The 57,671-nt window shown below is 42.7% G+C and carries 49 protein-coding genes (2 of these 49 cut by a window edge); 26 read left to right on the forward strand and 23 right to left on the reverse strand.

Annotation, left to right across the window (positions count from 1 at the left end; all coding sequences use genetic code 11):
* The 6 genes from G460_RS0115115 to G460_RS0115140 all read right to left on the reverse strand — a co-directional run.
* A protein-coding gene (locus tag G460_RS0115115; protein ID WP_026956153.1) for a phage tail sheath family protein crosses the window boundary here: on the reverse strand, nt 1–505 show its 5' end (the start). Its footprint begins 944 nt before the window's first position; the window shows 505 of its 1,449 coding nt (coding positions 1–505); it begins with the start codon at nt 503–505; its stop codon lies off the left edge, out of view.
* A 30-nt stretch (nt 506–535) separates the two neighbouring features.
* On the reverse strand, nt 536–2,251 hold the full coding sequence (locus G460_RS23075) for a phage tail sheath family protein (RefSeq protein WP_026956154.1): 1,716 nt from the start codon (nt 2,249–2,251) through the stop codon (nt 536–538).
* Nucleotides 2,252–2,262: 11 nt separating this feature from the next.
* Nucleotides 2,263–3,393, reverse strand: a complete 1,131-nt coding sequence (locus G460_RS0115125; protein WP_026956155.1) for a hypothetical protein — start codon at nt 3,391–3,393, stop codon at nt 2,263–2,265.
* Nucleotides 3,390–3,998, reverse strand: coding sequence for a Pvc16 family protein (locus G460_RS0115130; protein ID WP_026956156.1), 609 nt, complete (start codon nt 3,996–3,998; stop codon nt 3,390–3,392). Before G460_RS0115130 ends, G460_RS0115125 begins: the two co-directional genes overlap by 4 nt.
* 236 nt (nt 3,999–4,234) lie before the next feature.
* Nucleotides 4,235–5,593, reverse strand: coding sequence for a tetratricopeptide repeat protein (locus tag G460_RS0115135; RefSeq protein ID WP_026956157.1), 1,359 nt, complete (start codon nt 5,591–5,593; stop codon nt 4,235–4,237).
* Nucleotides 5,594–5,666: 73 nt separating this feature from the next.
* The gene (locus G460_RS0115140) at nt 5,667–7,055 is read right to left on the reverse strand and encodes a hypothetical protein (RefSeq protein WP_026956158.1); all 1,389 of its coding nucleotides are present in this window, start codon (nt 7,053–7,055) and stop codon (nt 5,667–5,669) included.
* A gap of 81 nt (nt 7,056–7,136) precedes the next feature.
* Here G460_RS0115140 and rbfA point away from each other — a divergent pair, with 81 nt between their 5' ends.
* Nucleotides 7,137–7,514: a 30S ribosome-binding factor RbfA gene (gene rbfA, locus G460_RS0115145; RefSeq protein WP_026956159.1), complete on the forward strand. Its 378-nt coding sequence runs from the start codon at nt 7,137–7,139 to the stop codon at nt 7,512–7,514.
* A gap of 9 nt (nt 7,515–7,523) precedes the next feature.
* Complete coding sequence (locus G460_RS0115150) at nt 7,524–8,750, forward strand: FtsX-like permease family protein (protein WP_026956160.1); 1,227 nt, start codon at nt 7,524–7,526, stop codon at nt 8,748–8,750.
* Here the strand turns inward: G460_RS0115150 and G460_RS0115155 are convergent.
* A complete protein-coding gene (locus tag G460_RS0115155) occupies nt 8,747–9,946 on the reverse strand; it encodes a tetratricopeptide repeat protein (protein WP_026956161.1) in 1,200 nt (399 codons plus the stop codon). The genes G460_RS0115150 and G460_RS0115155 overlap by 4 nt on opposite strands.
* Nucleotides 9,943–13,467, reverse strand: coding sequence for a hypothetical protein (locus G460_RS0115160; RefSeq protein ID WP_026956162.1), 3,525 nt, complete (start codon nt 13,465–13,467; stop codon nt 9,943–9,945). The genes G460_RS0115155 and G460_RS0115160 overlap by 4 nt, the downstream gene beginning before the upstream one ends.
* Nucleotides 13,468–13,643: 176 nt before the next feature.
* On the opposite strand from G460_RS0115160, the gene G460_RS0115165 reads away from it, so the two are divergent.
* Nucleotides 13,644–14,243 carry a hypothetical protein gene (locus tag G460_RS0115165; protein WP_026956163.1) on the forward strand — a complete coding sequence of 200 codons (600 nt, stop codon included), beginning with the start codon at nt 13,644–13,646 and terminating at the stop codon, nt 14,241–14,243.
* Nucleotides 14,244–14,262: 19 nt separating this feature from the next.
* Here the strand turns inward: G460_RS0115165 and G460_RS0115170 are convergent, their stop codons facing one another.
* The gene (locus tag G460_RS0115170; RefSeq protein ID WP_026956164.1) at nt 14,263–14,493 is read right to left on the reverse strand and encodes a hypothetical protein; all 231 of its coding nucleotides are present in this window, start codon (nt 14,491–14,493) and stop codon (nt 14,263–14,265) included.
* 220 nt (nt 14,494–14,713) lie between these two features.
* Here G460_RS0115170 and G460_RS0115175 point away from each other — a divergent pair, with 220 nt between their 5' ends.
* Nucleotides 14,714–16,504, forward strand: a complete 1,791-nt coding sequence (locus G460_RS0115175) for an ABC transporter ATP-binding protein (RefSeq protein ID WP_026956165.1) — start codon at nt 14,714–14,716, stop codon at nt 16,502–16,504.
* A 7-nt stretch (nt 16,505–16,511) separates the two neighbouring features.
* Here the strand turns inward: G460_RS0115175 and G460_RS0115180 are convergent, their stop codons facing one another.
* The gene (locus tag G460_RS0115180) at nt 16,512–17,045 is read right to left on the reverse strand and encodes a methyltransferase domain-containing protein (protein ID WP_342667612.1); all 534 of its coding nucleotides are present in this window, start codon (nt 17,043–17,045) and stop codon (nt 16,512–16,514) included.
* Nucleotides 17,046–17,404: 359 nt separating this feature from the next.
* Here G460_RS0115180 and G460_RS0115185 point away from each other — a divergent pair, with 359 nt between their 5' ends.
* Nucleotides 17,405–18,286: a class I SAM-dependent methyltransferase gene (locus G460_RS0115185; RefSeq protein WP_169817519.1), complete on the forward strand. Its 882-nt coding sequence runs from the start codon at nt 17,405–17,407 to the stop codon at nt 18,284–18,286.
* Here the strand turns inward: G460_RS0115185 and G460_RS0115190 are convergent.
* The gene (locus G460_RS0115190) at nt 18,283–19,197 is read right to left on the reverse strand and encodes a universal stress protein (RefSeq protein WP_026956168.1); all 915 of its coding nucleotides are present in this window, start codon (nt 19,195–19,197) and stop codon (nt 18,283–18,285) included. The two genes, G460_RS0115185 and G460_RS0115190, sit on opposite strands and share 4 nt — an antisense overlap.
* Before the next feature lie 103 nt (nt 19,198–19,300).
* Here G460_RS0115190 and G460_RS0115195 point away from each other — a divergent pair, with 103 nt between their 5' ends.
* The 3 genes from G460_RS0115195 (at nt 19,301) to G460_RS0115205 (ending at nt 24,987) form a co-directional block, all read left to right on the forward strand.
* Nucleotides 19,301–19,852, forward strand: a complete 552-nt coding sequence (locus G460_RS0115195; RefSeq protein WP_026956169.1) for a 2'-5' RNA ligase family protein — start codon at nt 19,301–19,303, stop codon at nt 19,850–19,852.
* 491 nt (nt 19,853–20,343) lie between these two features.
* On the forward strand, nt 20,344–23,481 hold the full coding sequence (locus G460_RS0115200; protein WP_026956170.1) for a SusC/RagA family TonB-linked outer membrane protein: 3,138 nt from the start codon (nt 20,344–20,346) through the stop codon (nt 23,479–23,481).
* Between the two features lie 12 nt (nt 23,482–23,493).
* Entirely contained in the window at nt 23,494–24,987 is a 1,494-nt protein-coding gene (locus tag G460_RS0115205; RefSeq protein ID WP_026956171.1) for a RagB/SusD family nutrient uptake outer membrane protein, read from the forward strand.
* A gap of 73 nt (nt 24,988–25,060) precedes the next feature.
* Here G460_RS0115205 and G460_RS0115210 read toward each other — a convergent pair whose 3' ends face one another.
* The gene (locus G460_RS0115210) at nt 25,061–25,558 is read right to left on the reverse strand and encodes a DUF6702 family protein (RefSeq protein WP_026956172.1); all 498 of its coding nucleotides are present in this window, start codon (nt 25,556–25,558) and stop codon (nt 25,061–25,063) included.
* 83 nt (nt 25,559–25,641) lie between these two features.
* Between G460_RS0115210 and G460_RS0115215 the strand changes: the two genes are divergently transcribed.
* The 3 genes from G460_RS0115215 (at nt 25,642) to G460_RS21955 (ending at nt 29,575) form a co-directional block, all read left to right on the forward strand.
* Nucleotides 25,642–26,223, forward strand: coding sequence for a HupE/UreJ family protein (locus tag G460_RS0115215; protein ID WP_026956173.1), 582 nt, complete (start codon nt 25,642–25,644; stop codon nt 26,221–26,223).
* Nucleotides 26,224–26,333: 110 nt separating this feature from the next.
* Nucleotides 26,334–28,667, forward strand: coding sequence for a M1 family metallopeptidase (locus G460_RS0115220; protein ID WP_026956174.1), 2,334 nt, complete (start codon nt 26,334–26,336; stop codon nt 28,665–28,667).
* A 146-nt stretch (nt 28,668–28,813) separates the two neighbouring features.
* Nucleotides 28,814–29,575, forward strand: a complete 762-nt coding sequence (locus G460_RS21955; protein WP_051316065.1) for a hypothetical protein — start codon at nt 28,814–28,816, stop codon at nt 29,573–29,575.
* Here G460_RS21955 and G460_RS0115230 read toward each other — a convergent pair.
* Nucleotides 29,554–30,681 (reverse strand): amidohydrolase, encoded by a 1,128-nt coding sequence (locus tag G460_RS0115230; RefSeq protein WP_026956175.1) that lies wholly within the window; start codon nt 30,679–30,681, stop codon nt 29,554–29,556. The genes G460_RS21955 and G460_RS0115230 overlap by 22 nt on opposite strands.
* 337 nt (nt 30,682–31,018) lie before the next feature.
* On the opposite strand from G460_RS0115230, the gene G460_RS23340 reads away from it, so the two are divergent.
* The 5 genes from G460_RS23340 to G460_RS0115260 all read left to right on the forward strand — a co-directional run bounded on the left by G460_RS23340 (nt 31,019) and on the right by G460_RS0115260 (nt 37,635).
* Nucleotides 31,019–31,195, forward strand: a complete 177-nt coding sequence (locus tag G460_RS23340; protein WP_169817520.1) for a hypothetical protein — start codon at nt 31,019–31,021, stop codon at nt 31,193–31,195.
* A 9-nt stretch (nt 31,196–31,204) separates the two neighbouring features.
* Nucleotides 31,205–31,801, forward strand: coding sequence for a pseudouridine synthase (locus tag G460_RS0115245; RefSeq protein WP_026956176.1), 597 nt, complete (start codon nt 31,205–31,207; stop codon nt 31,799–31,801).
* A gap of 178 nt (nt 31,802–31,979) precedes the next feature.
* Entirely contained in the window at nt 31,980–32,951 is a 972-nt protein-coding gene (locus tag G460_RS0115250) for an AAA family ATPase (RefSeq protein ID WP_026956177.1), read from the forward strand.
* 190 nt (nt 32,952–33,141) lie between these two features.
* Nucleotides 33,142–34,641: a hypothetical protein gene (locus G460_RS0115255; protein ID WP_035464496.1), complete on the forward strand. Its 1,500-nt coding sequence runs from the start codon at nt 33,142–33,144 to the stop codon at nt 34,639–34,641.
* A gap of 114 nt (nt 34,642–34,755) precedes the next feature.
* Nucleotides 34,756–37,635 carry a TonB-dependent receptor gene (locus G460_RS0115260; protein WP_026956179.1) on the forward strand — a complete coding sequence of 960 codons (2,880 nt, stop codon included), beginning with the start codon at nt 34,756–34,758 and terminating at the stop codon, nt 37,633–37,635.
* 67 nt (nt 37,636–37,702) lie between these two features.
* Here the strand turns inward: G460_RS0115260 and G460_RS0115265 are convergent, their stop codons facing one another.
* Together G460_RS0115265 and wecB are read right to left on the reverse strand one after the other, a co-directional pair.
* The gene (locus G460_RS0115265; protein WP_026956180.1) at nt 37,703–38,188 is read right to left on the reverse strand and encodes a cupin domain-containing protein; all 486 of its coding nucleotides are present in this window, start codon (nt 38,186–38,188) and stop codon (nt 37,703–37,705) included.
* Nucleotides 38,185–39,282, reverse strand: a complete 1,098-nt coding sequence (gene wecB, locus G460_RS0115270) for a non-hydrolyzing UDP-N-acetylglucosamine 2-epimerase (RefSeq protein ID WP_026956181.1) — start codon at nt 39,280–39,282, stop codon at nt 38,185–38,187. The genes G460_RS0115265 and wecB overlap by 4 nt, the downstream gene beginning before the upstream one ends.
* Nucleotides 39,283–39,404: 122 nt before the next feature.
* Here wecB and G460_RS0115275 point away from each other — a divergent pair, with 122 nt between their 5' ends.
* Genes G460_RS0115275 through G460_RS23220 form a run of 4 tightly spaced genes read left to right on the forward strand, consistent with a single transcriptional unit; the run spans nt 39,405 to nt 42,478 of the window.
* Entirely contained in the window at nt 39,405–40,070 is a 666-nt protein-coding gene (locus G460_RS0115275; protein ID WP_026956182.1) for a hypothetical protein, read from the forward strand.
* Nucleotides 40,070–41,773: a capsule assembly Wzi family protein gene (locus G460_RS0115280; RefSeq protein WP_026956183.1), complete on the forward strand. Its 1,704-nt coding sequence runs from the start codon at nt 40,070–40,072 to the stop codon at nt 41,771–41,773. The genes G460_RS0115275 and G460_RS0115280 overlap by 1 nt, the downstream gene beginning before the upstream one ends.
* Before the next feature lie 19 nt (nt 41,774–41,792).
* On the forward strand, nt 41,793–42,305 hold the full coding sequence (locus tag G460_RS0115285; RefSeq protein ID WP_026956184.1) for an FKBP-type peptidyl-prolyl cis-trans isomerase: 513 nt from the start codon (nt 41,793–41,795) through the stop codon (nt 42,303–42,305).
* Complete coding sequence (locus G460_RS23220; protein WP_157366939.1) at nt 42,302–42,478, forward strand: hypothetical protein; 177 nt, start codon at nt 42,302–42,304, stop codon at nt 42,476–42,478. Before G460_RS0115285 ends, G460_RS23220 begins: the two co-directional genes overlap by 4 nt.
* Before the next feature lie 84 nt (nt 42,479–42,562).
* Here the strand turns inward: G460_RS23220 and G460_RS0115295 are convergent, their stop codons facing one another.
* Together G460_RS0115295 and rlmH are read right to left on the reverse strand one after the other, a co-directional pair.
* On the reverse strand, nt 42,563–43,399 hold the full coding sequence (locus G460_RS0115295) for a hypothetical protein (RefSeq protein ID WP_026956185.1): 837 nt from the start codon (nt 43,397–43,399) through the stop codon (nt 42,563–42,565).
* A gap of 98 nt (nt 43,400–43,497) precedes the next feature.
* Entirely contained in the window at nt 43,498–43,971 is a 474-nt protein-coding gene (rlmH, locus tag G460_RS0115300; RefSeq protein WP_026956186.1) for a 23S rRNA (pseudouridine(1915)-N(3))-methyltransferase RlmH, read from the reverse strand.
* A gap of 92 nt (nt 43,972–44,063) precedes the next feature.
* Here rlmH and G460_RS0115305 point away from each other — a divergent pair, with 92 nt between their 5' ends.
* Nucleotides 44,064–47,186 (forward strand): S41 family peptidase, encoded by a 3,123-nt coding sequence (locus tag G460_RS0115305; RefSeq protein WP_026956187.1) that lies wholly within the window; start codon nt 44,064–44,066, stop codon nt 47,184–47,186.
* 50 nt (nt 47,187–47,236) lie between these two features.
* Here G460_RS0115305 and G460_RS0115310 read toward each other — a convergent pair whose 3' ends face one another.
* A complete protein-coding gene (locus G460_RS0115310) occupies nt 47,237–47,710 on the reverse strand; it encodes a YcxB family protein (RefSeq protein WP_026956188.1) in 474 nt (157 codons plus the stop codon).
* Nucleotides 47,711–47,860: 150 nt separating this feature from the next.
* Here G460_RS0115310 and G460_RS0115315 point away from each other — a divergent pair, with 150 nt between their 5' ends.
* Nucleotides 47,861–48,088, forward strand: coding sequence for a hypothetical protein (locus tag G460_RS0115315; protein ID WP_026956189.1), 228 nt, complete (start codon nt 47,861–47,863; stop codon nt 48,086–48,088).
* Here the strand turns inward: G460_RS0115315 and G460_RS0115320 are convergent.
* Nucleotides 48,085–48,495: a Fur family transcriptional regulator gene (locus tag G460_RS0115320; RefSeq protein ID WP_026956190.1), complete on the reverse strand. Its 411-nt coding sequence runs from the start codon at nt 48,493–48,495 to the stop codon at nt 48,085–48,087. The two genes, G460_RS0115315 and G460_RS0115320, sit on opposite strands and share 4 nt — an antisense overlap.
* Before the next feature lie 90 nt (nt 48,496–48,585).
* Entirely contained in the window at nt 48,586–51,114 is a 2,529-nt protein-coding gene (locus tag G460_RS0115325; RefSeq protein ID WP_026956191.1) for a zinc-dependent metalloprotease, read from the reverse strand.
* 394 nt (nt 51,115–51,508) lie between these two features.
* Here G460_RS0115325 and G460_RS0115330 point away from each other — a divergent pair, with 394 nt between their 5' ends.
* The gene (locus G460_RS0115330; protein ID WP_026956192.1) at nt 51,509–52,348 is read left to right on the forward strand and encodes a mechanosensitive ion channel family protein; all 840 of its coding nucleotides are present in this window, start codon (nt 51,509–51,511) and stop codon (nt 52,346–52,348) included.
* 55 nt (nt 52,349–52,403) lie between these two features.
* On the opposite strand, the gene G460_RS0115335 is transcribed toward G460_RS0115330, so the two are convergent.
* From G460_RS0115335 to G460_RS23225, 3 genes are read right to left on the reverse strand one after another with little or no spacing between them, the layout of a single operon-like run.
* Complete coding sequence (locus tag G460_RS0115335; protein WP_026956193.1) at nt 52,404–53,081, reverse strand: nitroreductase family protein; 678 nt, start codon at nt 53,079–53,081, stop codon at nt 52,404–52,406.
* A gap of 55 nt (nt 53,082–53,136) precedes the next feature.
* Complete coding sequence (locus tag G460_RS0115340; protein ID WP_026956194.1) at nt 53,137–53,949, reverse strand: hypothetical protein; 813 nt, start codon at nt 53,947–53,949, stop codon at nt 53,137–53,139.
* A 20-nt stretch (nt 53,950–53,969) separates the two neighbouring features.
* Nucleotides 53,970–54,137 (reverse strand): hypothetical protein, encoded by a 168-nt coding sequence (locus G460_RS23225; RefSeq protein ID WP_157366940.1) that lies wholly within the window; start codon nt 54,135–54,137, stop codon nt 53,970–53,972.
* A gap of 94 nt (nt 54,138–54,231) precedes the next feature.
* On the opposite strand from G460_RS23225, the gene G460_RS0115350 reads away from it, so the two are divergent.
* The 3 genes from G460_RS0115350 to purE all read left to right on the forward strand — a co-directional run.
* A complete protein-coding gene (locus tag G460_RS0115350; RefSeq protein WP_035464498.1) occupies nt 54,232–56,007 on the forward strand; it encodes a MutS-related protein in 1,776 nt (591 codons plus the stop codon).
* A gap of 75 nt (nt 56,008–56,082) precedes the next feature.
* Nucleotides 56,083–57,225 (forward strand): 5-(carboxyamino)imidazole ribonucleotide synthase, encoded by a 1,143-nt coding sequence (locus G460_RS0115355; RefSeq protein ID WP_026956196.1) that lies wholly within the window; start codon nt 56,083–56,085, stop codon nt 57,223–57,225.
* Nucleotides 57,222–57,671: the 5' portion of a 5-(carboxyamino)imidazole ribonucleotide mutase gene (gene purE, locus G460_RS0115360; RefSeq protein ID WP_026956197.1), read on the forward strand. 66 nt of this gene lie beyond the right edge of the window; 450 of the gene's 516 nt are visible here — the first part of the coding sequence; it begins with the start codon at nt 57,222–57,224; its stop codon lies beyond the right edge, outside the window. Before G460_RS0115355 ends, purE begins: the two co-directional genes overlap by 4 nt.

Consider the following 57,671-nt stretch of genomic DNA (forward strand, 5'->3'; position numbering starts at 1 on the left):
TTGCCATCGTAAGATCATCTGGGAACAAAAGCATTGTTGGCTCGTCAACTTTTTCTACGGCAGCCAATCCCCATAATAATGTGTTGATTGTTGTACTGGCGCCCACGGTTGGCGGCGCGGTGAAATCATTGACAGAAATGATATAGCATGGACCGCCTCCATTGTCAAAAAACAACCTGAGTGCATAGTACATTTTATATGCACTTTGGGTTGGTGGAGTTACCGAGATCGTTCTTGATGCAAGAGTTGCAGGCTGACCGTCAGATCCTGTGTATGTATCTGAGATGGATACGGCGATGGACTCTGTATTAGCTGTTCCGAAAATTGATTCATATTCCAACATAGATGTGATTCTAGTAGGAACACCGCGGAGTAGCTCACCATTTTTGGTGGCAAGGTCAGTATGACCTATAAATGCCGGGATGGCTGTCTCTACCGCTGCTATGGATGCGGGGAGAGTGGAGATTTCTTCTATATAAACTCCAGGAGTTGAGTAATTGGCCATTATTAAAAGTTTTTTGGTTGTCGAAACTGATTAGGATTCCTGAAGCTTATGAGAGAATTTCAGGATGATAAATTCCGCCGGTCTTACTGCCGCCAGTCCGATTTCTACATTCATTCTTCCTTCCAAAATGTCAAGAGCTGTCATGGTCTGACCCAAGCCAACTTTGACAAAAAATGCCTGTTCTGGTTTAGCTCCGGCAAGAGCTCCATCTCTCCAGAGGTTAGAAAGGAAGTTTTCAATCATAGTTTTTACCCTCAGCCAAGTATTGGCATCATTGGGTTCGAAGACTACAAACTCAGTCGCTTTTTTGACTGATTCTTCTACAAAAATGTATAGCCTTCTTACGGGCACATATCTCCATTCATTGTCATTGCCAGCCAAGGTTCTTGCGCCCCATACCAGATTTCCTTTTCCAGAGAAAAAGCGAATTACATTGATGGATTTACCAGAGGTGGCGTCAATATTTAGTCCTCCTTGTTCTTCATTACTGATAGGGATTGAAGGACGAATAATTGACCTTACATCTACGTTGGCTGGAGCTTTCCAAATACCTCTTTGGGAGTCAACTCTTGCATATACTCCTGCAACAGAAGCAGAAGGATAAAGCTCTAATAGTTTGCCTTGTAAAATGGCAAGGATGTCATAATAAAGTGTTTTGTCTGGAGCAATCCATGAGAAAGTGCCTGTTCCAGAAATGACGGCCCCTACATCTCCATTATCATTGTAAGTTAAAGGAATCGTTGTGCCTCCATCTGCTGGAGCTGTTGCTGTCAATGTAATGGTATCCCCATCTCTTTGAGCAGTATATAAAGGGTCCGCAGCGGTATTTATAGCCACATAGAGTGCATCAGCTGTAGTTGCTGGACCAGCAGCTAATGCAAATTCTACTCCTTCTGTAAAAGTATTCGCCCCAATGGTAAAAGAGTCTCCAGCAACATTCGCATTTGTGGTAATTCTAATGGTGGCAAAAGCAAAATCTTGTCCTGTGTTTACTTGAGCTAAAGGGATTCCCTGAAGTGGACCAGCACCAACCCCACCTCGGTTATCTTGAATAGTAAGGGAATTTTCATTAAAATTTCTATACAAAATAGATTTCATTCCCGGATAATAGGACGCACCATATTTCAAATTGGAACTTCCAACTTCGGCTCGGAAATCCTCTCCATCTTCTACTACTGTATTTCCATCATAATGGAGAGCATCAAAAATTGCAAAGCGATCCTGAAGTTTTGCACATTGAGCAAGCATCTGATCGTGGAGGCTTTTTCTGTTGATGTCTGATAAATGAACTGCTTCAGGAACTACCAACAAAGTTGGTTCATCTTCTTCCTCCAACACGCTCAGTCCTGCCAATAAATCTGCGACATCTATATCATCTCCAGTTGGTGTAGTTACAAAATCACCAACTGAAATAATCCAACAAGGACCTCCACCATTTGAGAAATAGAGGTAAACTTGATATGTCATCAAGTACTGTGAAAATTCTGCAGGATCAGTAATTGAAATGACCGGGCCATCAGTAATAGCAACAGTATATAATTCATGAAAAGATTCTCCAAAAATCTGGAGGTATTCCAAGTATGATGTGACTCTAGTAGGAATATTAATTCCAAATGTGGCTCCATTTCGGATTCTGCTCCGAGTATACCCTACAAATGCCGGGATGGCAGTAGCTACCGGTACGATGGATGCTGGAAGGGTGGATATCTCCTGAATGTACACCCCGGGGGTTTTATATTCTGCCATGATTTATTGGATTAGATGTATACATAGATTTCTGAAATTTCTTCACCTAGATCTACCTTTCGAATATTGCTGGATGAAGGATTGGGCATGTTGGAAATGAGAACTTTGTTTCCCGGTTTCCGGCTGAGTTCCAATTTTATTTTTGGTACTTCAAAAAATGGAATAGGGTCTTGTGATTTGAATAAGACCGTATCCGAATCGTTTATTTTAATGTCTGTATTGGGAGCAGCACCTATTTGATCAAAAGCATAAAGAGCATAAGGTGGAGTTACAGGGGCGCTCTTGTCCGAAATAGCCAGCTGAGCAGATGATACGTCTACCTTGTTAGACTGACTGACGATATAATAAAGCCATTTGGTAGATTTTCTTTTGAAGTCTAAAGCATAGAATTCTTTGGCGCCATATAGGTGGTTTGGTGCCGAAGCATAGCTGATTTTGACAACTCCCAAAGCCCGAGGCCCAAATACGTTTTCAGTTAAAAAGTACTCTTTCTTCCAAAGGTCAGTCGTATCACCTTCATCCCTCAACAGGAAAGTGTAATTACCCTCTGATTTTCCGGAGAGGTTTATTTCAAAAGAAAAATCATCCTGATCATCGGGGGTTAACTCAAAGTCCAGAGGCAAGGGGTTTCCATTTGCATCCAATCCAGATGGAATAGAATTCCCTACCGGGTCCAAGACCCTTAAAATCACTTTGCTTGGAGTTGGATTTAAAGTGACCCTTTGGCTTGTATGTTTTGCTATAATCCCGTCCCAAATTGATAATGATATAGTTTCAGGACTAGCTGAGTCATTGGATGCAGAAGAAGGATCATTGCTAAACGATACAATTTCTTGATTTTTTAATTTTCTGGACCCTTCAGATAAATCTGTTATTCCAAAGAAATTAGGACCGCTTTGGAGATGGATGAAAAAATAGAAATTTATTGGAGATGTCAAGGGTACCAAAGGGGTGGTGAGATCATCTTCAGCCTTATATAGGACAACCAAACCAATTGGCGTTTCCCTCGAAATCATTCTTCCTTTGGATAAATGCCATTGTGTTTCTTCAGTTGGAGCCAAATGAATTCCTTTTGCAAATCCATCTTGGAAATAATCATGCAAAATGCTCAATTCAAATAATCGGGAATAAATGATATTCATGACTTATGGAGTGAATTGAGAAAAATTTGTTCGATTGGATCTCCACTTTCCTGAATGGCATTTTCCTGAATCTGGATAGTTTTGATTTTGTAAAGAACACTTGGTAGGTATTTAGCTCCGACCACTGACCAGAAGTTGTAAAGCTGTTCGAATGAGTAACTGTAAAGCTCTACCACGATCTTTTTTAAGTTGGGATCATAGCCAGCCATTGCCGGACTATTTTCTGGGGTAAAGACATTTTTGCTTTGAAAAAATGCAATGGCATAGCTCAATTGCTTGAGACCCTCGACATAATCATCTGTATCATTCAATTGGGCCTTGTTTTGAAAATTGGCCGTGATCAAAACATAGAGATTTAAGAGGATTTCTGGGTTTCTCTTTTCGACTTTGCCTACGGAATTGATGAATTTGCTTTGCTGCTCCTTTGCGGTCCTTTCTTCCTCAATATTAATAAGTGAAAGCCCCAGTGATTGGTCAGGAATTGCAATCCCTGTTTCATTGGTTACTCCGGATAAATAAATACGGTCTTGTGAGGGATCACCTACTTTTAATTTGATAAACCCATTGATCTCTTGGGTCAAAAATTCTAACACTGAATGAAGCATAAGCCTAAAAGTCAAAATGAAAAAGCTGAACTATTTGGCTATAAGTTACTTAAGGCTTAACTCTATCTGAAGGAAAAAAAATATGTTATTGATGCGAATTTTTACATTGATCCAATCTTATCATTCTCAATTACAGAATCTTATGAGAAAAATTATTTTTTTAATATGACAACTTAACTCATCAAATTCTCGATAGGTCTTTTTTGTGTCTGGAAGGTTAAATTTGTCTCAACTAATTAATGACCTTCAGAAATCCACTTGTCTAATCGAAGTAATTCATATCCAAAAGGACACCAATCATGACTTTCTCGAAGGGCGCTTAGTTTTTTGGTTTCATTCTGGACGCAATCGGTATATTTGTCCCTAGAGCAGCTATAAATAGAGACAATTGCTTCGAATGCAACTTTTATTCGCTGGTTTGATTTATATCGCCATCGCCCCAAAAGCTTTCTAAAGTTTTCGATTTTAAACTCCACCCAATCTTGATCTTGCTGTTCCAAAAGAGCGATAATCTCATACAATTTTGCTCCTAGATAGTATTCAGGTATATTTTTCAGGCCAGCAATGCAAGAATGAAAAAGTTTGATTGAACTCTTAAACTGTTTCATTCTTAATCTTGTGAGAGCTTCATAATATGTCCAGACATATTTTTCATCAGGGAAAAGTTGCAAAAGTTTTTCGTGAATTAGTTGAATTGCTTCTTCCCATTGTTGATGGTAGTAGAGACTTAGAAAATGGAGCTTGTGATATTCAATGGGAGCATTTGTATCAATACTTGTTGACTGTTCCCGACAGATGAAAGCAGCTTGCTGGTATTCTTCTCGTAGGATTAGGAGCTTTATCTTGTATACGAGTAGCTTCCAACAGGCTTGACTGTCTTTTTCCTTCAAAAGGAGCAAGGATTTCTTTCCTTGAATAAGCTGCATACCTTTCGTCAGGTCTTTTTCTTCAATTGTTTTTTGCAATTCACCTAAAAGAGCCCATTGATCTTTGTGACATTGTACTTGAGAGAGAAGCTTGGATATAATTTCGTGCTTCTCTGGTTTCTGATCTTGGGATGGCTGCTCATTTATTTGTTGGATAAGGATGTCCAAATGATCTGTAATTGCCTTTTCAATGTGGGGGAGATCTTTGGATGATAGTACCTCACTGAGTCCATACTCTTGGGCAATAGAAAAAATAGTCAGAACGATATCATAAAATTGATTTTCGACGGATAGTTTAAGACACTTTTCTAAGAGTTTGCTTCCCTCTGCAGATAGCCCCCGGATCAAGACTAATTGTCCTTTTAGTAAGAGTTCTGTGCATAGGATTCTTTGGGATTGCTTAAAATTGGTTTTAGTAGGCTTGATCAATACCATCACCTCTTCAATTTCCTCTTTCAACCTCTTTTTTAATTGAGCGAAAGCACTGGTTTCTTCGTTACCATAGATTTTTTGTGAATAGAAAGAGTCTGGGTTTTCAGGATTATTTAGGTAAAGTTCAAATAATCGTAATTTTTTGGAATGATTGCTGTTTCGACTAGTAGCAATATTATATAGCAATTCTTTTTCACAGTTTGAAAAGCGCTCTAAAATAGACTGTACTGTATCCATAAAAACTCGAAAAAAAATATAGAATTTTCTCGAATTTACGATTTAATGACCTGTTTTACAAGTTGTTGTAGTCTTACTTCCTCCAGTACCTACCTGCGGATTTTAGCTCGTATTCTCTCAGTAGCTCCGGGTAGTCGATGAGCAACTTGGCAAACTCACCCTCTTGATCCAGAATCAATTCTGGTCTTTGGCTCTGTATCATCTGGAAAAGCTTGGCTCGCTGAGCAAGTGTCCTTTCTTTTTCCAAAACCAGCTTGCTCAGGTGAAAATTTAAAAAAGGACCTTCAAATCTTCCCTGCGTGTAGGGACTCAAATCATCCCCCAAAATCATCATTCCTTTGCCTTGAAGCTCAGGTTCATTTGAAGGATGCACAAAGTATTTGTTTTCTTCTTGGATCTCTTGTTGCATCCACCACCAACTGAAAATAGGTAGTACAAAAACCAACAAATAGAAGGCGGATTGAGTGATGAGACGCTTTCGAATGCTGAGGAAAAACTGGGTAATCAAATAGCTCAGCCCTGGCATCAAAATGACTAGTTGAAAAGCCGCCTGTCTTTTAGAGACCACCACTCCCACAAAAGCGATGATATTCCAGACGATCATGAGTTGCCTTTGCTTCTGCTGATTGATTGTGGCCCCTCGAAAAACCGAGCTGTAGAAAAAACCGATCACGGCAAGTAACAAAGGAAATGCTCCCACTATTGTCCAAGTGAGGAATGATTGGTAGTAATATTTCTCTGAGAAAAAGATCAAAGGCCAAATTTGAAAAGCTTCGTCAAGGCCATTATTCCAGTAATAAAAGATCGAAATCAATAGCAAAGGCAGGAAATATCCCGTGAGAGATAGAAGCAGCTGCCTGAAAGTAAAACCGCTAATGGCTATGCCTCCGAAGAGCATGAAGGGCAAAAACAAACAATAAATCGGATGAAAGCCTGTGGCTATTCCCCCGTAGATTCCGATCAGCAAAGTAGACTCACTGCTGTCTTTCTGGAGCATAGTCTGGGAGAAAAGCTGTGCCAATGCCAGCATAAGGAAGGTGCTTCCCAATAAAGCAGGTGAGATGCTGAGCAGATCAAAACTGATATGAAACAAGGCCATCATGATGATACCGGGCAGGTAGGTGTTTTCATCAAAAACCCGATATTTGATCATGGTAAAATTCCAAAATATCACCTGAAAGAGGATCAGCAATCGCCCGACTAGTTCCAGGGCAAGGGGATTTCGTCCGAAAAGGAAATCGAGCATAAAGTAAAACCCGGCAGAAAGAGGTCCCGTATCGTCGATGATGTGCTGATAAAGGAAAAAACCATCCCCAAGCCTTTCGCCCAGCAAGATCCAGTTGAGCTGAGTGGCGGTCAGGGGAAAGCCCGAAAACATCAAATAGACGATCGTCCAGATGACCAAAAACAGGAAAATCCCGATGATTCGGAAAGGATCGTTTACTTTGAAAAATTGAAACAAGGTCTGGGTATTTGATAAGGTGAAGCCCGAAATTAAAGCTTGCCCAAGTATTTCGCTAAATTTGTACCACAAATACTTTATATGGAAAGTAAAAGACAACAAAAACACGCCAAATTGCTCCAAAAGGAACTGGGAGAAATATTTCAAAAAGAAGCTCGTCATCTGATCGGAAAGGCGATGGTCACTGTCACCAGAGTGATGGTCAGTCCAGATCTGAGCGTCGCCAAAACATATTTGAGTTTTCTGCTGGCTGATCCAGCGGCGACTTTGGAAATCATCGATGAGCACAAAAAGGAAATCCGTCTTTATCTAAGCAAACGAATCGGCAAATCGGTTAGGATTATTCCCGAGTTGGCGTTTTTTCCTGACGAATCAGCTTCCTATGCGCAGCACATGGATAAAGTGATCTCCGGACTGAATATTCCTCCCGCTCCAGAAGAGGAAGAAGAAGAAGATTAATTTCCGGCCTTGAATCTCAGTTACTTCATAGCAGCTCGGTACTTCCGGAGCAAGAAAAAGCGAAATTTCATTACTGTCTTGTCCACGATCTCCATGGTAGGAGTAGCGGTGGGCACGATGGCATTGGTGATCGTCATGTCTGTATTCAATGGGCTGGAAGATTTGATTCGTGGGTTATTTGCCAGCTTCGATGCCGAACTCAAAATAGAAGCGAGCGTCGGCAAAAGTTTTGAGGTAGATGACAGTTGGCTAGGTCAAATCAGGGCTATCGAAGGGGTGGAGATTTTGACAGAAGTGATAGAGGATAATGCCCTGCTTGACTACAATGGCAATCAGCAGGTAGGTACCATCAAAGGAGTGTCTGACAATTTTTTGGAACAAAATCGCTTCCAGCAAGGCTATTACTGGGGAGATACTACGTTGGGTACAGATCTGAGGCCCGCTGCCATATTGGGGAGAGGAGTTGGTTTTTTTCTCTCTGTCAATCTCAAAGATGTCAATGTTCCTCTCAAAGTTTTCTATCCGAAAGCTCCCAGAAGTGCTGCTACTCTAGACCCTAGTCAATTGTACGCCTCAGCAGTTTTGGAGCCGGTCGCTTTTTTTTCAGTTGATCGACAGTTTGATGATGAATATGTCATAGCCCCTTTGAATTTTACCAGGGACTTGTTGAACTATGGGAATAAGCGAACCTCACTGGAAGTCAAGGTAGCAGAAGGCTACACAGTAGGGTCAGTCCAGAAAGCTTTGAAAGCACATTTGGGAGAGTCATTCACGGTGAAAAACACAGATGAACAGCACGCGGGATTGCTCCGAACAGTCAAGCTCGAGAAGTTGTTTGTCTTCCTTACTCTGACTTTTATATTGGCGATCGCTTCTTTTAATATTTTCTTTTCACTCAGCATGTTGGCGATAGAAAAGAAAAAAGATATCGCAGTTCTCAAAGCTATGGGAGCTCCAGACAAGCTTATCCAGCGAATATTTTTGAAGCAAGGGGCTTTGATAGCACTATCAGGAGCATTGGTTGGACTGGTATTGGGTTATTTGATCTGCCTGGCACAGCAATATTTTGGTTTGGTATCTTTGGGTATTTCCTCTGCGGTCGTCGATGCATATCCTGTTAAAGTAGTTTGGACAGATTTTATCTGGATCAGTATTTCGGTCATATCCATTACACTTTTGGCTTCCTGGAGACCAGCGTATATCGCATCACGAGTCAATACTGTGACAGAACTCTAATCTCCGTTGCAGATCTTTTGCTGGATCTCGTCGATTCCTGTCATGCCCAATTCTACAGCGGTATTCATATCGGAGCAGGCTTCTGCTTTTCGCTCTAGTCGATGTAGGGTGATAGCCCGATGGTAAAATGCAGAGGGATTGGAAGGGTCAATGGCGATCAATTCTACAAAATCTGCCAAGGCGGCCTCCAGCTCATTTTGGTAATATCGTGCCTGTCCCCTGCCAAGCAAAGCTTCAGGATCCTGCTCGATTAGAAAAAGAACTTCCTCAAAATCGGATTCTGCCGCTTGCCAATTTTTCTGTTTTGCATAGGACTTTGCTCGGTAAAACCATCCCTCTTCATCCTCTGGATATAAATTGATCGCTTCTGTATAATCCTCGATGGAACCCTCAAAGTCACCCTGCATAAACTTAACATATCCACGGATTTTCCATGGCTGCGGATCTTCTGGATCCTTTGCGATGGCTAGCGTCAATTCTTCTAGTTGATCTACATCGTTTCCATTTTCTAGGATTTTGATCCGCTGCCGTGCCAAAAAATGATCAGGATTGTAAGTGACAGCTTGGCGGAGGGATTCAAGAGCTTTGTCCTCAGAGCCGGACAGCATCTCTACATGACCTTTTTCAGCCCAGAAATCCGCTTCCTCAGGATTGAAGTAGATCACGGAATCCAAGTATACACTTGCAGCTGAATAATCTTCCAGACCTATTTTGGCCAAAGCAAGGTGATAGAGAATCTGAGATGGATTTGAAGTTTGGGCTGTGAATATTTGAGATACGCCTTGGTCAGCAGAACCAATCCTGTAAATCACTTGTGTGGTTTCGCCTTTGGGGATACTTCTAAAAGTGAGGAAATCCTCCTCGGCCTGTTCAAACCGTTTTAGCTTCAGGTATAATCTTCCTCGGCTCAGATACACATCAGCTTTTGCTGGGTCCAAACTGATTGCTTTTTGATAGTTTTCCAACGCTAGTAAATCACTGGTGCCATCAAACTGCTCGTAAATCAAGCCTAAATAATAATAGCCTTCTGGATCTCGGGGGTGATCTCTGAGCCACGTATCAATCAATAGGTAGGCAGTCTCATAGTCTCCCTGGTTATATGCTTCTATTCCTTTTTCAAATTCATTGAGGCTGGATTGCTGACCGTAGCAGATTCCTGATAAAAATATGGCAAGAGCCAGTCCAATTAGTCTCATGTAGTAGAGGAATTTTTCCCAAATTTAAAGCTACCAATTCCGCGATCAATTAAGGCATACAGGCTTCCCATAATTCCTAATGAACCGGTGAGATAGGTGTAGGCTTCGGAGAAAAAGTTTTTGTCAAAAATGCCGATCAAGGCAAAACAAATCAATACAAAGCTGATCAAAGAGATCTGGATGGAATTAGCATTTCCGTTCTTTCTCTCATAGGCCTTAAAGGCTGCTTTTTCCTCTTCAGTGCTGTGATCCAATATATATTTTCTAAATACGGGACTAAATAGCTGCCACTCTTTATAGACGTCTTTGGATTTGCCGGAAGAAGAGATTTTGGGAATCAAAATACCTTTTTGAGCTAGACCAATAAGAATTTCTTTTCTATGGAGGTTGAAAAAGCCTTCTTTGGCAAATGCTGCTGTCACGATCTTTTCCTCGAAAGACATCTCGGACCACATATTGGCATAAAATGCTTTTCTTAGTCTCAATTGCTTCAAGAGTGAGTCAGCCTTGCTTTCCTCAGACTCTATACTTAAAGAATCGTGTCGAATGGGCAAGGATTTGAAATTATAGTCTGAGAAGCTCTCCGAAAAACGCATTCTGTCGGCTGGATTATCTATTCGAGTAAAAATATCCCACCATTGCTTCCCTGAGCAGATCCAGATCTTTTTGTCCATCTCATGAAGTCGTTCCAAAATAGGGATAATCTGAGTCGGTGTGTCAAGACAATGAAAATTTTTGAGGATGTATACGTCTTTGGTTTCATCGAGCTGAAACTCCCAGCCAAGTGATTCGACTAAGAAATCTATGGTGGCAAATTCCTCAGGCTGATCAGAGAATACCTTCTCGATAATCTCTTCTAGATGCGTAGAATCTATGCTGCAAATGAAAAGTTGTCGCTCTGCACTGTCAAAGGAATCTTCATACTTTCGCTCAAAAGAAAAGAATATGATCCTTTGGAGATAATACATCAGTGCTCCCATCAAAGCCAAAATCAAGAATATATAGATCAATCCTGAGTTTGCTGTTAGATTTTGAGAGGTACCTAGCCAAGCTTGTTGGAAAGTCTGTTGATTTGGGGCAATGAAATTTTGGATTTTTTGATCAAATGGATCGGTCAATTGAACCATCAGACTCCTTCTCGCTTGCTCAAATTCTCTAGCTCGTCTGTTTGGTTCTGTTGAGGTATCGATTTGGGATTCTTTCCAGATTTGGTGTTCGAATAGCTGTGTTTTGGACTGGATGAGATATCCCGGAATGAGCCCTATTACCAGAAACCAAACGGTAAGAAAAGAAGGCAAGATTACTTTAGAGGGCATTAGAAACGAAAACTGGAAGTTTTTCCGCTCTATCAGTGGCCAAAAAGATACAATCAATACAGCAGCAAAAAGTAAAATAAAAATGGGAAATGGTGGGAGTTGGAGACCCCAAATACATGCAATCCCGAACAATAAACTGAGTAAAATGCTTGGGTAGGCTTTGGAAGAAATCCACTTTAGTGGACTACTGGATGGTTTTTTTGAGGGGATAGAAAGTGTCAAGTTGGTAAATGCTATCAGAGATGAGGAAAAAATCATCAGAGCAAGCCATTGCAGGTGATTGAGCTGACAATTTTTGTAAATCACCAACACCAGAAGACTATAAATCAAATAACAGATGCTGAGATATTTTAACTTTCCTCGGTTTTCCTGGTTGGGTTTTAGCCAGTCAAAGAAGAAAAGATTGAACCCATAATCAGAAACCAAGTCTCTTGAAAACTTTTGGAGGATAAGGTTGAGCAGCACAAATAGAAAATAGATCATCAAAAGGCAGACTGCTTCCAAAGACGTTAAAGACGAAAAGACGTGGCTGACATTGTGATTGACCAGAAATAGCATCCACATATTCTGGTCAAATCCGGTGACAGGGATTTTGGAGAGCACCCCCGTATAATGATTTCCATTGAGGTAGAGCGGCACTTCGATTTCAGACATTTGTTTCAAGCTGTCGTTGGATTGGATGAGAGAGTGGATTTCTACCCACGACTCTTCACTGACTCCTTCTTTGAGATTTGATATGGGAGAGATGATTTTTTCACTTTTGTACAGGATAGAGCCGTCCTCTTTCATCAAGAGATAGCGATGGAGTAGGCTGAGATGTCTTGGAGATTCCAGCTCAAACGTAACAGCAGCAATCTGTTTTTGAGAATTGGGCTTTGAGATAACTGACTCCAGCTTGCCAGATCCTCTGCTATAGTGAGAGTTCAGAAACTTCTTGTTGTTTTGGAGGTTGGAGTCTACTTCAAAAAAATCGTAATAGGCCCTTGTGCTTAGATCTATGGGAGAGTTTCCGTCTGGAAACCGAAGATTTAGCCTAGGAGATTGAAAAAAAATGCGTTCAGCTTTGCCTTTGTATATTGGATCAAAAAGAATCAACTCATTGAGTGGAGGCCCAGGAAGACACAGCAAAGGATCTAGTTGCCACACAGTCAAGATATGATCATAGGATGAGAGAGTCTTTTGTAGCGCATCACGAATCTCTAATCGGTCCGAACTTGATGCTGCAACTGGCTGTGGTTGATTTTTGAAGAATGAAATGGCAAAGCCCAATATCATCGTCAGGCCCAACAGAGAGACACCTACCTGAAGCACCTTTGCCTGCGTGAGATTGTCTCCCTTACTGAGATTGAGTATGCCTAAAATCGGTACAGATGCTACCAGTATGATCAACATAAAAATCAGTGTACTGAGGAGGGCGAAGTCAAGTCTTAAGCCTACTTTGAGAAATCGGCTTTGAGGAATCACTCCTACGGCAAAAAGCTGAAGCTCGCCCAAAGGCATGGGGGCTACATAAAACCTACTTTGAGTGCCTGAATAATCAATCTCTTCATAGTAGACTCCTGTTCTCACACGGTCTAAGCTATCAGTGACTAGGACCTCGGGTTGGTGAATTTGCTGGCCTAGCGCTGACGAGGGGAAAACCACCCGTCCTGCCTCATCAGTCAGGAAGAAGTCTTCAAATACTTGGTTGTTCTCTTGCTTTCTCAGGAGTTCGCTGAGCTCCACTCGGAAATCCACCAGAATAGCCTTAGGCTTTGGTAGATAATTAAGATCAAATTTTTCACGAAGCCTGGTAATATCGATTCTGTCAATTGCTTCCTGATCTATGTTCAATTCCAGGTTTTTGACAGTAAGTACAGATCCTTGTAGTGCCCAATGGATTGAGTACTTGTCTTTTTTTGCGACCAGACGTATACTGTCGATCTGTGGCTGAAAGGAAGCCAATAAGTCCGATATCCGCTTGGAATTCTTTCCCCATTCCTGATTTTCGCTCAGGGCATATGCTTCTCGGAGAAAATAACCCTCGATTCTCGAATAGTAATCAGGGAGAGCAAGCAGGATATCATTGCGGATTGCCTCTACACTGCGCAGGTGCTGATTTTCAAGCTCTGTGATGTTTTTATTGGACTGGACGAAAAGAACCACTCCAATGAAACCTATGATTGGAAGCAAAAAAAGCCAAACCTTGAGAGTCCTAAGTCTCATTAAAAAATAGATTAGTGGATGTATAATTTACAGATAAAAAGCTGAAAATCAATGGTTCATGAGCTAAGAGTGGTCTTGTCTCGGCTAAAAACAAAAAAACAGGCTATTTTTGGGGGCTGAGGCACACTTCTTGATCCTCAGCAGCTTCACCCAAAAAGTAACAAAACTCCCCAATCATGAGAAAAATTACCCTTGGCTTATTGTTCGGTATTTTCCTAATCAGCGTAGCTAGCAGTAAGGCACAAGAGTCCAGCGATTCCAGTGGTTCATTGAGTGAAGGAACTATCGATTCGCAGTTTGATTACATCTACAATGCTTCCAATAATTATCAGGAATACAAGGTCGTCAAAAGGACCAATTTGGATAAGCTGAAGTCCAATATTCTGGATTCTATGCAGACGATGAGAGCGGAAGTCCTCGGTCTCAAAACTCAGATTGGAAGTAAAAACGACTCCATATACTCTTTAAACCAAGTTTTGCAGCAATCGGAGACAGCCAAAGAAGAGGCGATTGCCGAAAAAGACAACTTTAGCATTTTTGGAATAGGGATCCATAAGTCGGTCTATTCCTCGTTTATGTGGCTTTTGGTGGCAGCTTTGGCAGGAGCCTTAGGATTCTTTTCTTTCCAGTATTTTCGCAGTTTCAAGAAAATCAAAAAAGCTCAGAAAGATTTGGGAGAAGTACAGGAAGAATTTGATCTTCATCGTAAAAACACCCTAGAAAGAGAGCGAAAGCTGAAAAGGGAGCTAGTAGATGCACAACTGGGCAAATCGTAGTTTTTTGCCCATTCTTTCCTCACAGGAGTAGCATGAAAAACCCAATCCAAAAAATAAGGATGCCGGCATAGATGATTATTTTTCCGATAGCTTTTCCAGATTCATGCTTTTTGGAATTTTCATAGCTTTCAAACTGGACCACGCCCCCGTCTGTGGTGTGCTCAAATTCGTATTTGCGGAGCCGGTCTATTCTTTTGTAGCCTCTAAAACCTACAAAGATTCCCAATAAAATGACGATCAATCCAAACATGGCTTTTTTTAAGAAAACTAGCTGAAAGCTATCTCAGTATCCAGTGCCATTGATTAGATGTCCGGATAGAGTTATTGACCGCTTCAGTTCAGATGAAATTTGGGAGAGATTGATGGCTTTGAAAGGGCTATTCTATTTCGTAGAGGGACGTATTCTTCTTTGATTTTTGGGCTACTTTTCTACAAAAGGTCTACTTTTGCAGATTGAAGTAAGAAATAAAATGGCGAAGAAAAGAGGAACTGGTCTCGAAGAACATGAAAAGCGGAAACTAAATAAGCAGAGTTTCCAAAAACTGGGAGGGATATTTCAATTTCTCATGCCCTATAAGTGGATCTTTTTCTTGGGATTGGTTTTTTTGCTTCTGTCCTCATTGACTCTATTGACATTCCCGTATGTTGCCGGCAAGCTGATTGATACTGCTCAGGGTAAAGATTGGTTTGTGTCAGACATTAATAGTATCGCCCTGATACTGATAGGCATTTTGGCGGTGCAGAGTATCTTTTCCTTTTTTAGAGTTTGGACATTTGCCTTGGTTTCGGAGCGATCTATGAGGGATATCAGGCAAGGCCTATACAGCCGGATGCTACGCTTGCCGATGACATTCTTTGATCAGCGGAGGACCGGGGAGTTGATCTCCAGAATTACATCTGATGTAAGCTTACTTCAGGATACTTTTTCTGTTACTCTAGCAGAGCTATTTAGACAAGTGATCACCTTGATAGCCGGGATTATATTTTTATTTGTGACCACTCCGAAGCTGACCCTGTTTATGTTGGGTACATTTCCTGTGTTGGTTGTGATTGCGATGTTCTTTGGGAAGTTTATCAGAAACTTATCCAAGAAAACTCAAGATGAGCTAGCCTCAGCCAATGTGATTGTCGAAGAGACGCTTCAATCTATCAGTACAGTGAAATCTTTTGTAGGGGAGCGATTTGAATCGGATCGTTATGCTGCGGGTTTGAACAGAGTCGTTTCTATTGCATTGAAAACGGCCAAGTATCGTGGGGCATTTATTTCATTCATCATCTTTGCACTTTTCGGTGGTATTGTAGCTGTCATGTGGTACGGTGCGAGTCTAGTGGCCTCTGGCGCTATGAGTATTGGAGACTTGGTGTCGTTTGTACTCTACACGACATTTATTGGTGGGTCCATCGCAGGGCTTGGTGATATCTACAGTCAGGTGCAAAAGGCAATAGGAAGCTCAGAGCGTGTTTTGGAGATTTTGGATGAGCCTTTGGAAAAAAGTGCGGGCTACGATGCCCAGACATTGGAAGGGAAAATAGAATTTGACCAGGTTGGTTTTCACTACCCTACCCGTCCGGAAGTGGAGGTGCTCAAGCAACTTTCTTTTTATGTCAACCCTGGTGAAAAAGTGGCGCTGGCCGGACATTCAGGCGCAGGGAAGTCTACCATTATCCAGTTGCTTTTGAAGTTCTATGACGTGCAAAAAGGACAGGTCAGAGTAGATGGGCAAAAGCTGGCTGACTGGGATCTGGAAAGGCTCCGCTCTCATGTCGGTATGGTACCTCAAGAAGTGTTGCTTTTTGGTGGAAGTATCCGAGAAAATATCGCCTATGCCAAGCCTGAAGCTACTGAAGAAGAAATCATCCTAGCTGCCAAAAAGGCAAATGCATGGCAATTTATTTCGCAGTTTCCAGAGGGATTGGATACTACAGTCGGAGAGCGAGGAGTCAAGCTTTCCGGTGGTCAAAGACAGCGAGTGGCAATAGCAAGAGCTATATTGAAAGACCCTTCTATCTTGATTTTGGATGAGGCTACTTCGTCCTTAGACGCGGAATCCGAGCATCTTGTACAGGAAGCTCTGACCGAATTGATGAAGGGAAGAACCACCATCATCATCGCTCACAGGCTGGCGACTATCCGCAAGGTAGATCGGATCTATGTGTTGAGCGATGGCAAAGTAGTCGAGCAAGGCAACCACCAGGAGTTGCTTAACCAAGAGGATGGATTTTACTCCAATTTGGTCAAGTTGCAGTTTGCAGAAGATTAATCTGAAATTATAGGTTGTGGGCAGTAATGGACTTTGTCAGGCCTGCCCATTTTTCGCGGTAGATATGACAGTCCGGAAATAGGGTTTTCATTTCTTGCTCATCGAGAAGCCGTATTTCGTCCAGATATTGCTGAGCGTAAGCCGGATCCCATTTTTGAAGTCTACTGAGTCTGGTTTTGGTCAGGATGGTGAAAAGCAGAGATTTAGGCATATTCTGGGCAAATGGCAATGCGTAGTGCGCCTCGATAGGGAAATACTTATTAGGAGTCTGGACATAGTATTTTTTACCGACCCGTTGGATTTCCTGAGCCATCTTTACCTGATTTTCCCAAGTGTACAAATGCTCAATGACGGAGTTGGAAAAAACCAAATCAAATTCATTGTCCGCAAACTCTTTCATATTGGTGCCGTCCCCTGTTTTCCCGATTAGACCCTGACTATGCACTTCAAGTTCCGCCAGATTGAGCAAGGTGATTTGGACATTGGGCAGTTTGGGTAAGGAACTGTCATTCCAAAAGTAATCAGTACCACCTACGTCCAAGATTTTAATTGGCCTATCAGATTTGTAATTTTCAAAAAATAAAGATTCAAAAATTGCTAAACGTTTTTTTCTAAATTTTGCACCCAGCGAATTGGAATTGTCGGATGATGCAAACAGATCTGAAATGGAAATCATATTAGGCCTTTAGGGCTTTTTCAAACAAAATTACCGGCAAAAGTAAGAATGCTTGTGGAATGTTTACGTAATTTCGACAACTGAAATTCGAATTCCTTTTAAAAATACAATTATCGTAGTGCTATTTTAATAATGGTCCATTTAGTTTTTCGGCAGAAATCTCAAGTTTTTAATGTTTTTGTGTAGTGAGTTTGGTTTGCAAATTCTGTGGTAGTAGTGAGCTCGTGGAATTTTCGGCTCAAGAGAGGATGTTTGCTTCAGGAGAGGAGTTTCTCTATTTAGAATGTTCGTCTTGTGGATCTATTCAAATCAAAGATGTTCCGGATAATTTGAGTTCTTATTATTCAGGTTCTCAGTATTATTCTTTTGTACCTCTTGTTCGATCCGGCTCTTTGGCCAGTTTGCTTAAAAAAATCAGGTTGACGCTTTTTCTGAAACTCAAACTGTCCAAGTTTGCGCCAGAAGTTTATGGCTATTGGTTGCAGAAGGTTTGCACAAAGCTGGATGCTTCCATAGCAGATGTAGGCTGTGGGAATGGACAGTTGCTGTATGAAATGCATGCCGGTGGTTTTAAAAAATTGGTGGGATTTGATCCCTTTTTACCAGCGGGTGTCTCAATCGCAGATGGAATTGAGCTAAAAAGTACAGATTTGGCATCCAGTCAGGAGAAATTCGATTTGATCATGTACCATCATGCATTTGAGCACTTGGTAGATCCCGAACAAGAGCTGATAACATGCTATGACAAATTGAATCCCAAAGGAAGGCTTCTATTGCGTCTACCTGTCGCTGATGCGCAGGTGTGGAAGGACAAAAGAGAGCTATGGGTTCAGCTAGATGCTCCTAGACATCTAGGAATACCCAGTGTCAGCGGCTTAAAGCATTTGGCAGGGAAATGTGGGTTTGAGGTGGAAGAGGTGGAGTTTGACTCCACAGAGTTTCAGTTTTGGGGGACAGAACTTTATGAAGCTGGTTTGCCTCTGGATCTTCGCCATCGAGAGAGATTTTCTGACCTGCAAATTTTGGAGTTCAAACAAAAAGCCCTCCGGTATAACCAAGAGGGCAAGGGGGATCAAATTTGTATGTATCTCCAAAGAAAGGATTAGATGCGAAATAGAGCGTCAAAAAAGCCCATTGTTTCGCCTTTCTTTTTAAATATCAACATCGGCAGGACATTGTTTGACTTGATCAGCTTCTCGGCTGTACTACCCAATAGTATGGCAGCGGATTTTGTCCTACCTCTAGAGCCCATGATAAACATATCCACGTCTAACTTGAGAGCTTCTTTGACCAGTAGCTCTCCGATATCTCCACCCTCATCCAGGATAAATTCGCAGGTGAGCTCTGGGTGGTTGTGTTTTGCCACAAATGTCTGAAAATCCTTTCGGGCATTTTCTTTCATGATTTCCGCAAATTCCTCAAATGATTTCCCAGTTTTGGAGTAGCCATGTGGTACTTGATAGACGTGGACGGGCACTAGCTTGGCTTGTAACTGCTCGGCGATGCGCTCTCCAAAATCATAGATCATATGGTTATGATTGGAAAAATCGGTCGGGACCATGATTTTCTTAGGGAGTCCAGCAGGCCTTTTTTCTTGTAAAAGCATGACGGAGCACGGAGCTTTTTTGGCGACACCATTGGCCAAAGAGCCACTTCCTTCTAGGGTTTCCTTTCTTCCCATCACGATGAGATCGACATCTTTGATTTTGGCCCAGCGCAATACAGTGTCTAAGGGGTGATCTCCTTCCTCAGCAAATACTTCTACCTCTATGGTGTCCGGGAATGCCTTGTCTTTGATTTTATTCATCATGATGGCTTCGACAGACTCGTCGCCGGCAGCCAAGAGGTCTGGATATTCTTTTAATATTTCATCAGGAATGGCGAGACTTTTTGCTACGTGAACGAAATAGCATTTTTCTACGCCCCAGAATTTGAGGAATACGATTGTTTTTTCGATCAGAATTTCGTCCATTTCTGTCAAATCCAGACCGATCATTACTTTAGAAAAAATCTTCATGCGCTTTATTTTATTACAGCCTTTAATTTAGAATTTTGATTGAGTTATTTAAACAGTTTTTTTGTTTTTGCCCTTGGTGTATTACCCAAGGTAATTAAATGAGATGAAAAGCCTTCAGAAATATTTTGTTGCGATTTTGCCTCCTCAGGAAATTCTAAAGCAAGTGCACGAGCTGAAAAAAGAATTGAGAGAGGAGTTTGGAGTCAAGTATGCACTGAAATCTCCTCCTCATATCACTCTCAAAATGCCCTTTGTCTTAGAGGAAAAGAAAGTGGACCTTTTGAGGAGATCAGTTGAAGTTTTGATGGAGAATTCTCCTGCTTTTGAAGTGACTTTGAAGGCTGTGGATCATTTTAGAAGAAAGGTGATTTTTCTGCAGGTCATTGTGCCGGGCGATTTCACTGAAATCCAGAAAAAATTAGTTGCTCATCTGAAAAGAGAATTTCATCTCCCAATAGAGCTGAGTGACTCCAATTATCATCCGCATATGACTGTGGCATTTCAGGACATAAAAAAGGCAGACTTTGATAGCATTTATGACCGGGTGAAGAGCTACGATTACCATGCAAACTTTCTGGTGAAAGACCTTTGGCTACTTCAAAAAAATGAAGGTGTCTGGAAGCCTCTTAAATCTATGGAAATTGGAAAAAAATGAGAATGTGCATCAATTTTTGACCTAGCAACATAAAAAATACTTCTAAATAGTAAAAATCTTCACAAGAATTTAATTCGGAACTTTAAAAAAATGTTAATTATAAATTCTGCGGACACTTTTTTGATATCGGACACACGTAGAATATATTTTCGAATTATTGGTCGATTATGAGATGATACAGAATATTATATGTGTGATATGTGAAATCTCATATAATTATTTTTATTGAAGTATTCTAAGAAAACGAATAAAACTAGTGAAAAAATGTTAAAGTCAGAATTTTCAACTGAGAATGGATTGAAATCTGAAATTTCAACGTGAATTGCCCTCCCCGAACATTTTTAAACAGTATAAAAGAAAGCAATTATTAATTTTAACGGAATATAATTCTAAAATATACTTAATATCAAAAGAATACTAAGCTTGTTCGTTTTGTTTATTCACACTTCCTTAGTGGATTGAAAAATAAATCATCTACAAAATTCTAACCTATGAAGAAAGTTTTACTGGGTTTTGTGTTAACACTTCTGGTCTCTGCATCAGTATTGGCACAAAGCAAAACGATCACCGGTAGGGTGACTTCACCTGATGAGCCAGAAGGCCTGATTGGGGTGAATGTTCTGGTGAAAGGAACTACAATTGGGGTAGTGACCGATTTGGACGGTAACTATTCACTTTCAGTTCCTGAAAATGCAACGACGCTTGTATTTAGCTACATCGGCTATTCAAGTGTGGAAGAGGTGATTGGTAACAGATCCGTTATCAATATATCTATGGAGCTTGACTCTCAAAATTTGGATGAAGTGATTGTGACAGCCTATGGTACTGCAGACAAAGGAAACTTTACAGGTTCTGCTGTTGCCTTGAAAGGTGATCAAATCGCAAACAGACCGATCAACAACGTAGTTAATGCTATCGAAGGACAATCTCCTGGTGTCATCACTACTTCAGCATCTGGTCAGCCAGGATCCACTCCGGACATCCGAATTCGTGGTATTGGTTCTGTAAACTCCTCTAGTGATCCACTATATGTGGTCGATGGAGTTCCTTATGATGCAGCTATTTCTAACTTGAATCCAGATGACATCGAGGATATGACTATCTTGAAAGATGCTGCATCTGCTGCCTTGTATGGGTCTAGAGCCGCAAATGGTGTGGTAATGATTACCACCAAAAAAGGAAAGAAGAACAAGTCTAACTTCAACTTTAGAGTTCAGACTGGTACTGCTTCCAGGGCTCTTCCAGAATATGATCGCGTAAACGCTGCTCAATACTATCCATTGGTGTGGGAATCGTTGAGAAATTCTCAACTAGGCTCTGGAGCTACTCAAGCTGAAGCTGCAGCCTATGCATCTTCAAACTTGATTGACAATGTATTGGGATACAATGTATATGACCTTCCAAATGATCAGGTTGTAGGTGCTGACGGTACCTTGAACCCGAATGCAGTCAATAATTTTACTGATTTGGATTGGTTCGACTACGTAGCAGACAAAGGAGGTCGTCAAGAATACAACATGACCTACTCTGGCGGTACTGAGAATACAGATTTCTATACTTCAGTAGGCTATTTGGACGAGAAAGGTTTCGTAGTAAATTCTGATTTCCAAAGATGGACTGGTCGATTGAATGTCAATACCAATCCAGTGAAATGGTTTAAGACTGGTGTCAACCTTTCTGCTACCATGAGTGAAGGTAACAATGCTAGAACTGGCGGAAGTACTTCTTATGTAAACCCAATGTTCTTTGCTAGAAGCATGGGACCTATCTATCCTGTATATGCTCAAAACAATATGACAGGTGGATATATCTTGGATGAGTTTGGTGGTAAAATCTTCGATACAGGGGATTTGATTAACTATGGTTTGCCAAGAAGAGGTACTGGAGGTTCTCCGGGACGTCATGCTTATCAGGAAGCTTTGTTGAACGTAGACAGAGTGGACAGAGATGTGATTTCTGCGAGAGCTTACGCTGAGGTGACATTCTTGCAGCACTTTGCTTTGAGAACTAACATCTCCACGGATGTGACTTCTCTTTTGGATATTGGGTATGACAACCCGATCGTAGGTGATGGAGCTCCTGCTGGCCGTACCAACCGTACTAATGCAAGAACAAACTCAATGACATTCAACCAATTATTGACTTATACAAATACTTTCAATGAGAAGCACTTTGTTGAAGTTTTGGTAGGTCATGAGAATTACGACTACAAATACAACTACCAATATTTGGCGAAGCAAGATCAGATCTTGGATGGTAATATCGAGCCAGACAACTTTGTGACGATCAGTTCTGCCAATGGACGAGTAGACAGACATAGAATTGAGTCTTACTTGAGTAGAGTAAATTATGTATTTGATGACAAATACTCTATCTCTGGATCTTTCAGAACTGACGGTTCTTCTAAATTCTACAGAGATGTAAGATGGGGAAGCTTCTTCTCTATCGGTGGTGCTTGGAATATTGACAAAGAAAACTTCTTCGATTCTCAATTCTTCGATATGTTGAAATTGAGAGCTTCTTATGGTGAAGTAGGTAACGATGCGATTGGAGGATACTATCCTTGGCAAGCACTTTATGATCTCGGATACAACAATGCTTCTGAGCCAGGAATCCTTCAAGCATCTTTGGCTGCTGAAGACTTGCTTTGGGAATCCAATAATACCTTTGATCTAGGGTTGGACTTTGCTTTCGCAAGAAGGTTTACAGGTACTTTGGAATACTTCCAGAGAGAATCTCAAAACTTGTTGTTTGAAGTTCCATTGTCTTTGACTACTGGTCTTTCTGACAGATTGCAAAACATCGGTACTTTAGCAAACTCAGGGATTGAATTCAGCATCCAAGGTGATATTATCAAATCTGGTGATTTCAAGTGGTCTGCAAACTTCAACATCTCTACATTCAAAAACGAATTCAAAGAGCTTCCATTCGATGAGCAAATCAACGGTACTAAGAAATTGGTAGTAGGAAGATCTATCTATGACTACTGGTTGAGAGACTGGTATGGTGTAGATCCAGAAACTGGTGAAGGTCTTTATAGAGCTGAAACTTACAGCGAAGATGATGTAAATACCAAAATCATCGGTCAGGATACTGTAACTACTCAGCAGAACAACGCAAAATATCACTTTGCAGGTTCTTCTATTCCTGACTTCTTTGGTGGTTTGGCTAATACTTTCTCTTACAAAGGCTTGACTTTGAATGTATTGCTTTCCTACTCAGTAGGTGGACAAGTGTATGACGGAGTATATGCATCTTTGATGAATGCAGATCCTGACGGAAATGCACTACATGTAGATGCTATGAACAGATGGACTACTCCTGGTCAGATCACAGACGTACCAAAAATGGACGTGACTGGATCAGCTCAGACTAATGCTTCTTCAGACAGATGGTTGATTGACGGGTCATATTTGAACTTCAGGTCAGTTAACCTAAGCTATACTTTGCCTAAGACTTTGTTGGAAAGAATCAGTGTGGCAGGTGCTACAGTTTATGTAGCGGGTGAAAACCTAGGCTGGATTTCAGCTAGAAAAGGAATGTATGTGTCTGGTACTTTCAATGGTACTACTTCTAACACCTACACTCCGGCTAGAACCTTTACGGTTGGTCTAAATGTCAACCTTTAATCTTTGACTAACATGAAGAAAATATTTAAACCAATAGCTGCGCTCGCATTAGCCTTTTCTACATTTGGCTGTGCAGACGATTATTTGGATACAGTGCCTACAGATGCAGTTTCCTCAGAATCTGTATTTACCACTACCCAAAATGCAATGACCGCATTGAATGGGATTCACAGATCTCTTTTGCTTCGCTATGACTCCCAAGGTCAGGCTGGTGAAGGTGCCGTGATGATCATGAGAGAGGTATTGGCAGACGATGTCGTCATGACTACCACTGGTAACGGATGGTATGTCTCCATCAGCAGATGGCAAAACCATATCTTGGAGACGAGTGGTGATGTACGCTTTGTCTGGAGATTTTATTACAAAATCATCGGTAACGCTAACTTGATCATTGCTAATATTGATGAAGCGGATGGCCCACAAGAAGAAAAAGATGAGATCAAAGGCCAGGCTTTGGCTTATAGAGCTTGGGCTCATTTCAACTTGGTACAGTTGTTTGCAGATCGTTATGACTTTGCAGGTGGTAATTCCCAACTGGGAGTGCCAGTAGTGACTGAGCCTATCACTGAAGGTGGAGCTAGAAATACTGTAGAGGAAGTTTACACTCAAGTAAATGCTGATTTGGATGCTGCTATCGCCTTGCTAGACGAAAGCAGAAACTTCAAGTCTCATTTGAATATCAACGTAGTGAATGGCATTAAAGCTAGAGTATTGCTTACCCAAGGTAAATATGCTGAGGCGGCAACTTTTGCAAATGATGCTAGAGAAGGATATTCTTTGATGTCTGAAGCTGACCTATACGGTGGATTCAACAGCTACGATAATGCTGAGTGGATCTGGGGCTCTCATCAGGTGGATGATCAGCAGACCTACTTTGCATCTTATTTTGCTTATATGTCTTTGAACTTCTCTTCTACCAACATTAGAAACAATCCTAAAGCAATCAATAGCTCGCTTTATGACATGATTTCTGATTCTGATTATAGAAAAGGCCTTTGGGACCCTAATGCTTCTGATCCAGAGTTGAGAGACCCATACATCGACGAGATGACACTTTCTACTTTTGCAAAAATCGACTACATGAACCGCAAGTTTATTGCGCAAGGCAATGCGTCTTCTGTAGGTGATGTGCCTTACATGAGAGCTGCTGAAATGTATCTTTTGGAAGCAGAAGCACTAGCTAGATCCGGTCAAGACGGAGCAGCAGCTACTCTTTTGACAGAGTTTATGGCTGAGCGTGATCCGGAATATACTGCTTCTGGAAACACTGGTGCTGCTTTGATCGAAGAGATCATGGTTCAAAGAAGAATCGAATTGTGGGGTGAAGGTTTCAGATTCTATGATTTGAAGCGTTTGAACCTACCATTGGATAGAACTGGTGCAAACCACGTAGCTTCTGTCATCAACAATAAATTCGAAGAGCCTGCTGGTTCCAATTTGTGGACTTGGCAGATTCCAATCGATGAGTTGAATGCCAACGAAAATATGGTTCAAAATCCATCTTAAGGTTTTGGATTGATGTAAATAGAAAGTCCGGCTCATTTGAGTCGGACTTTCTTATTTCTAGCAAGTTGAGATCTTATCTCGAAAAGCTCAACGAATCTTTTTCCTTCCCTCTGCCAAGCAGCATACTTCTGGGGCTTCGGCTGTCTTTGTAGATGTGGATGATATTTTGTTGAGAGGAAAACTCATTTGTCAAAATGCGATTGGTCACCTGAATTTTACTTTTCCACTCAGCTGGTTTTGATTCCAAGTAGAACCAAGCAGCATCCTCCTCGATTTCGTAGCCCAATAGCGTCAAGGAGATTTCCTTCTCATCGAGTTTGATCTCAAAGTGGGAAAGAAGGTAGTCTGTGATTTGTTGGGTCAATTTTTCAGAATCAGTAGGGTTGAGAAAGTCGATCTTTTCATCATAGTATTCTCTCAGCCCCACTTCCAAATCATCCCAAAAGATTTTCTGGGCAATCTCTAGCCTCTGGCTATCAGGGTTTTGCCGGATCTCTGTGAGGGAGATATAAAATGGGTGCATCCATACCATCCATCCCAGAGATATCATAGAGATGTAAAACTGTTGCATTTGGTGTGCTTTGCGTGTTTATTGTGAGTATTATCCAGTATTATTGCGGCTAATTTACTTCAATTGAGGTATTTTCTTAGATTATGAATTCATTCGAACTTTATTTCCGCCTAGGGCTTCAACATATTCTGGATATCAATGGATACGACCACATTCTCTTTGTGTTGGCGCTCTGTGCGGTCTATATTCCCAGAGACTGGAGGAAAATCATCATATTAGTCACTGCTTTTACGATAGGGCATTCCCTTACTTTGGCCTTGGCTACCTTCAAAGTAGTGGAGATCAGGTCTGATATTATCGAATTCCTGATACCTGTCACTATCGCGATTACCGCATTTGTGACGATACTCAAGCCGAGACCTTCCTCTGGTAAAAATGTACAGATGAATTATCTACTCGCCTTGTTTTTTGGATTGATCCATGGATTGGGTTTTTCCAATTACCTGAGAGAATTACTGGGAAAAGAAGCCATCATTTGGAAGCCTCTGTTGGCTTTTAATTTGGGCTTGGAAGCGGGACAGCTAGTCATCGTGGGAGTCTTTCTCTTGATGACCTCCGTACTGGTGGGGATCGCAGGAGTCAATAGAAAGGAATGGACCTTGGTGGTAGCTTCCATGGTACTGGGAGTTTCCTTGATGTTGATGTTAGAAACGAAATTTTGGTAAGCTATCCTTACTCAAATAAGTAATCAGGTTCTCTTTGAGAATAGGCGCCCTAAGCCTTAAGTCAAAGGAACCTACAGAAGTGAAAGTTTTAATTATAAATTAATCACCCTATGAAAAAGACAGGACTAGCCTTTTTGCTTTTAGCCTTGTTTTCCAGCCAATCATTTGGTCAAGCGCAAAGATCAGAGCAAAACCATGCTGAGCGATTTGAGCAGCTTGGCCCGATGCTTCGTACTCCCAATGTCTATCGGACTGCTTCCGGAGCACCGGGACATATGTATTGGCAGCAGCAGGCCAATTATAAGATCGAAGTAGAGCTCGACGACACGAATCAATCCATCCAAGGAAAGGAAACGGTCTCCTATATCAACAATTCACCTGATCAATTGACTTATCTGTGGGTTCAGTTAGAAGAAAATCAAAGAGGTGCTGAATCCATGTCGCCTAAAGTGGCAGAAAGTACGGTTGATTCTCGGATGACTTTGCGCAGCTTGGAAGGGATTCTTTGGGAGAATGAAGAATTTGGCTACAAGGTGTTGAATGTCAAAGATACAGAAGGAAATGCTATCCCCGTGGCTGTCAACAATACCATGATGCGGATCGATTTGCCCCAGCCTTTGAAGGCAGGTGAGACGTTTACTTTCTCAGTGGATTGGTCTTTTAATATTACAGACCGTGTGGGGTATATCGGTGGACGCCCTGGTTATGAGTATTTTCCAGAAGATGGAAACTACCTCTATACCATGGCTGAATGGTTCCCAAGAATGGCTGTTTATTCCGATTTCGAAGGCTGGCAAAACAAACAGTTTCTCGGTAGAGGTGAATTTGCTTTGACCTTTGGAGACTATGAAGTACACATCACGGTGCCAGCGGATCATATGGTGGGAGCGACAGGAGTCTTGCAAAATCCAGAAGAGGTTCTTTCTTCCACAGAAATGGATCGCTGGAATCAGGCGAAGCAAACCTATGACAATCCAGTTGTCATTCGTACTCAGGTAGAGGCAGAGAAACTGGAGAAAAGTAAGTCAAAAGACAAAAAAACATGGGTTTTTAAGGCTGAAAACGTAAGGGACTTTGCCTGGACCTCTTCCAGAAAATTCATCTGGGATGCGATGGCGGTGAAGCAAGCCGGAAAGGACGTCATGGCCATGTCTTACTACGCCAAAGAAGCGAATCCGCTTTGGGGACAATATTCTACCCGAGTGGTAGCTCACACGATTAAGTCTTATTCTGCACATACTTTTGACTATCCCTATCCAACAGCGATCTCTGTGGAGGCAAGCAATGGGATGGAATACCCGATGATTTGCTTCAACTATGGTCGCCCAGATAAGGATGGCACCTACTCTGAAGCGATCAAAAACGGAATGATCTCCGTGATTATTCACGAAGTAGGCCACAACTTCTTCCCGATGATTGTCAATTCTGACGAAAGACAGTGGACATGGATGGACGAAGGCTTGAATACCTTTATGCAGTTTATGGCGGAGCAAGAGTGGGACAGAAACTATCCTTCCCGACGAGGTCCTGCGCATAAGATTGTTCCTTACATGAGAAGTGAAAAGAGCACCTTGGAGCCTATCATGACCAATTCTGAAAACATCATTCAGTTTGGACCAAATGCATATGCCAAGCCTGCGACTGCTTTGAATATCCTTCGTGAGACGGTAATGGGACGAGAGCTGTTTGATTTCGCTTTCAAGGAGTATGCAAGAAGATGGATGTTTAAGCATCCGACTCCGGACGATTTGTTCAGAACTTTAGAAGATGCCTCTGCGGTTGACTTGGATTGGTTTTGGAGAGGTTGGTTTTATGGTACCGAGCCAGTGGATATCGCCATCAATGATGTGAAGTGGTTCAAATTGGACAATAGAACTCCGGCTGAGAAGAAAGCTGCTGAGCAAGCCGAATTTGACTTGGAAGAATCCTATGTCTCCAAAACCTACAACAAGGAAGCTGTAGCAGAGACTGTATTGGAAAAGGATGCGGCAACCCGAGATTTCTACACGACTTACAATCCTTTCACCGTCACTCCAGAAGATGAGGATGAATACAAAAAATACATGGCCAGCCTTTCTGACAAAGAGAAAGCTTTGTTGAACTCAGATATGAATTTCTACGAAATCACTTTTGAGAATGTGGGTGGATTGGTGATGCCATTGATCATCGAGTTTCAGTATGCGGATGGAAGCTCGGAGATTGAGCGAATCCCAGCCGAGATCTGGAGACACAATGAAACTCAGGTGACCAAGATTTTCCCTAAGAAAAAAGAGGTGGTTAGCTTTGTTTTGGATCCACTGCGAGAGACTGCGGATATCGATGAGTCCAGCAACTACTGGCCGAGACAATATCAGCCAACTCGCTTTGAATTGTATAAAAATAACATGGGCGCAAGAGGAGCTTCTATGGGCTCTAATCCGATGAAAAAGGCGCAAAAGAAGTAACCTTAGATTTTATAATCTCAAGGCCCTCCATGGATTTTATCTGTGGGGGGCTTTGTTTTTTACTTTTGACAAAAAGGATGGCGGCTCCTTTGCATGATTAGAAGAGTATTCAGGATAATCAATCAACCTTAGACTCTTTAATACCAATGGAAAAGCTTGAGATTAGATTTTTGTTTTTGATATTATTTCTCACGGTGCCCCACTTAGTCAAATCCCAGTTTCGTGTCACTATGGAGTCTGGAGCCGCATTTTCGCAGTATAATGACGTTCGGGTGCCAAATGGAGAATCCAGTTCTGGGACACTTTTTTCGTTGCAAGATGATTTCTCACCAAAGCCAAGTGCTTTTTTTAGACTTGAAATGAGCTATCTGATTAAGGGTAGACATACAGTTGAGCTGACTGCCGCACCCTTGCAGCTTGGGTATGAGGATGCCCAACTTGGGGAAATTGATTTCGCAGGTACGCGATTTAGTGGAGATGGAATCGATGGAAGTTATCAATTCAATACTTATCGGGCGAGCTATCGCTACCGAGTGACTGACAATGAAAGATGGATTGTGGACCTAGGTGCTACTATTTTGGCGCGAGATGCTCGGATTGCATTGAGCCAAGGAGATGTGGAAGCAGAGGATACCGATCTGGGTTTTGTTCCATTGCTTAGCTTTAATGTCAACTATCATCCAAATGAGAAGCTTGTGCTTGTACTAAAGGGTGATGCCTTGGTAGGTCCACAAGGTAGGGCAGAGGATGTTTTTGCAGGAACTTATTATCCGATCGTGAAAGAAGGGCTTCGACTCAAAGCAGGATATCGTCTGATTGAGGGGGGAGCTGATGTGGATCAGGTATATAATTTCGCCTATATCCATTTTGCAAGTGTTGGGCTGGTCTATGATTTTCCGTTGGACTGATCTCTCATTATTCTTTCGAAAACTCGAATACCCGTCTCAATCAACTCATCCGGAAAATCATAAGTCGGTTCATGGAGTTGGGGGCAGTGCTCTCCGGCACCTAATCCGAATAAATAGGAAGGACAGTATTGGCTGAACAGTCCAAAGTCCTCCGACCAACGAAAGGGATCGGAATTTTCAACGATCTCCAATCCTAAAGATTGAAAAGCTGTCTCAGCGATTGCTGCTGCTTTTGGGTGGTTGGTAGACACAGCAAAGCTTTCCTGATAGCTGATGGCTAATTTCAACCCATGAGCTTTCGCCAAAGAATTTGCCTTTTCTTCCATTTGGGATTTCAATTTCTCCAATACATCTTGATCAAAAGCCCGGAGGGTAAGACTAAGACTGCCCGATCCAGCACTTGTCCCGAAGGCCTGACTTCCTAAAGCAATTTGGATGACTGTAGCCAAAGCAAAGCCATTTAGACCTTCGATAACAGTGGGAATGTCCAGAACTAGTTGAGAAATAGCAGAGGCAGGGTTGATCCCATGATCAGGATGAGCGGCATGGGATGTTTTTCCTTCGAAAGAATAGATGACACCAGTGCTTCCTGCTGCGAATGTTCCTTGACGAGTAATGATTTGATGTAGGGGATAGCCAGGAAGATTATGAAGTGCAAAGGCAAAGTCAGGGAGAATGAACCCAAATCTGGGATCTTTTAGAATTCGCTTTGCCCCTTCTCCAGTCTCTTCAGCTGGCTGGAAAAGCAACATCACTTCTCCGGATTCCGGCCTTTTTGCAGCTAGTTTTTCACCCAATCCACAAATGATTGCCATGTGCCCATCATGACCACAGAGATGAGCTTTTCCATTGACTTGACTTTTGTAAGACGGATTTCCCCGCTCCTTAATTGGAAGCGCATCCAATTCACAGCGAAAGAGCAAGCGATTGCCGGGCTTTTTCCCTTTGAAAGTAAAGGCCAGGCCTGTTCCGCCCAATCCTTCAATCACATCATCCGGTTCTAAGGATTTGAAAAACTCAAGGATTCGTTGGGCTGTTTGATTTTCCTCACCTGCGATTTCGGGGTTTTGATGAAGGCTGTGTCTTAGTTGGATCAGTGAATTCATGTTTTAATGTGGGACTTCCGGCACTTCTTTGCAAATGATTTGAATTCCTTTTTGTCGAGAAAGGCCAATTAGAAGTTTTCTTTTTGATCGCCTTGAATAGTGAATGACAAGCCCATAGTCTTAACTGCTGCCCGTAAATCGTACTTCGTAAATCACATGTATGCAAGTCTTCCAACTACATGATGAAAATGGATTCTTTTGTAAGTCAAATCAGGATTTTTATTTCCTTGATTTTCAGTTGGAATCATTTTTGAGTAAAATTCTTTTGAACGGTCGGGAACTTCCCCGTCTTTCTTCTTATTTTAACCCTTCACAACATCCTTAAACCATCACTTTTATGAGCGAAGTACAACTAAAAGAACTCGAAACGCAGATTGCGGAATTGAAAGGTCAGCTGACAGGTGACATGTTTGCTGATATGGACCTCAGAGACCAAATACACAATTTGGAAATGAAGCTAAAGGGCGTGAAGCCAATGGATTCTAGCATCGACTGTGTAGGTTGCGGTAGTTAAGCATCGGATTTGGCTCGTTATTTTATCATTTACAAACCCTTCGGGGTTTTAAGTCAATTCAGTGGAGAGGGGCAAACATTGGCCTCTCTTTTTCATTTCCCAAAAACGGTATATCCCGTAGGCAGATTGGATAAGGACAGTGAAGGACTGCTTTTGATCACGGATGACAAGCAGCTTAATCATCACCTGCTGAACCCACGTTTTGGACACCAACGCACCTATTTGGCACAAGTGGAAGGAGCTCCCGAGAAAGAGGATCTTCGCCAGCTTGAGAATGGGGTCGAAATCAATGTCGATGGAAAAATGTACCAAACTAAGCCTGCCATCGCCAAAATCCCAGAATCTATTCCAGAGCTGCCAGATCGAGATCCTCCCATCAGATATCGAAAGAATGTGCCGGATACCTGGGTTTCGCTGACTTTGATCGAAGGCAAAAATCGGCAAGTCAGAAAAATGACAGCAGCTGTGGGGTTTCCCACACTTCGGCTCGTGAGATGGTCCATGGAAAAGCTGACGATAGAGGGTTTTCAAGTGGGAGAAGTGCGTGAACTGGAGCAGCAGGAAGTATATAGAGCTTTGGGATTGAGTGGATTTCGTAGGAAGTAGATGAGATCTAGTTAAGGAAATTAGCCTTTACGTCTTTGCAAGAGCTATTTTTATTCTTCTTAAAAATTCCTAAAAATCCCTTTTCTACACTAAGAATACCGCTTCTAAGAATTAAGATTGTGTTGGGGATAAAATCTTCTATTTTAGTGTCCCATTCGTATTAAATATAGTTTGCTCCATGCATCAGGAAAAAATCGCAGCCGTAGTAGAGGAAGTAAGAAAGGTCGTAGTCGGACAGGACAAAATGGTCAACCGTCTCTTGATCGGGCTCTTTACCAATGGCCATATCCTACTGGAAGGTGTGCCGGGTTTGGCCAAAACTCTGACGGTCAATACGCTTGCCAAGGTTCTTCATCTTGATTTCAATAGAATTCAGTTTACCCCGGATTTGTTGCCGGCAGATTTGATCGGAACGATGATCTACAATCAGCAGACTGCCAATTTCGAAGTTAAGAAAGGCCCGATTTTCTCCAATTTGATCCTGGCTGATGAGGTCAACCGTTCTCCGGCAAAGGTTCAGTCTGCGCTTTTGGAAGCAATGCAAGAAAAGCAGGTGACGATCGGCGAGACGACTTTCAAGCTGGATAGACCCTTTTTGGTACTGGCTACACAAAACCCGGTGGATCAGGAAGGGACGTACCCGCTGCCGGAGGCTCAGGTTGATCGATTCATGATGAAAGTACACATCGACTATCCAAGCAAGGCAGATGAGATGGAGGTAATGCGACGAATGGCCAACATGTCTTTTAGCTCAGAAGTCAATGCAGTACTCTCCAAGCAAGATATTTTTGATATTCGCAATGATATCAATGCAATCAATATAGCGGAGCCCTTGGAGCAATATATCATTGAATTGGTGTTTGCAACCAGATTTCCAGAGCAGTATGGTTTGAAAAATGAAGCCAAGTATATCCAATTTGGAGTTTCACCTCGTGCGAGTATCAATTTGAACTTAGCAGCCAAGGCTGTAGCCTATATGGATGGGAGAGATTATGTCCTTCCCGAAGATATCAAAGAGATCGCCGAAGACGTGCTTAATCACAGGATAATCCTAAATTATGAAGCTGAGGCTGACAATATCAATACAAGGGATTTGGTCAAAATACTCTTGGAAAAAGTGCCGATTAATAAGTCGGTAACATTGAAATAACATTGAACTGCGGTTATTTAGGCTTTCTGAGAGGAAAGCCTTTTTTTTTGCCGAATCTGTTAATCCAATATTAAATTCGGTATCCAATATTAAAAAAACCATAATTCAGAAAATTCTCTTGGGGTGAAAAATTGAAACAGTTTTGCAGCGTCATCCAATAAATGCAAAACCAAAAACAATTAATAACTCCATGAAAAAGTTTAATTTCCTATTAACTCTTTTCGCTGCTGTCACGCTGGTATTCACCAGTTGTGATGACGATGATCCTACGCCTAACAACGGTGTGACTATCACTGGAATCCCTGCCACTGCTACTGTAGAAGTAGGAGGTACTGTCGAGGCTACGGGTTCTGTATCTGCTCCTGATGGATTGGCTCAGCTAGTCATCGCTAAGGACGGAACTACTTTGACGACTGTTCCTTTGAGCGGAACTACTGCTTCTGCTCCATTCTCTTACACTGCTACTGCTGATGATGCTGGTAAAAATGTGGTTTTCACCTTTACAGTGACTGACGTAGACGGTGATGAAGCTGTTGCTACTCACGTCTTGACTGTAGGTGCTGAAGCTACTACTATCAGACTAGAATCTAATATTACTTCTGACTATACCATGGAGTCTGGTAAGGTATACATCCTAGGAGGTCGTATCACTGTGACTTCTGGAAATAACTTGACTATCGAGCCAGGTGTAGTAGTAAAAGGTGAAGTAGGTACTGGAGCTAATGCTTCTGCCTTGATCATCGCTAGAGGAGCTACTATTATGGCAGAAGGCGAAGCTACTTCTCCAATCATCTTCACTACTGTGGCTGACGAAATCATGCCAGGTGAAATCATCTCTCCAAACTTGGATCCAGACATCTCTGGTCTTTGGGGCGGACTTTTGGTGCTAGGTAATGCAAAAGGTTCTTTCGCAGGTGATATCACCGAAACTCAAATTGAAGGTATCCCACCATCAGATACTAACGGACTTTACGGTGGATCTGCTGAAGGGGAGTCTTCTGGTACATTGAAGTACATCTCTATCCGTCACGGTGGTGCTAACATCGGTGAAGGTAATGAGATCAACGGTTTGACCCTAGGCGGTGTCGGATCTGCTACTGTCATCGAATATGTAGAAGTAATCGGTAACCAAGATGATGGTATCGAGTGGTTCGGTGGAGAAGTGAACGTAACCAATGCGATTGTATGGAATGCAGGTGACGATGCTTTGGATACAGATCAGGCTTGGTCTGGTACTTTGGACAACTTCATCGTGATCTCTGGTGGTGAAACTGACCACGCTCTTGAAATCGATGGTCCAGAAGGTTCATTCAATGCTGGTCATACGTTGAAAAACGGTTCTGTGAAAGGTAACGATGTAACTGAACTAGGAGACTTCAGAGATGGAGCTAGAGGAACTTTCTCTAACATCTACTTCTTCGGATTTGCTAATCCAGCGGATACTGAGGGTAGAGGCGATCTTTCTCTAAGCGGTGATGCTACAGTCGCCAACTTTGCTGGTGGTGCTTTGACTTTCTCTAGTCTTGAGATCACTCTTGCTGAAGGCGTTGCTTTGAGCGATGTGTTCAAAGGCGGAACTGCTGCACATGCTACTGCTGTAGCTGCTGGTGCCAATACTGTAGGTGCTGACAAAGCTGCTTTTGCAGGCTGGTCTTGGGCTGATGCAGCTGGAGAGCTAGCTGACTTCTAAGTCTCACAACTTATCATAAAAAAGGAAGGAAGGTCTTGCAAGGAACTTCCTTCCTTTCCCTTATAAAAGACAATTTCTTATTGCTGTATGAAAACGAAAAATACCCAGACGTTTATGCGACGTACCTTGGTCATTTCATGTCTGCTGATTCTCACGCAATTCTTGGCAGGCTTTGCATTTGCTCAAAAAGGCACCCTGAGGGGAGCAATTTTTGAGGAAGCTACCGGTGAACCTCTTTTCGGGGTTTCAGTTTTGGTCAAAGAAACATCTACAGGTGCTGTGACTGATTTCGATGGTAAATTCGAAATCCAAGTAGATCCAGGGACCTACACGTTGCAAATATCTTATATTTCCTATTCCACTGTCGAGCTGACCGCAGTGGAGGTAAAAGCAGGAGAAGTAAACGTAATCAACGATATCCTGATGGCTGAAGAAGCCTCAGACCTGGAAACAGTGACTGTTTCCGCAGCGGCGATTCGTACTACTGAGTCTGCGCTGATGTCAGTCAAAAGAAATGCTGCCAACCTTATGGATGGTATCTCAGCGAGCACATTCCGTCAGATTGGTGATGGTGATGCAGCTTCAGCTGTGAAAAGAGTAACAGGTGTATCCATCGAAGGTGGCAAATACATCTATGTACGAGGTCTGGGTGACCGATACACCAAGACCGTCCTCAATGGTGTGGATGTGCCGGGTCTGGATCCGGATAGAAACACCATCCAAATGGATATTTTTCCTACCAATGTGATTGACAATATCATTGTTTCCAAGTCATTCACAGCAGATTTGCCTGCGGATTTCACCGGAGGTGTGGTAGATATCGAAACCAAAGATTTTCCTGAAGAAAAAGTTGCCAAAATCGGTATCTCTGGAGGAATCAACCCTTCGATGCACTTCAATAGCAACTATGTGACCTATGATGGAGGCAAGACCGATTGGCTAGGCTATGATGATGGCACGAGAGAGATCCCTACCGGAGGTAGAACAGACATCCCTCAATATGCGGATGTAGTCGGAAACCCAAATTCTCCGCTTGGACAGGAGTACCAGTCCATCCTTGGAAGTTTCAACAAAACCCTAGGAGGCTATCGCACCAATTCTTTGATGGATTTTGGGCTTAGCTTTTCATTGGGCAATCAGCTCGTGAGACCAAGAGCGACTTGGGGTTACAATGTAGCTTTGACTTATAAAAACGAAACAGAGTTTTACCAAAACGCAGAATTTAACCTGTATGCTAAGCCAAGAGAGGCGACTGATACTGAGTTGGAGCCTTTGGAAAGACAGATGGGTGACTACGGTGTCAACAATGTGTTGCTAGGCGGATTGGCTGGGATTGCTTTGAAAACCGAAGCTTCCAAATTCAAATTGAACTTCTTGCACCTTCAAAATGGAGAGTCCAAAGCCGGTGAGTTTGACTTCGTCAACACCAACTTGGGAGCCAACTTTGAAGCAAAACAATACAACTTGGAGTATTCTCAAAGAGCATTGACAAGTGTGCTTTTGGGAGGTACTCACTACCTGAATGGTAGATCTTGGGAAATCAACTGGAAGGTAGCACCTACTAAGTCCACGATCGAAGATCCGGATGTGAGATTTACCAGATTCAGATTGCCAAATAATACAGTGTCCACTGAAGTAGGTCTTCCTACTCGTATTTGGAGATTCTTGGAAGAAGAGAATGTCTCCGGTAAGTTGGATTTGACTAGAGAGATGTTCTTCTTCGAAAGAGAAGGAAAGCTGAAATTCGGAGGAAACTATGTGTACAAAAACAGAGATTTCAATATCCAAAGCTTCCAATTTGCGACAGGTAATACAGACCTGACAGGAGATCCTAATCAGATCTTGGACGATGAGAATCTTTTTGCTCCAGATAATAGAAACGGTGTCAGATACAATGCCGATTTCATCCCGACCAACCCAAATCAGTACCAGTCTGATTTGAGCAATGTGGCCGGTTATGTTTCTGCTGAATTGAAGCCTGCTGACAAGCTGAAGGCAATCGTAGGGGTAAGAATGGAGAAATATACGCAGTACTACACAGGTACCAACCAAGGAGCTACCATTGTCTTGGACAATGAGAAAGTATTGGACGATTTGGACTTCTTCCCGACACTTAATTTGATTTTCAATCTGAAAGAAAATCAAAACCTACGACTATCTGCTTCCAGAACGATCGCTAGACCTTCTTTCAAAGAATTGTCTTATGCTGAAATCCTGGATCCGATCACAGGCCGTACCTTTATCGGTGGATTGTTCCAGGAGACAACTAACGGAGGTACTGAGATCCTTTGGGATGGCAACTTGACATCTACTCGTATCAATAACTTTGATTTGAGATGGGAAGCCTTCCAAGATAGAGGGCAGATGTTCTCAGTGAGTGCATTCTACAAGTCATTTGACAAGCCGATCGAAATGGTTCAGTTCCTATCTGATCCAGGTGCTTTCCAACCTCGAAATGTAGGTAGAGGATCCGTGGCAGGTTTGGAATTGGAATTCAGAAAATCACTGAAGTTTATCTCTCCTTCTTTGGAAAACTTCAACTGGAATACCAACGTGACCTTGACCGAATCTCAGATCAAAATGTCTGAATCAGAATTCAGATCCAGAAAATTGACTGCTCGTGAAGGTGAGACAGTGAAAGATACCAGAGATATGGCTGGACAGGCGCCATTCATCATCAACACAGGTTTGGGTTACCAAAACTACAATACCGGATGGGAAGCTGGACTATATTATAACGTGCAGGGATCTACCTTGAACTATGTAGGCTTCGGAAACAGAACGGATACTTACACCGTACCTTTCCACAGCTTGAACCTGAATATCAATAAGACTTTCGGAGCGGATGAAAGAATCCAAACCAGCCTGGGTGTTCAAAACATCTTGAATGACAAAAAGGAGCTTGTATTTAGCTCTTATGGAGCGGAAGACCAATACTTCACGAGATTGGCTCCGGGAACCAAGTTGAGCTTCAGCTTTGGATACTCCTTCTGATAGTAAATAATCAAGTGAAACCAATTAAAAAAGAAGTCTCAATCGGGACTTCTTTTTTTGTGCTTGATCAGGTGAGTCTTCGAATAATCTCTTCCTCGGTTGGATATTTTTCGAGCAATTGCTCGGTATTGAATAGTTCGAAATCCCGAAAATCAAATCCAGGTGCTACTACGCAGGAAACTAAGGCATAGGAATCCGGTTGATCAACCGTGCTGCCAAAAATGGTCTGGGCTTTGACTAGCTGCTGAGGAAATTGTCTTCCTTTGTCTGCTGGGCCCAAAGGGAGCTTTACATGTGCGTTCTTTTGAAGCAGATGGATAGTTACAGGACTTCCTTCATGCCAAAACCAATGTTCATCACTTTGGATTCTATGAAATCTGGATACATCTGCAGATCTCAACAAAAAGTAAATCACTGTGCAAAGGCTTCTTTTTCCATTTTTGGTATCCAAATCCTCTGTGCTTCGATAGGTTTCCTTGTAGAAGCCACCTTCAGGATGGGGAAGCATGTCCAGAGACTTTACAAGAAAATCTACTCGCTCATCTACAGTCATGAAGCATAGGTGTTACAGAGGATATCCACGATTCTTCCTGAGGTTTTTCCATCCCAAAGAGGAATGCCTTGATACTGTTTCCACTCACCCTTCATGATTTGGTCTAAAAATGGTCGAAGCTTGGATGGGTCTGTGCCGACCAGCTCGTTGGTACCGAGGTGAATTGTTTCGGCTCTTTCGGTATTGTCTCTGAGTGTGATACAAGGGACGTTCATGACAGAAGCTTCCTCCGTGATGCCTCCAGAATCTGTGATGACACCTTTGGCATTTTGGACTAGGTAGTTGAATTCCAAGTAGCCGAGTGGCTCGCACATCTTGAGGTTTTCTGATTGGATTCCGATGGATTGCAGGTTTTTGGCAGTTCGGGGATGAACAGGAAAGATGATAGGAAGTCCCTGGGTGCCTTCTAAAATTGCATCAATCATGGCTTTCAGTTTGTGTTCCTGATCCACATTGGCCGGGCGGTGCATGGTCATGACGAAGTACTCTTTGGGCTCGATCTCTTCAAAAACCTCTCCTTCCGGTTTTCTGAATCTTGGCATTTGAGCCATAAGCGTATCGATCATGGTATTGCCGACGAAGTGGATTTTGTCTTCTGAAAAACCACTTTTTCTCAGATTTTCATTGGCGATTTCTGAAGTAGTAAAGAAATGGTCTGTGATCGAATCTGTGACCATTCGATTGATCTCCTCAGGCATGGTCAGATCACCGGACCTGATTCCTCCTTCCACATGTGCGACATCGATTCCTAGTTTTTTAGCAGTGATAGAGCAAGCCAAAGTACTCGTCACATCTCCCACGACTAATACCAGGTCGCAGGGATTGTCCAACAGTTCTTTTTCGAATGCTACCATGATAGATGCAGTTTGCTCGGCTTGAGTGCCGCCACCGCCGCCTAAGTTGGAGTGAGGCTGGGGGATATTGAGCTGCTCAAAAAAATCACCAGACATTTTTTGATCATAATGCTGACCGGTGTGCACGAGTCTATAGCTTAGGTTGGGTTGACTCTGCTGTCTTTTTTGAATTGCACGAATGATTGGAGCAATTTTCATGAAGTTGGGTCTGGCCCCGGCTACTATGGTAAAAGTTGGCATGATCTATCGAATTTGTGCCAAAAATAAGGAATCCCTGTCAAGGCTTTGTCCATTTGGTCAAAAATGCCTACTTCTTATTGGCTCCTTTTTTGTTTATTTGTGACGGTCAAAAAAACAACCACATGAATCAAATTGCCTGGCTTAGGGGCGGCTTTCTTATTTTCTTTTTAGGATCATTTTTGGGATTGAGCTCTTGTACCGATACACTGGAATCTTCTCAGGTCGTCTACGACAATGATTTTTCTACTACAAATCTGACTGGATTTGAGAATGGAAGATTATTTGTCTTTCAAAATGACACCATCGTCGGCTACTATCACAATGAAGAGGTTGCACTCAATCTACAAGCATTGCCTTCTCATAACATGCTTAAGATCACTACTGAAATTCTCGTTCATGATACTTGGGATGGCAATCAGGAAAATGGTGTATCAGGCCCAGACATCTGGCTGATGGGAATCGAAAATACTGAAATCTACCGCACTACTTTTTCCAATACTCCCTGCGAATCCACCTACTGCCTACATCAGTCCTTTCCCAACGACTATTTCAGGCAGAATATCCCTAAATCGGGAGCGATACAGACGAACCTTCCGGGATTGTGCTCCTTTGGGGCATTTCCTAATTATACTACGCGCTATAGCATTTCAAAAATCATCGAGCATAGCAATAGTACGGTACGAATCTTTTGGAACACTGAACTAATGGCTGAAGGTGTGGCCGATCCAGCCTGTGATGAATCTTGGTCCCTATCACGTGTCACTGTAGAAGCTTTGAATGTAAAATGATGATGAAAGGAACTAGTCAATTAATCCGTTTTGCACTTTTTCTTACCATGTTGGTAAGTGCTACTTCAGCTTTTACTCAGACAGTGCCAGTGGGTATGCCCTTGCTCGATCAATATCTCAGAAGAGCTCAACTACTAGGGAAAGTGGACTCCCTATCTAGCTGGATGGTGCGGCCAGTGTATCCCACCGAGGCATTTGGAATAGAGGATGGCTTTGATGTAGATGGTTCTGTTGTGGATTTGGACCTGAGCAAAGTCCATTCGCAGTTTGGAAAAGATGATAAAGGCAAGTTTCGACTGCTACCAGCGACCTTCAAAACACAGTACAATTCTACCTATGCTTTTGGGGCCAATGATGGGGCTTTTATTCCAAATAGAGGGTTTCAAAGTCTCTTAAGTATAGGTGTCTATGCTGAATATGGCAACTGGTCTATTCAGTTGCAGCCGGAGCTCCTGCTCGCACAAAATAAAGATTACAAGGGCTTTCCGATCGAGCACCAGTCGACTATTCTCTATTATTATGAATACATGAATAGGATAGATATGCCGGAGCGATTTGGGACCAATGCATACAATCAAGCCTATCTGGGACAGTCCAGTATTCGATACAATTTCAATGAGTTTTCTGTAGGACTTTCGACCGAAAACTTATGGTGGGGACCTGGCCGGAGAAATTCTCTCTTGCTGGGCAATAATGCTCCCGGCTTTTTTCATTTTACCTTCAATACACGCAAGCCTGTACAGACCAAGGTTGGCTCGTTTGAAGGTCAATTGATTTCAGGATTTTTGAAGTCTTCTGGCTATTTGCCACCTCATTCGGATTATGTCATCCAAGAAAACCCCGTCTATATTCCCAAGCCTGAAGATGGCAATCGCTATTTAGGAGGGCTTGTTTTGACCTATCAGCCTAAATGGGTGCCGGGATTGTTCTTGGGCTATGGCTCAGTGAATCATATGTACCGCTCAGATGTATCTACAGTCGGTGATTTGCTTCCAATATTCAATGGGAGAAAAGGCCCTGAAAATGTCGTGGACTTGACTCGTGACAAGCGGCAGCAGTTTAGCTCTGGGTTTTTTAGATGGCTCAGCCAAGAGGGAAATTTTGAGTTTTATGGAGAATATGGGACTCGGGGAAATAGTCAACGCCTCAGTGACTTTATGATCACACCTGAGAAGGGCCGAGCTTTTACTTTTGGTTTTTCCCACCTGATGGCTCTTAAGAAGCCGGGGAGATATTTCCAGATTAGTTCTGAAATGACACAAACTGGGCAGCCTATCCGAGAAGAGATACGTCAGCTGCGTACTTGGTATATCCACGATCATGTGGTCCATGGCTATACACACAATGGTCAGGTGCTTGGAGTAGGAAATGGCCCGGCTAGCAATCAGATTTTTGTAGAGTTTGCTTGGGTAGAAGATATGAATCGCATTGGGTTGCAGATGGAGCGGATCGTTTACAACAATGATTTCTACTATTATCGCTACGAAGGATCCAAAGATTGGAGAAATAAGTATGTGGATATTGTGCCATCTCTGGTTGGAGATTGGAGGTTTGGAAACCTACTCTTCAGCGGCAAGCTCCAGTATGTCAGCACCCTGAATTACAAATGGTATCTGGAGAATAATCCAGATCAGTATTTTGTGCCCGGCTACGATCGTAAGAATTTCGTCGCTCACATAGGCCTCGCCTATCTATTCCAATAAGTATCTAAGAAATCAGTATATGAAAGCCGAAAAAGACAAAGTAGTAGCGATCAGCTACCGACTCATGGTGGACGACGGTGAGTCCGGAAAAGAATTATTTGAAGAAGTGGGGGAAGAGCAAGCCTTCCCATTTCTATTTGGGCATATGAATGTCCTACCAAAGTTGGAGGAAGCCTTGGAGGGAAAAGCAGTAGGAGACTCTTTTTCTGTATTCATAGACTTCGAAAATGGCTATGGAGACTATGACGAAAACAAAAAAGTCGTCATCCCCAAGTCTAATTTTAAAGAAGAAGGGAAGAAAAACAAGGAGATGCTGAAAGTGGGCCGGGTGATTCCGATGCAGGATGACAAAGGAAACCAAATGAGGGGAGAGATCACAAAGGTGGATTACAAGGGCGTTCACATGGACTTCAATCCACCCTTGGCTGGATATGATTTGTTTTTCGAAGGAAAACTAGTCAGCATCAGAGAAGCTGAAAAAGAAGAATTGGAACACGGCCATGTACATGGGCCAGGAGGCCATCATCATTGACCGAAGAAGCAAATGCCCTATCGAAAGATAGGGCATTTGTCGTATTGGAGGAGGTAGTGCTTTCACCTAGCTTTGATTTCATGACTTTGGATGATCTCATATCGCTAGAGGATTTGAAAGCTTGGTGGCCAAGAATAGCCTTGATTGCTTTTTTTATCGCTTTTATGATGTGAAGCTATTTTTTGATGGGGTTTGGGAATGTTGGGGTGACTGAACCAGATTCCAAATGGGTCTCTTTCTTCGGAGGGAGGCCTTTTTTATTTTTTCAGATCTACGCCTATGCTTTTGTAGGCTTGATCCACGGCTAGGTCTTTAAGACCTTCGATCCGCTCAGATTGGTATAACTGATGCGCTTTTTCCAGTTGGGAAGCAGCCACTCGGTAAGCTTGCTGATTGAAATGCATAATAGCATCATTGTAGTATTGGAGCCCAGCGAGCTGATGTAGGTTCACTTTTCTAAAGATCGTTTTTTCACTTTCTAGCACGTCGGGAGAGCCTATCCTCTGATTGAGGTTTAGATAGTTTCCCTTTTCTTCAGGAAGGTAAGCTTGGATATATTTATCCACTTCGGAGCTTTTGGTGATCATGCCCCCGATCTTGAGCGTACTTTCTAAGATAATGGGTGCCTCGTCGAGGTCTACCATGATAAACACATGATAATCCGTCTCTATGATATCATGGCTGAACCCATACCTGGTCAGTAGCATCCCCAAGGTGGCAGATCCACTCACACAGTCAAACTTGCCTTCGGATAGCATCTGATTAAAAGTAGCATGCTGCTCATACGTTTTGAAAAGCTTCTGATGGCTTTTCTCAAAAATGTATCTGATGAAATTTTCCGATTTTCCTTTTTTCTCAAATTTTGAATCTAGCAGGGCCACCAAGTCATTCCATGAGTCTGAACCTAAATATTCATGGGCATGTACCGCAGTGAAGAGCTCAAAAGGGTCCATTTGGGGAGATTTGCTTTCCCATATCTGAGCTTCGCTAGAGGAGTCAAATGTCAATTCCGCGACCTTGGCATAGCTCTCTTGGCCTAGGCTTGGAAGCCTAAAAGTCAAGAGAAGTAGAATGAGTGCCAATGATCGGAGCATAGTTTTGTAAACCCAATGTTATCAATGTTAAGCTAAAGTTAACAATTTGGTAACATTGAAAAAAATATTCCGAAAAACTTAACATTGGCGCTCTGCTCCTATTGGTGATGATAGGGCTCTCCGCGTAAGATGGTAAAGGCTCGGTAAATCTGCTCAACAAAAAAAGGCCGGATCATCTGATGGGAGAAAGTCATTTTGGAAAGTGAAATCTTCCCATTGGCACGAGTATAGACGGCATCTGAGAATCCATAGGGACCACCGATGACGAAGATGAGTTGCTTGAGACCCGCATTCATTTTCTTTTGGATATAGTTGGAAAAATCGACGGACGAATAGCTTTTGCCACGTTCATCGAGCAGGATCAGATCATCAGAAGGGATCACTTTTTTGAGAATAAGTTCGCCTTCTTTTTCCTTTTGGAGAGATTCGGAAAGAGACTTTGTGTTTTTGAGGTCAGGGATGATTTCCAGTTCAAACTTGACATAAAAATTCAGCCGTTTGGAGTATTCGTCGATTAGCTCCAAGATGGCTTTGTGGTCAGTTTTGCCGATGGCGATCAGTTTGATAGTCATACGCAAAGGTAAGAATACCGTCAGAATCAATCTGCTTTCTATTTTGGAGGATTCGCAGTATTTTTCTTTTTGCTACCCTAAATACTCCCGCTATGAAAAAACTTACCCTTTTCTCTTTCCTGATCTTTCAGATGATTTCATTGTATGGACAGGAGAGGAATCCGTATTTTACATTTGGTCCCACACTTACTCCAGATGCGTCTACGATTATCTTTAGCTATGAAGGTGACTTGTGGAAAGTACCTGTACAGGGCGGACAAGCACTCCGTATGACAGCTATGGAGGGAGAAGAAAGCAATGCATCAGTCTCTCCGGATGGGAAGTGGCTGGCTTTTACGGGGGAGCAGTTTGGCAATCAGGATGTATACATCATGCCCTTGGATGGAGGAGAGATTCGGCAGCTGACCTATCATGAATCGGCTGATGAGGTGGAATCTTGGTCATGGGACAGTCAGAAAATCTACTTCACTTCCGACCGATACAATCGCTATACGACTTTTGAAATAGACCTTTCTGGGACTACTCCCAAGCGACTTTTTCCACACTATTTCAATACCGTACACAATGTAGTCGAAAGCCCCAGCACCGGAGAAATTTTCTTCAATGAAAGCTGGGAAAGCAAGAATTTTGCCCATCGAAAGCGATACAAGGGAGAATATAATCCTGACATCAAATCATACAATCCCAAGACAAAAGCCTATCAAGAATACACTGATTACGAAGGCAAGGATTTCGGGGCTACGATCGATCAAGCAGGAAACGTGTATTTCATGTCTGACGAAGCAAATGGTGAATACAATCTGTATGCGTTGAAAAATGGAAGCAAAACCCAATTGACAGATTTTGAAACTTCCATCAAGTGGCCCAAAGTAAGTGCGAATGGAGAGAAGATTGTTTTTCAAAAAGACTATCAAATCCATGTCTACGATGTTGCTACCGGTCAGACCAGTCAGCCAGCGTTTAGCATCTATCAAAACCAAACTCTAGACAAAGCTATATCTCATCAGGTTGGAGGAAGTGTCAGCTCCTTTGATGTCTCTGCAGATGGTGAAAAAATCGCTCTGGTATCACGAGGTGTGCTTTTTATCTCTGATAGCAAGGGGAAGTTTATCAAACAGATCCCTACAGACCCTAAGGAAGCGGTAGAAGAGGTGAAGTGGCTGGCAGATAATGAGACCTTGCTATATTCCCGTACAGTGAAGGGCTATCACAATTGGTTTACTATCTCGGCTGCAGCGCCCAATGAAGAAAGGCAGCTGACGGATGATACAGACAAGAATAGAAATCTGACTCTGAATAAAGACAGAAGCCTTGGAGTCTATGTCAGCGGAAGAAAAGAAATTCGGGAAATCGATCTTAAGACACTCAAGAGTAAAACACTCGTGGAGGATGAGATGTGGGGTCTTTATACTCCGGAGCCTTATTTCTCACCAGATGACCAGTACGTGGTGTTTGCACCGATTCGTAATTTTGAGCGGGAAGTCATGGTGTTTCATCGATCAAGTGGAAAGGTTTTGAATTTGACTCAGACGCGAGTCACCGAGACCAATCCAGTATGGTCTCTAGATGGAAAGTATATCTATTTTGCTTCTGATAGGACCCAGCCGAGCTATCCTTACGGGACTACAGATGCGCATTTGTATAGAATGAAATTGGAGAAATTTGGAGATCTTTTTGAATCGGATCAGGTGGAGGAGCTATTTGCAGACAAGAAAAAGGATGAAAAAGACAGTACCAAAAAGCAGGTGGAGGTCAAGATCAATCCTGAGGAGCTGATGTCGCGATTGGAGCGGGTTGGACCTGGATTTGGACAACAAAGCTCCCCCTATGTTTACCAAAAAGGAGGCAAAACCCATGTCTTTTTTGTGTCGAATCATGATGAAGGAAGTCCGAAACTATGGAAAACGACCTTTGAAGATTTTGAAAACCCTAAAACAGAAAAGGTCAGTGATCAGCGAATAGGAGGTTACCAGATTATCGAAGCCAAAGACAAGCTTTATCTCTTAGCTGGAGGAAAAATCAATACACTGGACCCTGGGAGTAACAAGATCGAGGAGGTGAAATTGACCGCCTCTTTTTCTAAGAATCTCCGGGATGAATTTGAACAAATGTACTATGAAGCCTGGGCGGGGATGGAGCAGAACTTTTATGATGGAGATTTTCATGGGGAAGATTGGCAAGAGTTGAGAGATCGCTATGCGGTGTTCCTGCCTTATTTGCGCAGCAGGGCCAATTTATCTGTGATCTTCAACGAGATGCTGGGCGAGCTGAATACCTCTCATTTTGGGTTCAGTAGCTTTGGTGAAGAAAATGATATCTATCACGGTACGCGCACGATGGAGACAGGTTTGGCCTTTCGGGAGGATGCACCTTATGTAGTAGATCGGGTGGTTCAGGACGGACCTTTGGATCTTGACGGGATAGATATTCAGGCGGGGGATAAATTGGTGGCTATAGACGGAGAGGCAATAGATGCTGCTAAAAACCGAAATTTTTATTTTTCAAAGCCTTCCATGCTCAAGGAACTAGCGCTGACATTTGACAGAAACGGAGTGGAGATAAAAGTCAAGGTGCATCCGACTTCCTCCTATGCCTTTAAGACCAACCTGTATGATGAATGGATGGACGAAAATGAAGCCTATGTGGATGAAAAAACGCAGGATAAAATTTCCTATGTACATATGAAGAATATGGGTGGTGGCGAACTGGAGCATTTTTTGGAATACATGGTTTCCAACAAAGGAGATCGGGATGGGTTGATCTTGGATCTCAGGTACAATACCGGAGGCAATGTCCACGATAGAGTACTTCAATTTCTCAGCCAGAGGAGCTATTTGCAATGGAAATACCGAGACGGAGCGTTGACTAGCCAACCTAATTTTACTCCATCTGATAAGCCGATCGTTCTCTTGATCAATGAACAATCCCTTTCGGATGCAGAAATGACTGCTCAAGGTTTTAAGCAGCTAGGTCTGGGCACTATCATCGGTACCGAGACCTATCGCTGGATTATCTTCACTTCGGGCCAGGGTTTGGTAGATGGATCGTTCTATCGACTACCATCTTGGGGATGCTATACACTAGATGGACGCAATCTGGAAAAGGATGGAGTCGCACCAGATATCCGAGTGGAGGAGAATTTTGTAGATCGACTGGAAGGCAATCAAAAGCAGCTTGACCGAGCGATAGAAGAGATATTTGGAAAGCTGAAGTAATCAAAAACAAAAGAGCCTCTTGATATTTTCAAGAGGCTCTTTTTGATTTTTTATTTAATCAATTCTTTTCTTTTGAGGATGGTTTCGAGAAACTTTCTCTCGTTGTCAGAATTGAAGATTTTATAGGGAAGATGGATGAATTGGGCTTTGGACATATAGAGCACAAAGGCATCCTTTTTCATTTCTGCATTTTTGATCATATTCCACTGCACTGGCATTCCCTGTTTGGTGTTGATCTTCATGAGGATCTGTCTGGAGTCGATCTCGTAGGCCAGCTTGTCAAAGATTACTTTATTTTGCTCCATTTGGGTCACACCGGTGAACTGAATCGCCCAAAACAGGACATAGAGGCCATAAGCGATCACAGCTCCAATAATCCACCAAATGGAAGCAATCCAGAAATAGCCGCAGCAAATCGCCAAGACAATCAGAATCACCCACCACTGTTCTTTGAGGACATTGGATAGTCCCATTTTGATATAAGTACCCGTAGGAAGTTGATATTTTTTAGTTTTTACAATCATCACTTTTCGATTTCCGAGCGCAAATATCTAAGTATCCGAGGGATTAAACAAGCCAATCAAAATGATAGATCACCGGCCTTGTCAGAAACAATTCCCCTAAGTCATTGATTTAAATGGTCTGATGATTTATCTTAAGTAAAATTTTTGTCTATGAGTAGTTTGATGATCAACCTCTTTCTTGCGGGTTTTGCCTACATCATCGTCATTTATTTTGTGGCTACGATGACCAAAAATTCTCTCAAAAGGGGAAAAGGCAATAGTGATGATGGGGATGGAGGTGTAGAAAACCTCAGCCCTCCTAAAATAGATTTGCCGCCGGGTGTGATCTGGCCCCAGGATACTCCGAGTAAGCGAAGACCCGAACAAGTCGACTGTTAAATGCATTTATCGCAAGTGCCCTGAACCAATAGGCTCATTTCTCTTTTCTTAAATCCAGTTGGCAGCTTGATAGACGGGAGGCTTATTTTGTCGAGACAGATGGTTTCACCGCAATTTTCACATTTGAAATGCACGTGCTCATGATCATGGTCATGTAGATCTTCGTGAGAGCATAGTGCATACTTGGTGGCCCCACTGTCATCCAAAACCTTGTGGATGATGTCTTTTTCCAAAAATGTATTGAGTGTACGATAGATCGTAACACGGTCAAACTGCTTGTCCAGTTTCTCTTCCAGATCACTGTGTGCCAGCGCAACTTGTCGATCTAAAAATTCCTGAACAATATCTAATCTACAGTCAGTCACTCTCAATTTGTGACTTTTCAATATGGAAAGTGGTGTGGTCATAGCGTCAATGATTGCTGCAAATTAGTGAATTTGTGTCTTTACAAAAAAAGGACGTCATGCGACGTCCTTTTGTTATGCATTAGGCTCCGATTATTTTGGATCCAAAATCTGAGAAATTCTTTCAGAGAGATCTTCCAAATGAAGTTTGGAAAGTCTGTCAGAAGTTCTTGGAATAGCTGCCTGAATCTGTCTTTGAAGAGTCTTGAGTTCTCCTCTGGCCATCGGACGGATGTCAGATTGGGAAGCATTGATCTGAGGACCTACATATCTTCTGAAGGCCGCAGGAATGGTCGGACCATCAGTGGTCAATAGATATTCCAATCGCTCGATATGCGCTCTCTGCAGAGCTCTTCTGTGTACGTCGATAGTCTTTCCGGCGCTGAGTTCAGTCCAGATTCCTTTTCTCAAATCATCGAAAAGCTGCGTGATTTTATACGCATCATCTCCATTGAGAGCTTCATTCTCGATTACTCGGCCTAGTCTTCCTAGGTCCAAAAGGTTGTTCAAAGTGCCAGTTTGGAGTCCTCTGATTCGCTCTAGGGCACCAAAATCTCCAGTTCTCGCAATGATCTCTTCCTGCATCATCCACTCAGGAGTTTTGAAGAGGTTCTCATTGATGAAAGCTACTGCTGACTGCTGGAGTTCCTTAGGGTTATGTGTGTAGACTGGTTCCTCTTGACCAGAAGCTCTGTACACTTCCATCACACCACCTACGTGGGTTTTGACATGTCCCATGTATCGGTTGAACTGAGTCAAAACTTGTCCATACATCTCATCCAGGTCAGAGAAATCTTTGAATGGTTTGTCTGCTTCACTAGTCCACTCCATTAGGTTTGGCATGATGCGTTTCAAGTTTTTGATGCCATACTCGGAAGCAAGCATAGAATTGTCACCCAAGTCTTCGCTTTGGGCGGTAGGATCATAAGAGTTGCCTTGACGACCATATCTATAGACAGGATCACCTTGTTTTTCCAAAATCCATTGATCTAGGGTCGCTTGCTCTTCTTCAGGGGTGGAAGCATCCAAAATAGGTCTGTAACCCCATGCTACTGCATATTTATCATAGGGACCTACGTTTGGCATCAAGCTTACTCCTTCGTCTTCAGGCTGTGCGATGTAATTGAATCGCGCATAGTCCATGATAGAAGGTGCAGTACCCATTTCTTGGGTAAATGCTGCATCACGTAGTTTTTCTACTGGATATGCATGAGAAGAGGCGAAGTTGTGAGGTAATCCCAAAGTATGGCCTACTTCATGAGAGGATACAAATCGAACCAATCTGCCCATCACTTCATCGTCAAACTGAACGCCACGCGCATCTGGGTTGATCGCTGCGGTCTGGATGAAGAACCAGTTTCTGAGTAGGTTCATGACATTGTGGTACCATCCGATGTCAGATTCGAGAATCTCACCAGATCTAGGATCTGATACGTGAGGTCCGTAAGCATTCTGGATATCGGAAGCAAAGTATCGGATCACTGAGTAACGCGCATCTTCAGGACTCCAGTCTGGGTCTTCTTCAGGAGTAGGAGCTTCTTTGGCGATGATTGCATTTTTGAATCCTGCTTGCTCAAAAGCTACTTGCCAATCTTCTACACCTGCAATCAGATGTGGCACCCATTGCTTGGGAGTCGCTGGATCGATGTAGTATACGATCGGTTTCTTTGGCTCTACGAGTTCGCCTCTGTTGAATTTTTCGATGTCTTCATCTTTGACTTCAAGTCTCCATCTGTCCAAGAATCGACGAGATTCTGCTTTTTGAGCATCAGAACCATAGTCTATATAGGATCTGCTAAACCATCCCACTCGCTGGTCGGCTAGACGCTGCATCATAGGCTTCTCAGGAAGCAAAACCATAGAGGAATTCATCTCTAGGGTGATAGAGCCCATGGAATTATTAGAAGGGGGCTCCTGTGCGATATAAGTCATCACATAGCGCGCTTCGATATTGATAGGGAATGTCTTGATGCTGGCAATATAGGATCGATCGCTGTCCAGTCGCTGGACTCTATAGCGCGTTCGCTCATTGCGAGGGAGACCAAGTGGCTGTACATCTTTGGCAAAAAGATCTGTCACTTCGATCACGGTACCGGTGGAGTCTGTTCCTCTGGATTTTACTTCGAATTTTTGAAGCAAAGGCTCCAAATTGGAGTTTTGAACTGCTTTGGCGATCGGAAGAGAATCTGCCGCATAATTGTTGACAGAGATGACTTTGAGTAAAACAGCGTCATTTTCCTTTTCCCATCGAAGCATGAGAGTGTTGGTTCTTTCTCCACCATAGCCGATTCCGTCAGCGGTTTTGGCAATGGTGGTGACCATCAGCATGTCCCGGCCATAGAGGGAGTCGGGGATTTCATAGTAGTATTTGTCATCGATTTGATGGACTTTGAAGAGTCCATCTTTTGATTTGGCATCTTTGGTGATGACTTCTTTGTAAGGTTTGGGGCCTTTGTTATTGCCACCGTTCTGGGGTTTTGCAGGAGCAGTGGTAGTGGCTTCTTTTTTGGAGTCTTTTTTCTTTTTGCGCTGAGCAAAACTGTCCTCAGCGTAAAAGAATACCCCTAAGGCAGCTGCCACCATTACCGATCTCTTCAGAAATTTGGGTAAAGTATTTTTCATGGTTATTCTTTATTGATGAAAGAGTAAAGCGTGAATTTCCTCAAAGGATTTGTAAGGATGAGCCATTTTTGATAAGCGGTGTATAAGCGGAATCAAAGGCAGATAAGCGGAGGTCTGATTTTTTAATACATGTGATCACTCTTAGGCCTGTAAGTAGACAGGTCATGAAGCCGTGGATTAAATTCTCTAAAAGCTAACGCTTGGATAATGGTTTTCTGAAAGAGTATTGGCAGATTTGGGAACAATCAGCTCTGGGTGCTGGTTAGGTTACTAGCTGAGTCAGGATAGGATTAGTTGTACTACTTTCTTCGAATAGATACTTTCACAGTCCGACCATTTTTGTCTCGTCTTTTTATCTTTTATTTTAGCATATCATCAACCTAATAAATCTACCATGGAAGAATTTGGAATATCGCAGGAAACCGCGGATGAACTTTACGCACAGGGAATCAGTCTAGCTGCTGAAATTGCGCTGAGAATCATCGCTGCACTGCTTTTTTACTTTGTAGCAAAATTTATAGTTACCAAGCTACTGAACGGTCTCAAGAAATTTTTGGAGAGGAGAGACGATTCTCCTTCACTGAATGATTTCCTTTTGGGACTAGGTAAAGGTCTCGGATATGCCTTTATCATAGTCGGCGTGGCTATGACATTGGGCGTGCCGGGTAGCTCCTTTTTAGCAATCTTCGGTGCTGCAGGTCTCGCTATTGGTTTGGCTCTTCAAGGCTCTCTCTCCAATTTTGCAGGAGGGATTTTGTTATTGGCATTTAAGCCTTTCAAGGTAGGGCATGTCATAGTCGCTCAGGGTCATACGGGGATCGTGGCAAAAGTCCAGATTCTCTACACTCATTTGAAGACATTTGACAATCAGGAAGTGATCATCCCGAATGGACCACTTGCCAATAATGATATTGTCAATATGAGTACGCAGGAAACCAGAAGAGCTGAGTTGAAAGTAGGAGTGGCTTATGGTACCAATATCAAAGAGGCAAAAGAAATCATTCTTAAGATTTTTGAAAACGACCCAAGAGCTCTGAAAGATCCAGCGCCTTTCGTAGCATTGAACAACTTCGGTGACAGCTCCTTGGACATCGTGGTGAGGGTTTGGGCCAAATCGGCCGATATGTGGCCTATGTATTTTGACGGTATGGAGGCGATCAATTCTGAATTTGAAAAACATGGAATTGAGATCCCTTTCCCGCAACGGGTAGTGCATCAAGCTAACCCTGAATAAACAAGCAAAACAAAAAAGAGGCGAAAGCCTCTTTTTTGTTTTCAAACCCTGCTGATCAATATTCGATCAGCACTTCATTCAGAGATTTTTTTGTTATATCAGGCACGTAGGTTTTTGAAAGAGGACGGCCCACTGGTAGCAACAAGAACGGCTTTTCATGACTGGGTCTGTTGAGGATCTTGGAAAGGAAATTCATTGGGCTAGGAGTATGTGTCAGCGTGACTAAACCAGCCTGATGAATGGCTGCTATCAGAAATCCACAGGCGATCCCCACAGATTCATTGACATAGTAGTGCTGAACTTTTTGATTCTTATCCAATCCATACGATTGCTTGAAGACGACAATGAGATGAGGTGCTTCTTCAAGAAATGGCTTTTTCCAATCGGTGCCGAGCGGTTTGAGGTCTTGGATCCAAGTCTCCGACATGCGGGACTCATAGCTGAGTTTTTCCTCCTCTTCTGCGGCTATTCTGATTTGTCTCTTGATAGTGGGGTCTGAGACGATGCAAAAGGTCCAGGGTTGCTTATTGGCTCCAGATGGTGCAGATGCAGCGGTTTGGATGATATTTCGGAGTACTTCGTGTGGTATAGCTTGCCTATCAAATTCCCGAATGGACCTCCTCTGTAGCATATTTTGCAAGAATGTGTCAGAGTTTTCGAGGATTTGACCATCACTTAGATTGGAAGCTCTATACAGGATATGTGGATATCCTTGGATTTCTTTCTTTTCCATAGATCAAAAAAAAGGCTATCCCGAAAGATAGCCTTAAAATTAGAAGAGGATCTGGTCAATCTACAGTTATTTCTTTCGCTCCACCCGGATAGGTAAGCGTCAATGTTTTGTCACAATTGCCATCGCCATAGTCTGCTGAAACTTGGATGCCTTCATAGGAAAATGCCACCACCCCGGATGTAGGGAGCAGCACTCCGGACTTGATACAATCTTGCTTGACTGTCAGCGGGGCTGCGGTACTGGCATTATAAGAATATCCTGCTCGTCCGATGCCTGATGCTGTGCCTGTGATACTTACAGTGTATGGATTGCTGATCGTGATGACTCGCTCTTGGCTGGATGTGTAGGTGACAAATGATCCATCTGGCCAAGTGATTTTTCCTTCTGTCACTTGAATATCGATAGTAGCTGTGACAAAGTTGAAAGCATCTACTGTAAAATTGCGCTTGCCTTCGACCAGATATCCATCCACTTCGTAGCCATCAAATGTAATCACAGCGCTGGATCCGGGGCCAGGTAGACCTGCGGTATAAGCGATATGAACTTTTCCTTTTCTTACTAAGCCTGCCGGGCTAGTGCATCCATCACCGAAATCTATCAATACGGTTCTATTTTCCTCATCATGATCTATCATCACACCAGGACAAATAGATTCATTTTGGGAGTCAAGCTTGCGGGCTCCATAGCCGCTTGCCAAAATTACTTCCAGTGTGAAATTATCCAGGTCTTCGTAGATTCTATTGACTTGGATGTCGTCATTGACCACAGCAAGGTCCGGCTCGCTATCTACAGGATCCGGGTCGGAGCCACAGGAATACATACTAAAAATCGCCAATAGGGCGAAAGCTACTAGTGCTGATTTTTTCATAGTGTTGGGGGGTTAAAAATTTATTCGGAATCAGTTTTAGATTTACCTGACTTTTGGGGACTCGCACAGCCGATATTGCGGGTAAATGGTACATTTTCAGGAATGATACCCATTTGATTCAATGAATCAGAATCTAATTCAGAGGCCTTGTCCTCACTCTTTTTTCGTTTCGAATCCTTTTTTCCCATGATAAAACTTGTTTAAAAGTAAGAAGAAGTATCCCTATAGTCAATGTGAGAGATTTCTTTTTCATTTTGGAGTATCTCAGGTCTATATTTGGGGATGAGAGTATTTGATTTTGAAAACGAACGGTTAGCGGAGAAAATTGCAGAAGTGAAAGTGAAGACGGGCCAGCTTTCGCTATTTCGCTTGTTCGTTTTTGTGGGCTTGGTTTGTTTTTTAGTCCTGTTTTTTTCAGACGCATTTTGGTGGATTTTCTTGCTTTTGGCCTCTGTGGCTGGTTTTGTCTATCTGATTCAGCAATATAATTTCCAAAAGGACCAAGGACTGATTTACCGTTCCTTGATTCAGATAGAAGAAAACAAAACTGCAAGACAAAACAGAAATCTATCTAATCTGGATCAGGGCGCAGAATTCAAAGACAAAGGCCATCCATTTTGTGATGACTTGGACTTATTTGGTTCACATTCGCTCTTTCAGCTTCTCAATCACACACAGAGTCAGACTGCAAGGGTCAAACTAGCCGAAAAACTCAAATCTCCCATGCAGCTAGCAGACTCCGAAAAGCTGCGAGAGGCTGTGGATGAGCTCTCCCAAAAGAGTGAACTACTTCGGGCCTATGAGGCAGTAGGCATGTCATTTTTTGATCAGAGTCTTTCCCAGAATCAATGGAAAAGCTGGTTGGAAACTGAGGAAAAAGGCAAGCTTTGGATGCTGGTGTCCGGAGTGATAGGTATGCTGGGCGGAGCTGTACTTTTTTTCCTTAGCTATGCGGAGGTGATTCCATTTGGATTTTTAGGCCTGTGGGTTTTGGTTGGGGTCTTTTTGATGGCCTTTGTGTTTCAACCGCTGAAAACAGCCGCAGCTAAAATCCCTTCAAAGCGTACGCTAAAAGCGTTTAGACATTGGCTGGTGTTGCTGGAAAAAGAAGACTTCCAAGCTGAATACTTGCAAAAAAGCACTGAGTCCCTCAAGGCACAAGGGGTCTTGGCTTCCGAGAAACTGAAGGGGCTGGATCGGATGGGATTTTGGATCGAAAGTCGGCTCAACGTCCTGTATATTCCGATCAACTTGATTCTTTGGACGGATTTGATCTTGTATTACAATCTGTTTCGGTGGAAAAGAAAATTTGGTGAGCAGGTGGCTCATTATCCAGCACTCCTTTCAGACTGGGAGGTTTGGGTGTCTTTGGGGGCGTTTCAGCAAGAGGTCGGGAGAGATGGAAAAGTAAAGTTGACAGAGCAGCTTTGTTTTTCTGGGCAAGAACTAAGTCACCCACTTCTTTCTCCCAAAAAGGCAATTTCAAATAGTTTTACCATTGACCGATCTGCAAAACTTACGCTCTTGACTGGAGCCAATATGTCTGGGAAGACGACTTTTATGAGGACTTTGGGTACCAATCTGGTGCTGATCAATCTAGGGTTGAGACCATTTGGAGAAAGTGTCGAGTTGGGCCAGTTTCAGCTTTATACCAGCATGAGAAATTCAGATAATCTGGGTGAAAGTGTCAGTTCATTCTATGCTGAGCTCAGCCGGATCAAAAAATTGATAGATAGGCTGGACAGCGGAGAGAAACTATTCTTTTTGCTGGATGAGATTTTAAAAGGAACAAATACCGAGGATAGGATTTCTGGAAGCGAAGCACTTATCCGCCAGCTTCAAGACTCGCCTTCGCTGGGGATCATCAGTACACATGATATTGAGCTTTCGCAGCTGGAGAATGAAATTCCTTATGTGAAAAACTATAGTTTTCACTCTGAGATCCATGACAAAACGATTGACTTTGATTACAAAATCAAGAGAGGTCCCTGCCCAAGTTTCAATGCGCATAAGCTCATGGAGCTGATGGGGATCAGGTTTCAGGAGCGGGAAAAGTAATTTTCGCAAAGTAAAGCGGGTCGACTTATCCACATTCATCGGGATTATCCTTCAGATTGTCTTATTTTTGCGCCAATGAAAACTGCTCAGTCTAAAACCCTGGGAGTACTCGGAGGAGGGCAACTCGGCCGAATGCTCATACAATCTGCCATCAATTACAATCAAGATATCCACATTTTGGATCCAGATCCCAATGCCCCATGCAAGGATTTGGCGCAAAAGTTTACAGTGGGCTCACTGAAAGATTTTGACACAGTCTACGCATTTGGAAAGGACTGTGATGTGATCACTGTGGAGATAGAAAGTGTAAATACAGATGCTCTAGCAAAGCTGGAGTCAGAAGGAAAGCAAGTTTATCCACAGCCTCATATCTTGAAACTGATCCAAGATAAGCGAGAGCAAAAGCAGTTTTATCAACAAAATGAAATTCCAACTGCTGATTTTATATTGACTGATACCAAGGAGTCGGTGATTGCAAATCAGGATTTTCTTCCTGCCGTGAATAAGTTGGGTCGGGAGGGATACGACGGTCGCGGTGTACAGATACTTCGGAGCGTAGAGGATATGGACAGTGCCTTTGAGGCACCCAGTCTTTTGGAGAAGCTGATTGATTTTGACAAAGAAATCGCAGTGACAGTAGCCAGAAATCAAGCGGGTGAATTGATCGCCTATCCGGCAGTAGAGTGTGCATTTCATCCTACAGCGAATTTGGTAGAGTTCCTTTTTGCGCCAGCGGAGATTTCTCCTGAAGTGGAGGCAAAAGCGCAAGAAATCGCAAAAGAGGTGATTTTGAAGTTGGATATGGTTGGGATTTTGGCTGTAGAGATGTTTGTCACCAAAGAGGGTGAAGTGCTGGTCAATGAAATCGCCCCTCGTCCGCACAATAGTGGCCACCATACAATCGAGGCTAATATTACTTCTCAGTTTGAGCAGCACTTGAGATCGGTGATGAATTGGCCATTGGGCAATCCAGACCTTCGGTGTCCCGCTGCGATGATCAATCTACTAGGTGAAGACGGCTACACTGGGGAAGCTTATGTGGAAGGGCAGGAAGAAGCAATGCAGGAAAAGGGTGTGTTTATCCATCTTTACGGGAAAAAATTGACGAAACCTTTCCGTAAAATGGGGCATGTGACGCTTTTGGATGAAAGTGTCGACCAACTCAAAACCAGAGCAAACCGAATCAAAGATCTAATCAAAATAAAATCTAAATCATGAATCCACAGGTAGGAATAATCATGGGAAGTCAGTCTGATCTTCCAGTAATGGCAGAGGCTGCCGAAATTTTGGAGGAATTGGGTGTAAGTTTTGAAGTGACCATCGTGTCGGCGCATCGTACTCCTGACAGAATGGTAGACTATGCAAGATCTGCAAGAGATCGCGGTTTGAAAGTAATTATTGCTGGGGCTGGTGGAGCAGCTCACTTGCCTGGAATGGTAGCTTCTATGACCAGTCTTCCCGTGGTGGGTGTGCCAGTCAAGAGCTCTAACTCCATCGATGGCTGGGATAGTATCTTATCTATTTTGCAAATGCCAGGGGGAATTCCCGTGGCTACAGTAGCTTTGAATGGTGCAAAAAATGCCGGTATTCTGGCAGCTTCCATGGTAGGGGCTTATGATACTGTCATCGGAAAAAACCTAGATGAGTACAAGGCTTCTCTGAAA

Source organism: Algoriphagus vanfongensis DSM 17529 (genome assembly GCF_000429465.1).
Lineage (GTDB): Bacteria > Bacteroidota > Bacteroidia > Cytophagales > Cyclobacteriaceae > Algoriphagus > Algoriphagus vanfongensis.

Excerpts from the sequence above, each read along its gene's own strand:
- G460_RS23075 (WP_026956154.1), bottom strand. The coding sequence starts at position 2,251 with ATGGCAGAATATAAAACCCCCGGGGTGTACATTCAGGAGATATCCACC.
- G460_RS0115125 (WP_026956155.1), bottom strand. The coding sequence starts at position 3,393 with ATGAATATCATTTATTCCCGATTATTTGAATTGAGCATTTTGCATGAT.
- G460_RS0115130 (WP_026956156.1), bottom strand. The coding sequence starts at position 3,998 with ATGCTTCATTCAGTGTTAGAATTTTTGACCCAAGAGATCAATGGGTTT.
- G460_RS0115135 (WP_026956157.1), bottom strand. The coding sequence starts at position 5,593 with ATGGATACAGTACAGTCTATTTTAGAGCGCTTTTCAAACTGTGAAAAA.
- rbfA (WP_026956159.1), top strand. The coding sequence starts at position 7,137 with ATGGAAAGTAAAAGACAACAAAAACACGCCAAATTGCTCCAAAAGGAA.
- G460_RS0115155 (WP_026956161.1), bottom strand. The coding sequence starts at position 9,946 with ATGAGACTAATTGGACTGGCTCTTGCCATATTTTTATCAGGAATCTGC.
- G460_RS0115160 (WP_026956162.1), bottom strand. The coding sequence starts at position 13,467 with ATGAGACTTAGGACTCTCAAGGTTTGGCTTTTTTTGCTTCCAATCATA.
- G460_RS0115165 (WP_026956163.1), top strand. The coding sequence starts at position 13,644 with ATGAGAAAAATTACCCTTGGCTTATTGTTCGGTATTTTCCTAATCAGC.
- G460_RS0115170 (WP_026956164.1), bottom strand. The coding sequence starts at position 14,493 with ATGTTTGGATTGATCGTCATTTTATTGGGAATCTTTGTAGGTTTTAGA.
- G460_RS0115175 (WP_026956165.1), top strand. The coding sequence starts at position 14,714 with ATGGCGAAGAAAAGAGGAACTGGTCTCGAAGAACATGAAAAGCGGAAA.
- G460_RS0115190 (WP_026956168.1), bottom strand. The coding sequence starts at position 19,197 with ATGAAGATTTTTTCTAAAGTAATGATCGGTCTGGATTTGACAGAAATG.
- G460_RS0115195 (WP_026956169.1), top strand. The coding sequence starts at position 19,301 with ATGAAAAGCCTTCAGAAATATTTTGTTGCGATTTTGCCTCCTCAGGAA.
- G460_RS0115200 (WP_026956170.1), top strand. The coding sequence starts at position 20,344 with ATGAAGAAAGTTTTACTGGGTTTTGTGTTAACACTTCTGGTCTCTGCA.
- G460_RS0115205 (WP_026956171.1), top strand. The coding sequence starts at position 23,494 with ATGAAGAAAATATTTAAACCAATAGCTGCGCTCGCATTAGCCTTTTCT.
- G460_RS0115210 (WP_026956172.1), bottom strand. The coding sequence starts at position 25,558 with ATGCAACAGTTTTACATCTCTATGATATCTCTGGGATGGATGGTATGG.
- G460_RS0115215 (WP_026956173.1), top strand. The coding sequence starts at position 25,642 with ATGAATTCATTCGAACTTTATTTCCGCCTAGGGCTTCAACATATTCTG.
- G460_RS0115220 (WP_026956174.1), top strand. The coding sequence starts at position 26,334 with ATGAAAAAGACAGGACTAGCCTTTTTGCTTTTAGCCTTGTTTTCCAGC.
- G460_RS21955 (WP_051316065.1), top strand. The coding sequence starts at position 28,814 with ATGGAAAAGCTTGAGATTAGATTTTTGTTTTTGATATTATTTCTCACG.
- G460_RS0115230 (WP_026956175.1), bottom strand. The coding sequence starts at position 30,681 with ATGAATTCACTGATCCAACTAAGACACAGCCTTCATCAAAACCCCGAA.
- G460_RS23340 (WP_169817520.1), top strand. The coding sequence starts at position 31,019 with ATGAGCGAAGTACAACTAAAAGAACTCGAAACGCAGATTGCGGAATTG.
- G460_RS0115250 (WP_026956177.1), top strand. The coding sequence starts at position 31,980 with ATGCATCAGGAAAAAATCGCAGCCGTAGTAGAGGAAGTAAGAAAGGTC.
- G460_RS0115255 (WP_035464496.1), top strand. The coding sequence starts at position 33,142 with ATGAAAAAGTTTAATTTCCTATTAACTCTTTTCGCTGCTGTCACGCTG.
- G460_RS0115260 (WP_026956179.1), top strand. The coding sequence starts at position 34,756 with ATGCGACGTACCTTGGTCATTTCATGTCTGCTGATTCTCACGCAATTC.
- G460_RS0115265 (WP_026956180.1), bottom strand. The coding sequence starts at position 38,188 with ATGACTGTAGATGAGCGAGTAGATTTTCTTGTAAAGTCTCTGGACATG.
- wecB (WP_026956181.1), bottom strand. The coding sequence starts at position 39,282 with ATGCCAACTTTTACCATAGTAGCCGGGGCCAGACCCAACTTCATGAAA.
- G460_RS0115275 (WP_026956182.1), top strand. The coding sequence starts at position 39,405 with ATGAATCAAATTGCCTGGCTTAGGGGCGGCTTTCTTATTTTCTTTTTA.
- G460_RS0115280 (WP_026956183.1), top strand. The coding sequence starts at position 40,070 with ATGATGAAAGGAACTAGTCAATTAATCCGTTTTGCACTTTTTCTTACC.
- G460_RS0115285 (WP_026956184.1), top strand. The coding sequence starts at position 41,793 with ATGAAAGCCGAAAAAGACAAAGTAGTAGCGATCAGCTACCGACTCATG.
- G460_RS0115295 (WP_026956185.1), bottom strand. The coding sequence starts at position 43,399 with ATGCTCCGATCATTGGCACTCATTCTACTTCTCTTGACTTTTAGGCTT.
- rlmH (WP_026956186.1), bottom strand. The coding sequence starts at position 43,971 with ATGACTATCAAACTGATCGCCATCGGCAAAACTGACCACAAAGCCATC.
- G460_RS0115305 (WP_026956187.1), top strand. The coding sequence starts at position 44,064 with ATGAAAAAACTTACCCTTTTCTCTTTCCTGATCTTTCAGATGATTTCA.
- G460_RS0115310 (WP_026956188.1), bottom strand. The coding sequence starts at position 47,710 with ATGATTGTAAAAACTAAAAAATATCAACTTCCTACGGGTACTTATATC.
- G460_RS0115315 (WP_026956189.1), top strand. The coding sequence starts at position 47,861 with ATGAGTAGTTTGATGATCAACCTCTTTCTTGCGGGTTTTGCCTACATC.
- G460_RS0115320 (WP_026956190.1), bottom strand. The coding sequence starts at position 48,495 with ATGACCACACCACTTTCCATATTGAAAAGTCACAAATTGAGAGTGACT.
- G460_RS0115325 (WP_026956191.1), bottom strand. The coding sequence starts at position 51,114 with ATGAAAAATACTTTACCCAAATTTCTGAAGAGATCGGTAATGGTGGCA.
- G460_RS0115330 (WP_026956192.1), top strand. The coding sequence starts at position 51,509 with ATGGAAGAATTTGGAATATCGCAGGAAACCGCGGATGAACTTTACGCA.
- G460_RS0115335 (WP_026956193.1), bottom strand. The coding sequence starts at position 53,081 with ATGGAAAAGAAAGAAATCCAAGGATATCCACATATCCTGTATAGAGCT.
- G460_RS0115340 (WP_026956194.1), bottom strand. The coding sequence starts at position 53,949 with ATGAAAAAATCAGCACTAGTAGCTTTCGCCCTATTGGCGATTTTTAGT.
- G460_RS23225 (WP_157366940.1), bottom strand. The coding sequence starts at position 54,137 with ATGGGAAAAAAGGATTCGAAACGAAAAAAGAGTGAGGACAAGGCCTCT.
- G460_RS0115350 (WP_035464498.1), top strand. The coding sequence starts at position 54,232 with ATGAGAGTATTTGATTTTGAAAACGAACGGTTAGCGGAGAAAATTGCA.
- G460_RS0115355 (WP_026956196.1), top strand. The coding sequence starts at position 56,083 with ATGAAAACTGCTCAGTCTAAAACCCTGGGAGTACTCGGAGGAGGGCAA.